Raw genomic sequence first — 54,135 nt, forward strand, 5'->3', positions numbered from 1 at the left:
GTTGGCGGCGGTCTTTTGGGCCTATGACGAAGAACCTCCGGAGGCGGCGGTCGAGCGGTTGTTGGGCGTGAAGCTGGCGGCGACGGTGCGGGCGCGGTTGAGTGCCGGGGGCGTGAATACGGCGGACGAGGCGGTGTTGGAACGGATCCGGCAGGCGAAGGAACGGGGCGAAATCCGGGGCGCGGCGGTCTTCTTCGAGCCGTTCGAACCGCCGAAGACCGACGCCCGGCGGTTTCTCGAACGGTTGCGCGAAGTGTTGGGGGAAAGCGGGCCGGTCGTGGTGGTTTTGGCGGAGTTCGCCGGGGAAGCGTTGTTGCCGGTGGAGGAGCGGGATTGGGAAACGTGGAGCGACGCGGTTCGGTCCGCCGGGGATCCGTTTTTGTTGATGCTGGAGCGAAAGGAGGAGGGCGATGAGCGGGAAAACGCCTGAGAAACTGCCGACCCTGGTGATCGTCGGCCGGGTCAACCGGGGGAAATCGAGCATTCTTTCGACCTTGGCCGAAGACGATTCGGTGTTGGTTTCGGCGGAGCCGGGCACGACCCGGGAGGTGCACCGGTTTCCGTTGCGGGTCGATGGGGAACCGCTGTTTCAATTGGTCGACACTCCGGGATTCGAGGATGCCCCCCGGGCTCTCCGTTTCCTGCAGGAGCGGGAAGAGTCGGCCGCCGGGCGCCGGGAGTTGGTCGTCTCCTTCGTCGAGCATTTCAGCCGGACCGGCGGGGAGTTCGAGCAGGAGTGCAAACTTCTCCGTCCGATCCTGGAGGGCGGGGCCATCCTGTATGTCGTCGACGGCTCCCATCCTTACCGGCGCAATTACGAGGCGGAAATGGAAATCCTCCGTTGGACCGGCCAGCCCCGGATCGCCCTGATCAACCAGACCGGCGAGCGGGACCACACGGCGGAATGGCGGGCGGCGCTCGGCCAGTTTTTCAGCATCGTCCGGACCTTCAACGCCCACCGGGCGGGGTTCCGGGAGCGGATCGGGTTGTTCGAAGGATTGCGGGAAATCGACGAAGAGTGGCGCCCGGCGTTCGACCGGGCGATCCGGGCGATGAACGAGGATTGGGAGCGGCGTCGGCGTCAGTCGGCCCGGGTGATCGCGGCGACCCTGGTCGACGCTTTATTATATAAGGAACGGGTGGTCGTGCCGCGCGGCGAAGGGGTGGGAAAACACCGGCGGCGGATTGAGGAGAGTTTCCACGACCGTCTTCGGGAACTGGAGGAAAAAGGACGGAGGGAAGTGGAAGCGATCTATTTGCATCGGGGATTGATCCGGCGGGAAGAGCCGATTTCCCGGCCGATCCTGGAGGAGGACCTGTTTTCGCGGCGAACATGGGAAACCTTCGGGCTCTCGTTGCCGAAGCTGGTCGGGGCCGGGTTCTTCACCGGAGGGGGAACCGGAGGAATGTTGGACGTCATGACCGGCGGGACCCTGTTCGGGGCGGGGGTGGTGGCCGGAGCCTTGGCGGGGGGCGGGGCGGCCCTCTATTACGGGCTTTCCCGCTATGAGAAAGCGGGCGACGTCGTGCGCGACCTTCAAGGAGGCCAGACCTTGGTGATCGGTCCCCATCGGAATCCGAATTTCGGTTGGATCCTGCTCGACCGGGCCGCCGTCCATTATTTCGCGGTCCGGGACCGGGCGCACGGCAAACGGGACACGCTGGAAATCCCCGCCCCCGGTTCGGGCGGCCCGGAGGAACGGAGCGGCCCGGTGATGGCGCTTCCCGACGCCTCCCGCCGGTCCATTTCAAAAACCATCGCCGAGATCCGCTCCGGCAGGCACCCGGACCGGACGGACGCCTTGCGGAACCGTTTGGCCGAGGAAATTGAGAAATTGCTCGCCGCGGGGTAAGGGAGATACTCCGGGCTCCTGCGGGAAAATCAGCTGTCGGTAAAAAAAACGGAACTTTGTGAAAAAACCGCTCGCTTTTTCGTCAAAGCGAATTCTTTATTCATCCTTTACGTTGAAACGGAAGGCAATCCGGCCGTCTACAGCACCGAGATCCTTCCGTTCCTCAGGAAAGCACGACGGCTAAAACCGCCGAGGAAGCCGAAATCGTCCGACGGTCCGGATTTTGACTTGAAAAAAGTTAAAAAAGGACTTGCGGGAGGTCGATTTCGGCCTAGGCTCCTTTCCTTTTCACCAGTTAAACGAACGCAGATTTTTTCATGCCCACGATCAATCAGTTAGTCAGGAAAGGCCGCAAGGAGGTGAAGGCCAAGTCCAAGTCTCCGGCCTTGGATAAGAACCCATTCCGCCGCGGCGTCTGCGTGCAGGTCATGACCCGCACGCCGAAGAAGCCGAACTCCGCTATCCGGAAGGTCGCGAAGGTCCGTTTGACCAATGGCAGCGAAGTGATCTCCTACATCCCGGACGAAGGGCACAACCTCCAGGAGCACAGCATCGTGCTGGTCCGCGGCGGTCGTGTGAAGGATTTGCCGGGTGTTCGTTACCACATCGTCCGGGGCGCGTTGGACGCTCAAGGCGTGGAAAAACGCCGTCGCAGCCGCTCCAAGTACGGGGTGAAGCGTCCGAAAGCCAAAAAATAATCTCGTCCTATGTCACGTCGTAGAAGAGCCACCAAGCGGGTGCCCACACCCGATCCACGTTACAACAGCGTCCTGGTTTCCCATCTGGTCAACATCATCATGGCCAACGGGAAGAAAACGGTCGCGCAGAAAATCGTTTACGGCGCTTTCGAGCGGGTCAGCGAAAAGATCGGCAAGGGCGATCCGGTGGATCTTCTCACCGGCGCATTGGACAACGTCCGTCCCCGCTTGGAGGTGAAGAGCCGCCGCGTTGGGGGAGCGACCTATCAGGTTCCGGTCGAAATCTCGTTCGAGCGTCAGCAAAGTCTGGCGTTCCGGTGGCTCGTTGGGGCCGCCGGCCAGCGTAAAGGCCAGGCGATGCGGGAAGCTTTGGCGCAGGAAATCATCGATGCTTACAACAACACCGGGTCGGTCGTGAAGAAAAAAGACGACACGCACCGCATGGCGCAGGCCAACCGTGCCTTTGCTCACCTTCGCTGGTAATTTTCTTTATGTCAGTAGTAGACAAAAAATCTCTTTCGTCCGCGAACTCCCCGAATCGGAAATACCCGATGGAGTTCACCCGAAACATCGGGATTGCGGCTCACATCGACGCGGGCAAGACCACCACCACCGAGCGTATTCTTTATTATACCGGAGTGGTGCACAAGATCGGCGAAGTGCATGATGGCGCCGCCGTGACCGACTGGATGGAGCAGGAGCGCGAGCGCGGTATCACGATCACGTCGGCCGCCATTTCCTGCACCTGGACCAACGGCACGGGCCCTTACGCCGACATTGAACACCGGGTGAACATCATCGACACCCCGGGACACGTCGACTTCACCGCCGAAGTGGAACGTTCCCTTCGGGTGCTCGACGGTGCGGTGGCGGTTTTTTGCGCCGTCGCCGGCGTCCAACCGCAATCGGAAACCGTCTGGCGTCAGGCCGACAAATACCGCGTTCCCCGCGTCGCGTTCGTCAATAAGATGGACCGCACCGGAGCCGACTTCCTCGGCGCGGTGGACGATATGCGGAACAAGCTCGGAGCCAACGCTCATCCGTTGTTCCTTCCGATCGGCGCCGAAGAAAATTTCAAGGGCTTGATCGATCTCGTGACGATGCAGGCCTACGTCTACGACGAAACCGACCCGCTCGGTGTAAAGTACGATGTCGTTGAGATCCCGGCTGAACTGAAGGACCAAGCTGTTGAATACCGCGACGCGCTGGTTGAGGCCGTTTCGGATTTTGATGACGCGATTGCCGAGAAATACCTCGGCGGAGAAGAATTGACCGAGAACGAACTCAAGACCGCGATCCGTAAGGCGACCATTTCGCTGGAGTTCGTTGGAGTGATCCCGGGGTCCGCCTTCAAAAACAAAGGGGTGCAACGCCTCCTCGACGCGGTAGTAAATTACCTTCCGTCCCCGCTCGACCTCCCTGCGATTAAGGGAGTCGACAGCGATGACAATGAAACGTCGGTCAAGCCGGACGACAGCGACAAGCCCGCCGCTTTGGCATTCAAACTTTGGAGCGATCCGTATGTCGGTAAGTTGGTGTTCATCCGGGTTTATGCCGGGAGGATCGCCAAGGGCGACACGTTGGTCAATCCGCGCACCCGCCGGGTGGAACGGGTCAGCCGTTTGATGATGATGAAGGCGAACGCCCGCGACGACGTAGATGTCGTCTATTCCGGCGACATTTGCGCTGTGATCGGGATGAAGGACATCGTCACCGGTGACACCCTCGCGCACTCCGATCTCGACGTCCGCCTCGAGCCTCCGACCTTCCCGGAGCCGGTTATCTCGATGTCGATCGAGCCGAAGACCAAGGCCGACCAGGAAAAGATGTCCGTTGGACTCGGCCGCTTGGCGGAAGAAGACCCAACTTTCCGGGTCACCACCAACCAGGAAACCGGTCAGACCCTGATCGCTGGCATGGGCGAGTTGCACCTCGACATCATCCGCGACCGTCTTTTCCGCGAATTCAAGGTAGAGGCCGACGCCGGTAAGCCGCAGATCGCTTACCGCGAAACCATCACCAAGAATGCCGACGGCGAAGGGAAGTTCGTCCGTCAGTCGGGTGGTAAGGGCCAATACGGCCACGCCGTCATCAAGATCGAGCCCAACGAAGCCGGCAAAGGCATCGAAGTCGTCAGCGAGATCGTTGGAGGTGCGATTCCGAAGGAATACATCAAGCCGACCATCGAAGGGATCATGGAAGCGGCCAACAACGGAACCATCGCCGGTTACCCGGTGATCGATTTCAAGGTCAAGATCGTCGACGGTTCCTTCCACGAAGTCGACTCCTCGGAAATGGCCTTTAAAATGGCCGGTATCTTCGCCTTCCGCGATGTCATGAAGAAGGCCGGCCCAATCCTCCTGGAACCGATCATGAAGGTCGAAGTTTCCACTCCGGAGGAGTATCAGGGCGACATCATGGGCGACCTGAACCGCCGCCGGGGACGTATTCAAAATATGGCGACAAAGGCCAGCAGCTGCGTGATTTCCGCGCAGGTGCCGTTGGAAGCGATGTTTGGATATTCCACCGACGTCCGGTCCCTCAGTAAGGGGCGCGCCAGTTATTCGATGGAGCCGTCTCACTTCGAGCAGGTTCCTGCCAGCGTTCTTTCCACCATCGTGGAGACTTCATCCCGGGCACCGGCCCGCACCTAATTTGTATCTACCATGAAGGGTCAAAGAATTCGCATTAAACTCAAGGGCTTCGACTATCGGGTCATCGATCAGTCGGCCGTTGACATCGTCGAGACAGCCAAACGTTCGGGTGCGCGCGTTTCCGGTCCGGTTCCTCTCCCGATCCGGGTGGAGAAATACACGGTCAACCGCTCCCCGCACGTCGATAAGAAGTCAATGGATGCCTTCGAGATCCGCACGCATAAGCGGTTGATCGACATCATCGAGCCGACCGCCCAGACCGTCGACGAATTGAAGAAACTGAATTTGCCGGCTGGGGTGGATATCACAATTAACGTATAAGACATACACAGATTTCGACGCGGCTGAAGCGTCGTCTGGCCAAACCAGGCAGGATGACCCTTCAGCCCGACCGTTTTTCTAAAGTAGGTCGAATGGTAAACGGAGGATTATCCTCCACCTACCGCTTAGAACCATGAGCAACACATTATTAGGCAGAAAATTAGGCATGACGCAGGTCTATGACAGTGACAACTGTCTGGTCCCTGTGACCGTGGTCGAAGCCGGCCCGTGTCCCGTCGTGCAGGTCAAGACCGAGGAAACGGATGGCTATAACGCCATTCAGCTCGGTTTCTCTCCTCAAAAGGAGTCCCGTCTCTCGAAGGCCGCGAATGGCCATTTGAGCAAAGCCGGAGTTGATCCGGTCTCCCAGTTGCGGGAAGTCCGGGCCGATTCCGCCCCCGAACAAAAAGCCGGCGACATTCTCACCGTCTCGGTATTCAGCGCCGGAGATGCCGTCGATGTGATCGGTGTCACCAAGGGCAAAGGCTTCCAGGGTGTAGTGAAGCGTTTCCGCACCGCGGGTGGTCCGATGAGCCACGGCTCGATGCACCATCGCCGGGTTGGATCGATCGGTGCCAACCAATGGCCGGGACACGTCTTCAAGAATCAGAAGATGCCGGGTCACATGGGGCAACGCCGCCGCACCGTGCAGAATCTCTCCGTGGTCCAGGTCCTCGAGGACAAGAATCTCCTGCTGGTGCGGGGAAGCGTCCCGGGTGCAACGGGGGACTACGTGATTATCCGTAGCGCCAAGAAGGCGAGGAAATAAAGGAGTTTCACGTCATGATTTTGAAAGTTCATTCCAAAGACGGTTCGACTCAGGAAGCCAAGTTCGACCAGATCGAGACCTTCACCGGTAGCAAAGGCCGGCAAGCGGTCAAAGAAGTCATCGTCGCCCATCGTGCGAATCTCCGGCAGGGGAACGCCTCCACCAAAACCCGGTCCGAAGTGGCCGGATCCGGCAAGAAGCCGTGGCGCCAGAAGGGAACGGGCAACGCCCGCGCCGGCAGCGTCACGTCGCCGATCTGGAGCGGGGGCGGTGTGGCCTTCGGCCCGAAGCCGCGCGATTATTCCAAGAAGATCAACAAGAAGGTGAAATCCCTCGCGTTGCGTCGGCTCTTGTTCGATCGGGCCCAAAGCGGTGATATCGAAATCCTCGAAAGTTTCGAGGTCTCGGAGCCGAAGACCCGCCTCGTTCACACCTTGGTTCGCGGCATTGCTCCGACCGGCCGGGTGCTGGTGGTCGAGGATGGTTTGAGTGACCATGCGAAGCTCGCTTCTCGGAATCTCGACGGTGTCGACGTTCTCGAGGCCGCCGCTGTCAACGCTCTCGGGTTGGCCGCCTACAGCAAGATTCTCATCACACGGAAAGCCCTCGATCGCCTGGTTGAGCGCTTCAATGGAGGCAGCAAATGAAAACGCCCGATCAAGTCATCAAGAATCTCCGCCTGACGGAGAAGTCGAACCAGCTCTCGTCCAACCTCAATCAATACACCTTTGAGGTTTATCCTGACAGCAACCGTTTCTCCGTCCGCGACGCGGTAGAGAAAGCGTTCAATGTCTCCGTGACGCGGGTCAACATCATCAACGTGAAAGCCAAGAAGAAGCGCAGCCTCCGCACCGGTCGGACCGGGAAGAAGAGTGCGATCAAGAAGGCCATCGTCACCCTGAAGGAGGGTGATCAGATCGAAATCGTCTAACGACGGAAAGGGAAGATCCTCATGCCATTGAAGCAACATAGACCTTTGACGCCGACCCAGCGGTATTACGTCGCCAACAAAAGCGACAAGATTTCGACCGAGAACGCTCCGGTTCGGGGGCTGGTGAAGGCCAAGAAACGGACCGGCGGGCGCAATGCCTACGGTCGGATCACTTCCCGTCGTCGCGGCGGGGGCCACAAGAAGCAATACCGGGTGATCGATTTCCGTCGTGAAAAACTCGACGTGCCGGCAACCGTTCAAGCGATCGAATATGATCCGAATCGGTCGGCCCATCTTGCCTTGCTCGCGTATGCGGATGGCGAGAAGCGATACATTCTCGCTCCGCGGGGAATCAAGGCCGGTGATACCGTGGTCAGTGCCGAGCGCGCCGAATTCACCGACGGCAACGCGATGCCGTTGGCCGTGATGCCTCCCGCCACCCGGGTCCACGCCATCGAGCTCGTTCCGGGACGTGGGGCCAAGATCGGTCGTTCGGCCGGTACCGGTGCCCAGTTGGTCAACGTGGAGGGCGACCGTGCGACTCTCAAAATGCCGAGCGGAGAAATCCGGATCGTGAATTCAAAGTGCCGCGCCACCATTGGCGAAGTCGGCAACGGTGACCACCAGAAGGTTTCGCTCGGTAAGGCCGGTCGTAATCGCTGGAAGGGCAAGCGTCCCCGCGTCCGCGGTGTGGCGATGAACCCGGTCGACCACCCGATGGGTGGTGGTGAAGGTCGCACCTCGGGTGGTGGCCAGCCGGTCTCCCCGTGGGGGCAGCTCGCGAAGGGTTATCCGACCCGTCGTCGTTCCAAGCCGTCGAACTCGATGATCTTGGTGCGCCGCAACGGAAAGAAAATGAGAAGCTAATACAGGTATGGCACGTTCAATCAAAAAAGGTTTTTTCGTGGATGTCTCCCTTCAGGATAAGGTGGACAGAGCAAACCGCGACAACGTCAAGAAGCCGATCCAAACATGGTCGCGCCGGTCAACGGTCACCCCCGATTTCATCGGGCACACGTTCAATGTCCATAACGGCAGATCGTTTATTCCGGTCTACGTGACGGAAAACATGGTCGGCCACAAGCTCGGCGAGTTCGCTCCCAGCCGGACGTTCAAGGGTCACGGAAGCCATACCAAGAAGTAATCTCCCTCACTGACCGACCGATGGAAAAGAGCGTGCGCAGTCAAGCCGGATTCGAAGAATCTTCCCGTTTCGGGAAGGGCTTCGCCCGCCTGCGCCTTCTTTTTCCGGTGCTCGGTCTGGTCGTTCTCGGAGCGGCCTGGTCCGGGACCGCCTCGCATGCCGCGACCGGCGGTCAAGCAGCCTCTCTGCCGTCCTTCGTTTTCGAGCCGTTTTATGCGGCGAACGAAGGGGTGGTTTACGGGATCTACGAGGCACGGCACGCCGATCTCGTTCTCGTGGAAGGTGGATTCGATTCCGGTTTTCGGACCGGGATGGTCTGTCGGGTCACCGATGGCGGGGTCGAAATCGGCGAAGTGATGCTGGTGGAGGTGCGCAGCAACTGCGCCGCCGCTCTCATTCTTCAGCTCGAAGCGGATCGTGTCGTTCAGCCCGGGCACTTAGTCAGAATCAAAACGGTCAAATTTTAAGGTCAAAATCCAATGGAAGTTCAAGCTGTAACCAAATACGTGAGGATGTCCCCGAGAAAGGTGCGCGAAGTCGCTCTCGAGATCCAGGGACAAAACGCCACCGCGGCCCTCAATCTTCTTAAAGTCGTTCCGCGCAAGTCCGCCCGGTTGATCGCCAAGACGCTTCAGTCCGCGATCGCAAACGCCGAGAACAACAACAATCTCTCCTCCGACAGCCTGGTGATTTCCCGTGCGCTGGTGGAGGCCGGACCGGTCCTGAAGCGTTTCCGCGCCGGCGCCCGTGGCTCGGCCAAGCCGATTCGCAAGCGGACCAGCCACATCCGGATCATCCTTACTGAAAACAATAGCTAGGAATCATTTTTTATGGGTCAGAAAGTAAATCCGATCGGTTTCCGCCTCGCTGTCCGCCGCAACTGGGAATCCCGCTGGTATGCGAACAAGAACGACTACAGCACCTTGGTGCTGGAGGACCACCAGATCCGCCGCGACCTGCTGGAAAAGCTTCGTTTCGCCGCCGTGCCACGCATTTTCATCGAGCGGGCTTCGAACCGGGTCCGGGTGAAGATTTTCACCGCTCGTCCAGGGATCGTGATCGGCCGCAAGGGGCAGGAACTTGACAAGATCAAGGAAAACCTGGCCAAGAAGACCGGTCGTGAAATCCTCTTGGACATCCAGGAGATCAAGAAACCGGAACTCGACGCCCAGCTGGTGGCGGAGAACGTCGCGTTGCAGTTGGAGCGCCGGATTGCTTTTCGCCGGGCGATGAAGAAGTCGATTCAGATGACTATGAGCCTCGGCGCGGAAGGGATCCGTCTCCAGGTTTCGGGACGTCTCGGTGGTGCTGATATCGCTCGTCAGGAGAAGCAGCGTGCCGGCCGGGTGCCTTTGCACACCTTGCGGGAGAATATCGACTACGGATTCGCCGAAGCCCGCACCGTGTATGGGATCATCGGTGTGAAATGCTGGATTTGTAAGAAGGACCAGGAGTAATCGCCGGGAAGGCAAGACTTAGACACGACAAAACTGAAAACGTAATTCAGCCATGCCATTACTTCCATCAAGAACCAAGTTTCGCAAAAGCCATCGCGGGAGTCGCGCCGGAAACGCCAAGGGAGGGGATACCCTCGCTTTCGGTGAATTCGGTATCCAGTCCCTCGGGCGGGCGTGGATGACCGCTTCGCAGATCGAAGCCGCCCGTGTTGCGATCACCCGTAACATGAAACGTAAGGGAAAAGTTTGGATCCGGGTGTTCCCGCACAAACCGATCTCCAAGAAGCCTGCCGAAACCCGTATGGGTAAAGGTAAGGGCAGCACCGAATTCTGGGTGGCGGTGATCCGTCCCGGCACCGTGCTGTTCGAGATCGCCGGGGTCTCGGCTACCGTCGCCCGCGAATCGATGCGGCTGGCCGACACCAAACTTCCATTCCGCTGCCGTTTTATCAGCCGCGAAGAGAGCATCTAACGCCATCGCTGAACTATCATGAAGGCCAACGACATCAGAGAACTTTCCATCGAGGAACTGGAGAAAAAACTTCGCGACGCCCGCGCAGATAACCTCGACATCCGCCTGCGCAAGAAATCAGGGCAACTTGAGAAGACCCACGAGGTCGGGCTCAAACGTAAGGAAATCGCGCGCTACGAAACCATTCTCACCCAGAAGAAGGCGGCCCAGAAGGCTTCCTGATTCCATCTCAAGCAATGAACAACGAAACGCGAAATAAACGCAAAAGCCTTATCGGAACCGTCACCAGTCGTTCCGGAAGCAAATCCGTCAAGGTGACGATTGCGTACAAGATCCCGCATCCCCGCTACATCAAGGTCATCAACCGGAAGACCGTCGTGCACGCTCATGACGAAAAGGACGAGACCAAGGTCGGTGACAAGGTCGAGATCATGGAAACGCGTCCGATCAGCAAGCTGAAGCGCTGGCGCATTTTGCGGGTGATCGAGTCGGCGCAGGTCGTGGAAGAAGTGGCCGCTGCCACCGCCGAGGCGATCGAGAGCGAGGAAACCAAATAAGAGGAGTCCATCCCGATGATCCAACTTTTAAGCAGACTTGTGGTGGCCGACAACACCGGCGCCCGTAGAGCGACAATGATCCGCCGCCTCGGCCAGTTAAAGGATACGGCCAGCGTCGGCGACGTGATCGTCGTCAACATCAAGGACAGCGTCACCGACGCCAGCGTGAAGAAAGGGGACGTGGTCCGCGCGGTCGTCGTGCGCACCAAGGCTCCGATCCGCCGTTCGGACGGAAGTTATCTCCGTTTCGACAGCAACGCGATCGTCATCATCGACGCCAACAACAATCCAAAGGGGACCCGTATCTTCGGACCGGTCGCCCGCGAACTGCGCCAGAAGCAGTTCATGAAGATCATTTCCCTCGCACCCGAGGTTTTGTAAGATGGCCAAGACACGATTGAAAGCAGGCGGCACAGTGGTGGTCCTCAGCGGCAGCCACGCCGGTAAACAAGGGAAGCTTTTGCAGGTCCTTCCGCGGAAGAGCCGGGCGATTGTTGAAGGGGTAAACATGGTGAAAAAGCACCAGAAGAAGACTCAGGACAACCCCCAGGGATCGATTGTGGAGCGCGAAGGTTCTATCCATGTCTCCAATCTTATGCCGATCGAGCAATACGAGGCTCGTCAGGAGAAACGAAAGAAGAGTTAATTTGAAAGAAAGAGGCATTCCGGCTTGCCAAGGGCGATTTCCCGCATCTTGATGGTCCTTTGTCTCAATTTCCAACGATGCCGGGTCGGTAATCCGGAATCCAACCATGCAGACACCAGTATTTAAGCAACATTACATCGAGCACGTTGTCCCGGCTTTGAAAAAGAGCGGCGGCTACAAGAACCCGCACCAGGTGCCGGCGATCGAGAAGGTCGTCATCAACAGCGGCTTAGCCGCGACTCTCGATAAAACCGCCATCCAGGACACCCAACGCGACATCGGCCTGATCGCCGGTCAGCGCCCCGTGATCACCAAGGCGAAGAAGAGCATCGCGAATTTCAAATTGCGCGAAGGAATGCCGGTCGGGGTAAAAGTCACGCTTCGCGGAACCGCGATGTATGATTTTCTTTACCGCTTGATTTCGGTCGCTCTCCCTTCGATCCGCGACTTCCGTGGGGTGCCGAGCCGCTGCGACGGAAACGGCAACTATACCCTCGGGATCACTGACCACACTATTTTCCCGGAAATCTCCATCGAGTCCGTCAAGCGGACAACCGGGATGGACATCACCATCGTAACCACCGCCGAAACCGACGCGGAAGCCGTCGAACTCCTCAAGCAGATGGGGATGCCGTTCCGCAAGCAACAGGAAGGGGCCGTCGCCGTCCCGGCCGTCCAAGCCTAAATTTTATTACCTATGGCAAAAGCGTCATCCATTCAACGCAACCTCAAGCGCATCAAGCTAACCGAGAAATACGCCGAAAAGCGGGCCGAACTGAAGGCTGTTTTGGCCAATCCGGACGCCACCGACGAGGAGTTTTTCGCGGCCCAACGCAAATTGGCGAAGCTTCCCCGCAACTCTTCGAAAGTCCGGATCCGCAACCGTTGCAATCTGACCGGTCGTCCCCGCGCCCATATCGGACGCTTCGGCCTTTCCCGTATCACCTTTCGCGAACTCGCCTTGGCCGGAAAGATTCCGGGCGTGACGAAGTCGTCCTGGTAAAAACCTGTTGGAGTTTACGGATATCATCCAACTGAGAAGCCAATATTTGAAATTATGAACGATCCGATCAGTGATTTTCTCACTCGCATTCGCAATGCGAGCAGTGCGGGGAAGGGCGAATGCGCCGCCCAGCATTCTAAACTCAAGGCGGGCATTGCCAAGATCCTTCAGGACGAAGGCTTCATTCGCGGTTTCGAAGACCGTCAGGATGAGCGGGGCCACAAGCAATTGGTGGTTTCCTTGAAATACGTGGATGGCACTCCGGCCATCACCGGGATCAAGAACGTCAGCAAGCCCGGCCGTCGCCTCTACTATAAATCAGCGGAGATTCCGCGGGTCCTCGGTGGGCTCGGAATCGGCATTCTCACCACCTCCAAAGGGGTGATGAACGACAGAGAAGCCCGCCGGAACAAAATCGGTGGTGAGCTCATTTGCTCGGTCTGGTAAAGAAAGAAAACATATGAGCAGAGTAGGTAAACTTCCGATTGCAATTCCCGAAAAGGTAAAGGTCAACATCTCCGGCGTCACGATCAACGTGGAAGGCCCGAAGGGGAAGCTGTCCAAGACCTTCACCCATAACGTCAAGATCGAGACCGGCGAAAACGGGATCCAGGTTTCTCCCGCGAACACCTCGCGCCAGGCGAAAGCGATGTATGGCACCACCCGTGCGATCGTCGCGAATATGGTCCAGGGCGTCACCGAGGGTTATTCGAAGAATCTCGAGATCAACGGCGTCGGTTTCCGGGCCGCGCTCAAGGGGAACGTCCTCGACTTGGCGCTCGGGTATTCGCATCCAATTAATTACAAGGTTCCGGCCGGCATCACCGTGACCGTCACCGAAAACACCAAACTCAAGGTCGAAGGAATCGACAAACAAGCCGTCGGCGCGGTCGCCGCCGACATCCGCCGCTTCTATCCGCCTGAGCCCTACAAGGGCAAGGGGGTTCAGATCGTCGGCGAGAAGGTTCGCCGGAAGGAAGGCAAAACCGTTTCGTAACAGCGGGAGAATCATCGGACATGAAACAGCAATTGAAATCCGCCCTTTTGCAACGGCGCCGGTGGCGCATTCGCAAGAAAATTATCGGCAGTGCCGAACGTCCCCGGCTCGCCGTCCACTTCAGCGGCAAACACGTCTACGCTCAGTGCATCGACGACGCGGCCGGCAAGACCTTGGTTTTCCTCTCCACCCTCGACAAGGGACTCCGAGGCGAGGAGGTCAAGAACAACCTCGATGGCGTCGGCAAGATTGCCAAGGCCTTCGCCGAAAAAGCGAAGGCGGCTGGGATCTCGCGGGTCGTTTTCGACCGCTCCGGTCGCTTGTATCACGGTCGGGTGAAGGTCTTCGCTGACACGGCCCGTGAGAATGGCCTCGAATTCTAAACTCTGATTACCGAATGAGACAATTTTCCCAGAAACGCGCCCCGGTCGAACCGGAGGAACAGGAGTTCACCGACAAGGTGGTTCACATCAACCGCTGCGCCAAGGTGGTCAAAGGCGGACGCCGCTTCAGCTTCTCGTCGCTGGTGGTGACCGGTGACCAGAAGGGACGCATTGGCGTCGGCTACGGCAAGGCCAATGAGGTTCCGGAGGCTATCCGGAAGGGGACCGAGCGGGCCCGGAAAAACCTGGTTACGATCGAGATGAATGGTGACACCATTCCTCATGAGGTGGTCGGCGAACACGATGGCGGGCGGGTTCTTTTGCGCCCGGCCAGTCCTGGAACCGGGATTATCGCCGGCGGCGGGGTGCGGGCGGTGCTGGTGGCTGCGGGGGTGAAAAACGTCCTCTCAAAGTCCCTTGGCTCCAACAACCACGTTGCGGTGGTCAATGCGACTTTGGACGGCTTGCGCAAGCTCCGTTCGGCCGAACAAATCAAGCAGCTTCGTTCCGCGGAGTGAGGTAGACTTTTCGTAAGGATTCGTTCAATGAAATTACATGAATTGCAGAATGTCCCCGGTGCCGTCCACCGCCGTAAGCGCGTTGGATGTGGGGAAGGTTCCGGCCGGGGGAAGACCTGCGGTCGTGGTGGCAAGGGGCAAACCGCCCGTTCCGGGGGGAGTATTCGCCCCGGTTTCGAAGGAGGGCAGATGCCTCTCTACCGAAAGCTTCCGCACCGGGGGTTCAACAACAAGAATTTCCGGACCGACTACGCTGTGGTCAATCTTTCGGACCTGGATAAGCTCGAAGACGTTACCGAAGTGACTCGCGAGGTGCTGGTGAAGAACGGCTTGGTTCGTTCGAACGCCGGTCTGGTAAAGGTCCTCGGCAACGGCGAAATCGGCAAGAAGCTGAAAGTCACCGCCGACAAGTTTTCTGCTTCCGCCAAGAGCAAAATCGAAGCGGCCGGAGGCGAAGCGATCACCGCTTCCTGATCGTGTCGATTCGACTTCTATCCTGACCTAATCAGATGCTGTCCGCTTTTACCAACTGTTTAAAAATCCCCGAGCTGAGGCAACGGATCCTCTTCACTTTGGCGCTGCTGTTCGTGGCCCGGGTGGGGGCGAATATTCCTTTGCCAGGTTTGGATCCGACTCCTCTCCAGGCGTTTTTCGCCGACCAGACCACGGGAGGAGCCGCTGACATCCTGGGGCTTTACAACATGTTCACCGGGGGGGCGCTTCTGATGGGGGCGGTGATGGCGTTGGGCATCATGCCGTACATCAGTGCGGCGATTATTTTCCAGCTCCTTTCCGCCGTGGTTCCGGCTCTGTCTCGAATCCAGCGGGAAGGGGATGTCGGACGTCAGCGAATCACCCAATACACCCGCTACGCCACCGTGGCGATTTGTCTGGTTCAATCGGTCCTGTTGATCATGGCGCTGCAGAATCCCGGTCGCTTATTTCCGGGGTACGATCTGAATCTGTACGGCGATATCATTCTGGCCTCGCCGGGATGGTTTCTGATCTATGGAACGATTCTGTTGACAGCCGGAACCGTGTTGCTGATGTGGCTCGGGGAGCAGATCACTCAGCGGGGGATTGGCAACGGTATTTCTCTCTTGATCACCGTAAGTATTCTGGCTGACTTGCCGGGAGCGGTGGCCGCCACCTATCGTCTATTTGTGGCACCCGTCGGAGTTGATCGTTTGGGGGTGCCGCAGGCGATCCTGATGGTTGGATTGTTGATTGTGGTGATTGCCGCGATCGTAGCGGTGGTCCAGGCCCAACGGAAGATTCCGGTCCAGTATGCCAAGCGGGTGGTCGGACGGAAAGTGTATGGGGGGCAGACCTCCTACCTGCCGCTCAAGGTCAACTACGCCGGGGTCATGCCGGTCATTTTCGCCAGTGCCATTCTTCTGTTTCCGCAGCAGATCCTGTCGCAACTCGGGGCCGTGCTTGAGTGGAATTTCCTGATCGAGCTTTCCACCGCGTTGAACCGCGGGTCGGTCACCTATTATGCGGTGATGGCCACCTTGATCTTCGCCTTCAGTTACTTCTGGGTATCGGTTATGTTCAAACCGATCCAGATCGCGGATGATTTGAAGAAGTATGGCGGTTATGTGCCGGGAGTTCGGCCTGGGGCACCGACGGCGAAGTATCTTGATTTTATCATGACCCGGTTGACGCTGGCCGGTGCGATTTTCCTGACGGTAATCGCGGTCATGCCGGACGTTCTCCTCTTTCAATACGGAGTTCCCGGGCGTATTGCTATTTTCTTCGGTGGAACCGGAATGCTGATTACGGTTGGTGTCGTCCTGATGACGATGCAGCAGATCGAAACCTTCCTCTTGCAACGGCACTATGACGGATTCTTGCGCAAGGGACGGATTCGGGGGCGGAGTCCGACTCGGATGCCATCTTCGGTCGACGCGGCGGAATTGAAAAACGTCGCCGTCCTCTGGACGGTTCTCGGCATCCTTTTCGCGGTCGGAATGATCGCTTGGCTGCTCCGCCAGTAGGAGCTGATTGGGTTTGAACTTGTCCGCACAACTCCCTGCCGCGACCGCTTCCATGGAATCGGGTGAACCGGCAAAGGGGAGGCACCATTTAATTTGTATGGGTCCGCCCGGTGCCGGTAAAGGTACCTTGGCGGCCCGTCTTCGTTCTTTGAATCTTGAGCATGTTTCCTCCGGAGACTTTTTTCGGGCCGAAGTAGACCGGAAGACGCCTCTTGGGGTTTCCTATGCGACATCGCTTAAACGGGGGGAATTCATTCCCGACGGTCTGACGATCGATCTGATGAGAAAATGGTATTTTGGGCGGAAAGGCTCGGGCGGATTTTTGCTCGATGGTTTTCCTCGCAACCTCCTTCAGGCGACCGTTTTGTCGGAGTGGATGGAGGCCCGACGGGAAGTTTTGACTGGGTGCCTTTTCCTGGACCTATCCCGCGAGGAGGTCACCCGGCGAATCGTAGACCGCCGGATTTGTCCGGTGGACGGAACGGTCTATAACTTAAATACGAATCGACCCAGGGTAGAGAATCATTGCGACGTCTGTGGCGCCGAACTGATCCAGCGGGCCGACGACACCGCCGAAACGGTGGGACGGCGTCTCGATCTTTTCGAACGAAACACCCGTCCGCTGGTCGACTATTATCGCGCACAAGGCTTGTTGGTCTCTCTCGACGCTGCTCGTCCGATGGGCGAAGTGGTCGCGCAGGTTTTCGCTTATCTGACTGAATTGAACTGATATGATTCCGATCAAGACCCAGGAAGAAATCGAAAAGATGCGGGAGGCGTGCCGGGTGGCCGCCACTGTGTTGGACCGGATCAAGGGCTATGTGGCACCGGGCGTAAATACCTACGACCTCGATCAAGAAGCGAAACGATTGATCGCGGAATTGGGGGCGGTGAGCGCCTGTCACAATTACCGGGTAGGACGTCAAACTTTTCCCAGTTACAGCTGTTTGTCGGTCAACGAGGAGGTTGTCCATGGGATCGGTACCCTGAAGCGGGTGCTTCAGCCAGGCGACGTGATCGCCCTCGATATCGTGGTCTCCTACCAGGGTTTCATCGGGGACAATGCGGCTACCGTTCCGGTCGGACCGGTCTCTCCCGAGGTGGCCGCCTTGTTGCGGGTCACGGAGGAAGCCCTTTTTGAAGGAATCAAGCAAGCGGTCGATGGAAACCGGGTGGGGGACATCTCGAATGCGGTTCAGCGGTATGTCGAAGCACGGAATTTCTCGGTGGTCCGGGAGTTCGTCGGCCATGGGGTCGGAGTTTCGATGCACGAGGAACCGCAAATTCCGAATTTCGGTCGGAAAGGAACCGGGTCGCGTTTGCGGCCGGGAATGACCCTGGCGATTGAGCCGATGGTCAACCTTGGGGAGCCTCACGTCGAGGTTCTGGCCGACGGTTGGACGGTAGTGACGTCCGATCGGTTGCCGTCCGCTCATTTCGAACACACCGTATTAATCACCACCGGGGAACCGGAAATTCTGACTCGCCTGAAAAAATAATTTGATTCGTTGCTTTTTTCTTTGCCAAGATTACTTTTTCCAGCTCGTATTATCCTTTTTTCACAACTTATGCCACGCTTACTCGGGGTAGACATCCCTAACAACAAGAAGATCGAATACGCACTCCGTTATATTTACGGAGTGGGACCGGCCCGTGCCAAGATTGTCGTCGAAGCCGCCGGCATCGATCCGGACCTTCGCGCCCGCGAATTGACGGAAGAGCACCTGAACAAGTTGACGGCCGCGATCACCGACCGCAAATACGCGGTGGAAGGGGATCTTCGTCGTGAAATCGCCGCCAATTTGAAACGGCTTCAGGCGATCAATTGCTATCGTGGTCTGCGCCACCGCCGGGGACTTCCGGTGCGCGGCCAGCGGACCAGCACCAACGCCCGGACCCGCAAGGGAACCCGTCGGACGGTGGGTGTATTTGCTAAGAAATAATTTACCGATCCATGGCTAACGAGACACCAGAGAACGAGAAGCAGGCCGAAGAAAAGAAGGCCGCCGCAGCTCAACCGGCCGAAGAGAAAGCCGCTTCCAAGAAGGAAGCGAAAGCTGACAAGGGCACAGCTCCCGCCGCGGAGCAGTCTGCCGAAGAGCCGGCGCCCAAGAAGGAAATCACCGCCCAGGATCTTCTTAAGGAGGAGATCGGCGCGGTCAAGATCCGCAAGGCGAAGGGCAGCAAGAACGTCTCCGTCGGGATCGCCAAGGTTCTGGCTACGTTCAACAACACGAAGATCTGCATCACCGATCCTCGTGGAAATGTCATTTCCTGGTCGAGCTCCGGCAAGATGAACTTCCGCGGATCGCGGAAGTCGACCGCCTACGCCGCTCAAGTGGTGGCCCAGGATGCCGGTCGGGCCGCCATGGCTCACGGTTTGAAGGAAGTTGAAGTCCATTTGAGCGGTCCGGGACTGGGCCGTGATTCGGCCGTTCGCGCTTTTCAGGCGATCGGCTTGGAGGTCTCCGCCATTATTGACACCACTCCGGTTCCCCACAACGGGTGCCGTTCGCCGAAGCGCCGCCGCGTTTGATCTGTCGGCTTGTCCACACTTAATCGATTCTAGAGATGTCACGTTACACAGGTCCTACCACCCGCATCAGCCGCCGCTTTGGCCAGCCCATTTTCGGCTCCAACAAGTCGTATGAGAAGAAGCCGTATCCTCCCGGCGTCCATGGCCCCCGGCTTCGTCGCAAACTGAGCGATTACGCCATCGGTTTGAACGAAAAGCAAAAGCTTCGTTTCACCTATGGGTTGACCGAAAAGCAGTTCCGTCGGACCTTCGCCCGTGCGAAGGGCGAGCGGGGTGTTACCGGCGACCGTTTCCTGCAATTGCTGGAAACCCGGCTCGACAACGTGATTTACGCGCTCGGTTTCGCCAAGTCCCGCCAAGCCGCCCGTCAGTTCGTCAACCACGGACACATTCGGGTAAACGGCCACAAGGTCGACATCGCCAGCTACACGGTGAAAGCCGGTGACGAGATCGAGGTCCGCAGCAGCACCTCCTCCCGGCAGTTGGCTACCCGCAACCTCGACGAGACCCGGCTGCGGGTCGTCCCAGGTTGGCTCACCCTCCAGGAAGACGCACTTCGGGCGACCGTGAACCGTCTTCCCAACCGCGACGAAATCGATCCAGGCGTCAACGAGCAGTTGGTCGTAGAGTTCTACAGCCGCTAAACCGAACCGTTGGTGGATTTATTATCTGGCAGGACGAGGTCGACTTCACCTGCCGGATTTTTCCTTTTCTAAAGAACAACACTGATATGGCAAAGAGACTTGGTAAATTTGAGTTGCCCAACCGGCTCATCAAGGTGGAGGATTCGGCAACCGATACCTACGCGAAATTTGTCGCCGAACCGTTTGAAGCCGGTTACGGCCATACGATCGGAAACTCGCTGCGGCGGATCCTGCTCAGTTCGATCGAAGGCGCCGCCTTTTCGTCGGTGAAGATCGACGGGGTGAGTCACGAATTCCAGAGCGTCGACGGCGTCGTCGAAGACGTCACTGACATCGTTCTCAATTTGAAGAAGGTCCTGTTGGTCTCCCACAAGCGGGAGCCGGTGCGCCTCCACATCGATGTGAACCGCGAAGGTCCGGTCACCGCCGCCGACATTTCGGAGGATTCCAACATTCGGGTGATCAATCCGGATCAGATCATCTGCACCCTCGACAAGGCTCGTCCGTTTTACGCCGAGTTGGAGGTCCGGGTCGGCCGCGGGTATTGCCCCGGGGAAGACAACAAAAAGGAAGAGCAACCGATCGGCATGATCGCGATCGACTCCCTCTTTAGCCCGGTCCGCTTGGTCAAATATGCGGTGGAGAACACCCGGGTTGGTCAGATCACCGATTACGATAAGCTCAATTTGGAAATCTGGACCGACGGACGGATTACTCCGGACGAGGCCCTGAAGCAATCCGCTTCGATCTTGAAGCATCACTTGGATGTGTTCGACCGGGTCAGCGAAGAGCAAGTCGAGTTCGAAAGCGAAAGCATGGAAGTGAGCGAAGAGCAGAACAAGCTCCGGAAGCTCCTCAACATGAGCGTCAACGAAATCGAATTGTCGGTCCGGGCCGCCAACTGCTTGAATAACGCCAACATAACGACGGTCGGGGAATTGGCGATGAAGTCGGAGCAGGAGATGTTGAAATACCGCAACTTCGGGAAGAAGTCCTTGAACGAAATCAAGGACAAGCTCGAGCAACTCGGACTTTCCCTCGGCATGAAGATCGATGAACGGCTTCTCGACCGAAAGAACGAATTTTAATCTGTTTTACGAAACATGCGCCACCACAAACACAACAATCAATTAGGCGTCAAGAAGGAGCATCGTCTCGCTCTGATGGCGAATTTGTCCGCCGCTTTGATCCGCGAAGGTCGGATCCAAACGACTCTGAAGAAGGCCCGTGCGCTACGTCCTTTCGCCGAGCGTCTGGTCACTCTTGCCAAGGACGGCAGCATCGCGAACCGCCGTTTGGCGATGTCCCGGATCCGGGACGCCGCCGCGGTGAAGCAATTGTTCGACGAGCGGGCCGGTGAGTTCACCAACCGTAACGGCGGCTACACCCGGATTTACAAGCTCGGCCCGCAACGCCGGGGGGACGCCGCCGAGATGGCGATCATCGAATTCGTCCCGGCGGACGATCCGGGCTACCGGAACAAGCGTCGTGCCAAGGGCAAAAAGAGCGAAGCCGCTGCTAAAGAGGCTGCCGCCGAGGGTGCCAAGGCCGAAGACGAGGAAAAACCGGAAGTGACCGCCGAGGCCGAGGAAAAGCAGGCCGAAGCTTCCGCCGAAGAATCCTCCAAATCCGAGGAGGCTGCGAAGACCGAGGAAGCGTCGGGCGCCGAAGCGGAAAAGAAGTCCGAGGAGAAATAACCGGAGGCATGAAGGGTGGAATCGGTCCAAGGAAAGGAGCCGGATTTCGCCGTGAAAGTCTCCCGAACATCTGCACCTCGATGCGGATAGTTTTTGAAGCGCGTCGTCTTTGGACCAGAAGAGACGCGCTTCTTCATTTGTAATGTTTGTCGTCGATCTAACCCTGGGCGCGTTGATTTATATCTTCAGTGCCGTAGCCCTTCTTTTAGGGCTCTGGTTGTTTTACGACTTCCGGGATAAAAACATCTACGAATCGGAGCGGAAAAAGGTGATTTTCCATTGCATCAAGTGCGACAAGATCTACACCGGTCGCCAAGGGGTCGAAGTTTTGCCCTGTCCACGTTGCCGCTTCGAGAACAGCCGTCTCAAATTCTAAGCTTCATTAGCCGACAGTTCCTTATTTATGCACCAGACCATCGCCGTCCTTGATTTCGGGTCCCAATATACGCAGGTCATCGCCCGCCGAATCCGCGAATGCAATGTGTATTCCCAGATCTTCCCGTATTCGACTCCCGCCTCCACCCTGAAAAAAGCGGGTGTCACGGGCATTATCCTGTCCGGTGGGCCGGCTTCCGTTTTGGGGAAAAACTCGCCGGTGCCGGACAAGCGGATTTTCAAGCTCGGGGTGCCGGTGCTGGGGATTTGCTACGGTTTGCAAGTGATCGCCCATTTGCTCGGCGGCAAGGTGGAGAAGAGCAGCCATCGCGAATACGGTCATAGTTTATTGGAAATCGGAAAGGGAGGGAGTTTGTTGGGCGGCCTTCCGAAAACCTTGCGGGTTTGGAACTCCCATGGCGACAAGGTGATTCAATTGCCGAAAGGTTTCGTGCCGACCGCCGCGACCAAGAATTCCGATTTCGCCGCCATCGAGGATCCTGAGCGGAGGATTTTCGGCCTTCAGTTTCACCCCGAGGTTTCCCACAGCGAACAGGGAATCCTGGTCCTGGAAAATTTCATCAAGACCATTTGCGGCTGCGAAGGGGATTGGTCGATGGCCAATTACCTCGACCAGGCGATCGAGAAGATCCGCGCCGAAGTCGGCGATTCCCGGGTCGTCCTCGGACTGAGCGGTGGGGTCGATTCCTCGGTGGCCGCCGCCCTCATTCAGAAGGCGATCGGCGACCAACTGGTCTGCGTCTTCGTCGACAACGGTCTGCTCCGCCTCCATGAGCGCGAAGCGGTGGTGAACCTTTTCAAGCGGAACTTCAAGATGAATCTCCGTGTCGTCAATGCCGGACGACTTTTCCTGGGCAAATTGAAAGGGGTGACCGACCCGGAAAGGAAGCGCAAGATCATTGGTTACACCTTCATCCAAGTGTTCGAAGACTTCATTAAAAAGCATGGCAAGGCCGACTTTCTGGCCCAAGGGACGCTATACCCCGATGTGATCGAGAGTGTGTCGATCGAAGGGAATCCCGCCGCCGTGATCAAGAGTCATCACAATGTGGGGGGGTTGCCGAAGCGGATGAAGATGAAGATCCTCGAGCCGCTGCGCGAACTATTCAAGGACGAGGTCCGAACCTTGGGAGCGGAGCTGGGGCTTCCCCGCGAAGTTCTCTGGCGTCAGCCGTTTCCTGGACCCGGTTTGGCCGTGCGGATTCTCGGCGATATCAACCGGAGGAATCTAGCGATTCTCCGTCACGCCGATGCGATCTTCCAGGAGGAAATGGTGGCCGCCGACTATTACTACAAGGTCTGGCAATCATTCGCCGTCTTCCTTCCGGTTCGCACGGTCGGGGTGATGGGCGACCAGCGCACCTATGACAATGTGATCGCCCTCCGGGTGGTCGAGAGTCTCGATGCGATGACAGCCGATTGGGTCCATTTGCCTCACGAATTGCTTCAAAGAGTCTCCACCCGCATCATCAACGAGGTGGCCGGGGTGAACCGGGTCGTCCTCGATATCAGTTCCAAACCACCCAGCACAATCGAATGGGAATAAACCATTCCCCTGATCGTTATCCGTTATGAGACTATTGCCGGCCTGCGTTGCGTTTTTGATTACCGCCGCTCCCATTCTGTGGGGCGGACCCTCGACCGAGGAGATCGTCGCGAAAGCGCGTGAATATTTGGGGGGCGACGCCGCATTGGGCGATCTCACCTCCATTTATTACGAAGGCGAGTTTGTGACCGCCGAAGGGGATCTGGGGAAAATTCGGATCTTTTTTCAGAAACCGGCGCAACAGCGGGTCGAGATCGTCCGGGGCGAAATCGGCGAAGTGACCGCGCTGAATGACTTCGATGGCTGGCGAAAAGTGTATGATGTGAACAATCCGTCCCGCTCGAACGTCAATTTTTTGAGCGCTCAGGCCATTCGGGAACTCCAGGCCAACACCGCGGAGAATCTGAATTTCTTCCGTGGAATCGAACGTCGCCGGGGTTCCATCGAGAATGAAGGAGTTGTGGAGGTGGATGGTCGCGAGACGGTGAAATTGGTTTTCCGTTATCCGCGCAATATCGCATTTACCCGCTTTTTCGATGTGGAGACTGGTCGGCTGATGTTGACCCGGACGCATGAAGGGATGGAGATCCGCGAACAAGGTGAGATCCGGGTGGAAGGAATCCTTTTCCCGGAATCGTTGGAGATGCAAAGTAATGGGAAGACGCTCAACCAAGTCTTTTTCTCCGAGATTCGCCTGAACGAACGTTTCGATGATTCGTTGTTTGAAGTCCCCGGTTTTGGCCGGTGAGATTTGATCGTCTCCCCGAAAAGCACGAAGCGTTTGCGTCTGTTTGGAAAAGGAGCGGCGCGCGTCAGCCACCGTCGTTTTGGTCAGTCGGTTTGGAATTCGGGGAAAAAGGGGTTGTGTTGCTTTTCCTGGGCGATGGTCGTGACCGGGCCATGGCCGGGGCAGAGAATGGTGTGGTCGGGGAGGGGGAAAATCTTCCCACGGTTGGTGGCGAGGGCTTCCGGGTAGGAGACAAGGCCGCCGCCGATCGAGGCGGCGAAGATGGCGTCGCCGGTCACCGCCACCGGGACATCGAGTCCCGCGATCAGGTAGGTGGTGCCGCCTCGGGCGTGACCGGTGGTCGCGAGGGTGGTGATCGACAGTTCCGCGGCGGAAAACCGCTCCCCTTCGCCGAACGTTTCGACCCCGTCGATCGCTTCGGATTGGTGGATGAAAACCGGGGCGGAGGTGGCTTGCCGAAGGCGCTGGAGGTCCGCGATATGGTCGGGATGGGAATGGGTGAGAAGGATGCCCTTCACTTTAAGTCCCTCCCGGTCGATGATTTGGAGGAGGGAGGAGGCGTCGGCCCCGGTGTCGAAGACGAAGGCCTCCCGGCTTGACAGGCTCCACGCAAGATAGGCGTTGACCGCCATGTCGCCGAAGCGGCTGTTGACCATGGCTAAGCCGGTGACCGGTTCGGGGATCTTCGGATACCAGACGCCCCGCCCGAGGGCGACCAAGGCGTCTGCTCCGAGGTCGAGCGCTTCGGCGGCTTTGCGAACCGCCCCTTCTTCGAAAACGCCTTTCTTGATCCGCCCGAGTTGTGTTTCGGAAATCCCCGCTTGTTCGCACAATTGGCGATTGCCGATGCCGAGCCCCCGCTGGGCCTTGGCGATGACGTCGTTGAAGTCGTCTTCCAGCGGGATCTCGGGGAGTGGGAATTCTTTCATACGTTCCGTTGGGCGGTGCCGAAAATGCGGGTGGTTGCGACCGTGTTTGGCCTACTGCCGTTCCAAAAGCTCCACTTCGTAACCGTCGGGGTCGGTGACGAACGCCATTTTGCTGCCGCCGGTCTGGAATTTCTCCCGCCAACCGGATGGCCAGATCTCGATTCCTTCCTGTTCGAGGCGGTCGCAATAGGAGATCAGGTTCTCGACCCCGAGGGCGGTGTGCATCAGATCTTCCGGCACGTTGAGTTCGTAATCGGGGGAATAGGCGAGCTCGAGGAAGTGCGGATTGTCGGGCAGTTCCAGGAATGCGAGCTGGTTGCCGGCCGGCGACTTGTCGGTGCGGCGAGTGAGCTTGTAACCGAGTTTGGAATAAAACCGGATGGAACGCTCGAGATCGGCGACTCGAAAACGGGTGTGGAGGAATTTAATCATACCGGGTAAGAATAACCCGGGGGCGCGAGAGTGACAAATCCAAAAAACGGGACAGGCGGAACAACCATGGAACAATCACACGTTGGAAATGTCTGTCGGGCGGGAAGATGGCGGATTTCGAGTTCGCTCGAGTTGATGAAGGTTGACCTTCCCGCCTATACTATTTTCTACATTAACGGATAACTATGATTACGACACCTTTGTTCAGCTTCCTGATCATTCCCACGCCTCTCGGGCTCCTGATGTTCGGGATCGCCTTGGTCTTCGGATTGTATGCCCAGCAGCGGGTCACTTCCGCGTACAACAAGAACGCCCGGATTGGGTCGCGCGGACGGATCACCGGACGCGAAGCCGCCGAGGCGATCATGCGCCGGGCGGGGATCAACAATGTCGAAATCGTGCCGATCCGCGGTCACTTGACCGATCATTACGATCCGATCAACCGTCGGCTCGCCCTGAGCCAGGAGAATTACCAAGGCACCAGTCTGGCCGCCCTCGGCGTTGCCGCCCACGAAGCCGGCCACGCGATCCAGCACAAAGTCGGTTACAGGGCGCTGAAAGCCCGGATGGCGTTGGTCCCGGCGACCACCATCAGTTCCCAATTGCTGCCTTTCGTGATCATGGGCGGGATTTTTTTCATCCAGTTTCGGTGGCTGATCGACGTCGGAATCATCCTCTATTTCATCCTGACCCTGTTTCACTTGATCACGCTGCCGGTGGAATTTGACGCGAGCCGTCGGGCCCGGGTGGAGTTGGCCGGTCTCGGCATCATCGAGCGTGACGAAGAGCCCGGGGTGGTCGAGACCTTGAACGCCGCCGGCCTGACTTACGTCGCCGCATTCGTCGGATCGCTGTTGAACCTGATCATGTTGATCATGCTTCGGCGAAATTAGCCGTCCGCTTTGATCGCCTCGGCTTTCCGGAACCCGGCGGTTAAAGAGGCATTCAGAGATCTGCAAAGCGGTTTGACAGTAAAGGTACAGACGCTCTCTCGCGACATGCCCGATCTCGCTTGTAAGTTCGAGAATCCGAGGGATGGCACTTTTGAAGTTAAAGGCCCCTTCCTCACCCGCTTAAATCTTCGAATGCTGGGACTTGCGATCAATTCCACGTCAGACGCTTACTTGGAGGCAATTTTCTACAGGGTCGGTAGATTGCGCTCTTTTGGTGAGCGTGATGAACCTGAGATTTTAGAACGGCAATCCTATTTTCCCGACTTCCAGCTCAACGAGCGCGTCGTTTGGAAAGAAACGCCCGAAGCCGAGAATTGCTTCACGATGGACCAATTACAGAGTTGGCATCTGGAACACCTTTTGGATCATTTCGAGAACGAGGCATCTCGGCGTTCCTGATCGACAAACAGTGAACATCCATTCATATTTTACGAAATGAGTGCTACATCTAAGATCGAATGGACCGATGCGACCTGGAACCCGGTTCGCGGATGCACAAAGGTGAGCCCAGGCTGCAAGCACTGCTACGCGGAAACTTTTGCGGAGCGGTTTCGGGGGGTACCCGGTCATCCCTTCGAGTTCGGCTTCGACCTGCGACTGGTGCCTGACAAGCTCGGCGATCCGATCCGATGGAGCACGCCCCGCATGATCTTCGTGAACTCCATGAGTGACCTTTTTCATGAGTCGGTGCCGGACGATTATATTGAAAAAGTCTGCCGGGTGATGCTCGCCGCGAACTGGCACACCTACCAGGTGCTGACCAAGCGACCCGAGCGCATGAGGATTTTCCTTACATCCCGCCTCCGGACTGCTGCGGAAGCGAAACATATCTGGTGGGGCGTTAGCGTCGAAAATCGGGCGCACGGCGTCCCACGCATCCAGACGTTGCGAGAGACCGGTCCGGCGGTCGCTTTCTTGTCCGTTGAGCCTCTTCTTGAGGACCTTGGGCAAATCGATCTCCAAGGGATTCACTGGGTGATCGTTGGCGGAGAAAGCGGACACGGCGCGCGTCCCCTGAAGGAGGACTGGGTCCGCTCCATCCGCGAGCAATGCCACACCTCTAACGTTCCCTTCTTCTTCAAGCAATGGGGTGGAGTGAGAAAAGCGGAGACAGGGAGAACGCTCGATGGGCAAACCTATGAAGAATTTCCAGACAGGGTTGGGCGCCCTGTTTTGAGTAGAATCACGCGGAAAAAGCTTTTGACAGAGTTATAGCGATTCTGGCACCAATCCTCCATGCCCCAGCCCTCGGATTCCAGCTACTTCGGAAGGGAACAGTCGCAGATAAAGCATGAGATTCTGCGGAAGTATCTCGAGCGTTTCGCGATTATCGTCGGCAAGCACGTCGACACAATTGTCTACGTCGATGGATTTTCCGGGCCGTGGAACGTCCAAAGTGACGATTACGCGGACGCGTCCTTTTTCATAGCGCTTGACCAACTTCGACAGGCGCGAGACGTGGTCCGGGAAGTTCACAAGCGTGAATTCAATATCAAATGTATCTTTCTTGAAAAGGAGCCCGGACCTTTCGATCACTTGGCACGCTTCGCCAAGGCGCAGACCGACGCTGATGTGATAGCCCTAAACCGTGACTTTGAGCAGGCAGTGCCGGAGTTGGTGACCATACTGCGCGGCTTGGGTCGAGGGTCGTTTCCCTTCATCTTTATCGATCCCCGTGGCTGGAAAGGGTTTTCCATGGACCTGATTCGACCGCTTATCCAAATTCGACCCTGCGAAGTCCTAGTCAACTTTATGACGAGCTTCATTCTCCGCTTTATTGAGGACGAGCGGCTCGGCCTCGGTGAAAGCTTTCGGAGGTTGTTTGGAAACGATGAATTCAAAACGAAACTTCCCGGCCTCCAAGGTAGGGAACGGGAGGATGCCATCGTCTTTTATTATGCGAAACGCATACGGGAAGTCGGAGGATTCGGACATGCCCCGATCACTATCGTTCAACATCCCACTCGAGACCGTACCCACTTTCATCTGGTATATGCCACACGCAACGTAAAGGGCTTGGAGGTGTTCAAGGAGGTAGAGAAAAAGGCCCTTGGTCTCGCCGGGGAATTGCGGGCTGATGCAAAGCGTCGCGACCGCGAGATGAAGAGCGGGCAAGCGGAACTCTTCACGGGGAGCGACACACCCGAGACCAACTACACCGACGAGCTCTCCCGCCACTATTGCGCCATGGCGCGAGACCACGTCCACCGCCTGATTCGCCGGAAGATCGAGCTGCCCTATGACCGCGTGTATTCGGAAGGAATGCAGTATCCTCTGGTGCATATTTCGATGCTGCGCGACTGGATTCAGGAAATCTCCGATTACGTTAACCTCAGCCCGCGGCAGCGCTTCCCGCACCTTCGGAGCGACCACAAAGTCCGTCTGCGACAGTTACAATCGGATGGTTTCTTGAACCTCTGAGTTTGTGAAGGCGAGCGCCGCTGAAGTCTCGACTTCGCTCAAAGGGAGCTGTATCCTGCCGATACAAGATCCGGGAAGGAAGGGTCGTGGAGGAGCGGGGAATTGTGGACAATTTTTCGCTGCTTCACCAACTGTCGAAACGGCCGATGGGTGAGTCCTGTGGGGGGCGACTGATGATAGGACTCGCTCAGCCCGCCCGCCAGAGGGCGATTGCGGCGGCGATGATGACCAAGGCGATGCAAAGGAGATTCGCGAGGTGTTTGAAGAGGAGGTGGAGCATGTGATCGGTGGGTTGGTGGTGTTCGGGTCAGACCATGTCGAAACGTTCCGAATAGATCCGGAATCGGCCGATTCCCTTTTCTTTAAGCGCTGACTCGGTCACGTCCATCATCGGGATCGGACCGCAGACGAAGTAGTCGAAATTCTTATACCCGGGCGGCAAATGTCGGTCGAAGATCTCTTTGCTGAGGAGGCCGGTTTCTCCCTTCCAGTCGTCCGGCGGCTCTTCGAGAACGTGGATGATTTTCAAGGGAATGAGTCCCGGCATTTCCTCGATCTCTTCGCGGAAAATAACTTCGTCCCAGTTGCGGTTGGCGTAGAAGAGAAACATCGGGAAGCGCTCACTGCGGTCGCGGAAAGTGCGGAGCAGGCTCATGATCGGGGTGATGCCGACTCCGGCGGCGATAAAGACCGTTCCTTTGGCGTCGGCGGGCTCGTGGGTGAAGGCGCCGTATGGTCCCTCCAGCCAGGCCCGGGCTCCGGGCGAAATGTTTTTAACTCCGCCGGTGAAATCGCCGAGTGCCTTGATGGTGAATTCAAGGGGCCGGTTCTCTTCGCCGGATGCGAGGGAAAACGGGTGCTGTTGGAGGGAAAAAGGTGTTTCGCCGACGGTGAGCCAAGCGAATTGTCCGGCCCGGGGCGTCATCCCCGGGTGTCCGTCCGCTTCCACGGCCAACGTCCAGGAGTCGTTCCGTTCCGGTCGGACTTCGACCACTCGGTAGGGCCGTTTTTTCATCAACCACGGGCGCACCAGGCGCGAATGGATCAAGAGGTAAATTGCGCCGATCGCCATGAGTGAATAGGCGGCCTTCTTCCAAAAAGGTTCCGTGTAGATGTCGACCATCAACATGTGTCCGAGTCCGAGGAAAAGGATCAACAACGAGAGAATGCCGTGCAGCAACCGCCATCGTTCGTAGGAGAGGCGGAAGGTGAGCCGCCACAGGGAGCTTGCCACCAGCACGGCGGAGGCGACCGTGATGAACGCCAAGGCGACAGCCCGGGGGCCGTTGACGGTCGGGTCGAAATAGGCGAGGAAGTCGGGGTTGAACACGATCAGCACCGCCGGGTGGGCGAGGATCAGCAGAAAGGCGAAGATGCCCGTTTGACGGTGGAATTGGAGGATGTTGTCCAAGCCGAATCCGGCGGCGAACCACCGGAAGCGGCCGGTGATGATGAATTGGATTGCGAGGATCGAGAAACCGAGGAAACCAAGCATGACGCCGAATTCGATCCAGAACTCCCGCGCTTCCGGGGTCGGACCGGTCACCGCGATCCCCATCGGGAGAACTGCGAGGGCGACGAAGGCGAGAAGCCAAAGGAGACGTTGGAAAATGGTGTACCTCATGAAGTTTCGATCCGTCGTTGAGATTAATCGCCCGCGACTTCGGCGGCAAAGAAAAACCGGACGCAAGTTGGAGTTCCGCGTTCACGCGGTCTTCGCCGGAATCATGCGTGTCTGGTCCAAGGAAGCTGGTGCTGCACCCGGAGCCGGGACGGCCCCGCCACTTTGTATTGGACAGGCCCCGCCGACAAATCACCGGCAACTTTCTCCGCATTCGGCCATGGACAAAGCGCGAGGGAGGGCGATTATGGGGTCGAGCGCCTATGTCTCTTTTTATCAGTCTGTGGATCAAGTTGTTCTTCGTATTCACGCCGTTCTTCGGGCTGACCATGTTTTTGAGCATGACCGAAGATTACGACGAGGGTCGGCGGCGAAACACCGCTCTGACGACGGCGGCGGCGGTCGGGGTGATTTGCCTGGTGTTGTTCTTCGCCGGAAACCAGATCTTCGCGGTTTTCGGAATCACCCTCGACTCGTTCCGGATCGGAGCGGGCGCGCTGCTGTTTCTGTCGGGCGTCGGGTTGGTCCATGGATCGGCGAAGACGTCGACTTCGACTCCGGCGAGCGACGTCAGCGTCGTTCCGTTGGCGATGCCGATCATCGTCGGTCCGGCGACGACGGGCACGTTGCTGGTCCTCGGGGCGGAGCTGGAAACGGTTTCGGCCAAGGCGGTCGGTTGTCTCGCGTTGTTGATGGCGGTCGCCTCCATTGGGGCGCTCCTCCTGATGGCCTCCGCGATTCACCGGACCCTGGGTGTCCGGGGAATATCGATTCTCAGCAAACTGACCGGCTTAATTCTCGCCGCCCTGGCTGCGCAGATGATCATGACCGGGGTGCAAGGATTCCTGGTCTGAAGGCGTCCGAAAGGACCAAGGGGTCCGGCGGTCCGGACATTCGCCGACGGTCAAACGACGGGGGGGGCGCAGAAGTGTTTTGTTTTTTGTTTTTTAACATTTTTGGTTGACGGATTTTCTGAGCGATGTTGGACTGCGGTCAGTTCCCAAACATCTCATGGCATTCGTTTTGTTCGACCGATCGTATCGCTTTCGGGGAGGCTGGGCGCCTCTTCTCTGGGCGATTTTTGTAATGTTGGCATGGATACCGACGCCCGACGTTTCCGGGAAGGAAGGGCTCGTCTATGAAGTTTACCTCCTCGCTCAGGAACCGGAGCTCGCGGCGGGAGAAGGGGAGTCGGCGGCTTGGGGGTCGGTGCCCGCGTCCGGTCGGTTCTACCAATTTAGGGGGGACGCTCCGGCCGCGCGGGAGACGGTTTTCGGTGCGGGCTACAGTTTCGACAGTCTCTGGATCGGTGTGAAATGCCGCGAGGAAAATCTTGCGGGGATCACGGCGGTCGAAGGGGATGGAGGCCGACTTTGGGAGGAAGATAGCGTCGAGATTTTCATCGAGCGCAATCCGGGAGGCGTAGTCCACCACTTTGTCGTGAATGTGACCGGATCGAAGTGGAGTCGGAGCGTCGCGCCGGACCAATGGGAGGCGACCGCGTTCCGGGGAGACGGGAGTTGGTTCGCCGAGTTGAAGATCCCGCTGGAGTTGCTCGGCGGATGGCCATCCGAAGAGGAGCGGTGGAGATTCAACGTCACCCGCAACATCCGGACCTTGCCCGATCCCGGAGCGGCGACTTGGTCCCCCCTGTTGAAGAGTTCGTTCAACGAACCGTGGCATTTCGGAGAACTGGTGTTCATGGAAGTTTTGGCTCCGTCGGATTTGGAGAACCAGTTCCAAATCAGCCGATTGGAAGAACGGGAGGACGAATGGCTGGTTCATTCCAAACCGATGGCCGGGACTTACGTAAGGAGAGGCGTGGCGGACCGTCAGATTCTTTTTTCCCAAGCCGACTACCTAGCCCCGAAACTTTCGCCGGACCGCGGCCGGATTCTGTATCATTCGATGTTCGGAGGCGCCTTGGGGATCTGGGTCGTCGACGTCGATGGAGGAGAACCGAGACGGCTCGTGGACGGGGCGGAGGGACGATGGGATCGTTCCGGAAGATGGATTCTGTTTTCCCGGGAAGGCCGGGTGTGGGAGCTGGAAGTCGAATCCGGGCGGGAGCAACCCCTGACCCCGGAGGATTGGACCCGTTGCGAACATCCGGTTTACGGCGGAGACGACGACATTTATTTCATCGCATCGCGGGAAGAACGCCGCGGGATTTACCGGATACAGCGGGTCGGCGGTATTCCCGAATTGGTGGTGGAGCCCCGCGGAGGCGTGGAGAGCGCTCCTGCGATTTCGCCAGACAACGGGAAAGTCGCCTATCAAGACGGCGCCCGTATTCGCGTTTTGGATCTGAAGACTGGAAAGAAACAGACGCTCGCCGCGACAGGCGGGGTGCAAAGTTGGCCCATTTGGTCGGCGGACGGGACCGGCATCGGTTTCCTTCTCTCGCGGGAGTATCCGTGGACTCATTACGACTTCTTCTACGCCGGACTTGACGAGCCGCGGCGGGTCGGGTTGGTGATGAGGGATGTCCATCCCTCGGTCGATTGGGCGGGCGTCGTGCCAAACGTCAGCAGGTGGGGCGACTTGGGTGAAACCGGAGCGACGGCCGATTCGGAGGCCGGTGGGGTCGTCCGGGCGGAGAACAGTTGGCTTCGTTTGACGGTGTTTCAAGATGAGAATCGGGTGACGATAGGTAGCCGGACTGGAGGAGACGGCGACGCGGCCTTGTTGTTTCGAGACGCCCATGAGCGAACTCCCGCGTCGATCCAACGGGTGGAGGTCTCCGATGGGATTGCGGGGGAGGTCTTGGTTGGGCTGACGCTGGCCTTTCCTGACGGTGGAATCGGCGAGGTGGAGATCGAAGTCGCTTCGGACACGGGCGCCGCGCGGATCGCGACGGACGGGAAAGTCGCCTCGGTTTCGCTGGTGAAGGAAGTCGAGCATTTGGTCGTGCCGGACCGATTGGCCGACGATTGGGTGATAACCGCACGGGAGTGGAAGGGCGGCGGCGACTCCGTTGCCTTGCCGAAGTCCCCCTATTATTTGGCTCTGACGGGGGAGCCGGCCGGAGGAACGATTTGGGTCGTGTTGCCGGGAGGCGGTGAACCGAATGTCGAGATCCTCGGCGACGACGACTCCGGGATCGCCGGGATGCGGATTCGTCCGCACGGGGAAAGTTTTCATCTGGCGGTCCTCGATGGCGGCGACACCGGCGCGTGGGCGAACGTGACTGTGGATGGGTCGAAAGGCAAACCGACGTTGACCGGATGGAGCGATTCGACCCGAGCGCGTTGGCGTTTCGCCGCGCTCGGAGAATGGGGGTATTCGCGGGGTATTGGATAGCGGCGGAAGCTTTGGCACGGATGGACCGGCGTGGTTGAACCGCGCGGCCGGAGAATCGGGTCGGAGTTCGGGAGTGGTCTACCTTCAAAGTGGGACCCGGCATGCTCCGGTCGGATTGCAAACGCTGGAGGACGTGGTGTTGGTGATTGGAGGGCCGGACGGCGCCGACGCGATTCTGGATCTGGAGGCGGTTTCCACGTATCGGGTGAGCGAGGATTGGGTGCCATTGGCGTTGTACGAAAAGTTTCTGCAAACTGATGCGGCGATCCGACCGAACCGTGATTTCGCCTTTGCCGGAATCCAAGTCGCCGGACCGGGAGGGACCGCTTTGATCACTCATTTGCACGACGACCTCCTGAATATTTTGAAAGGATTGGACCACCGGATCGGACATTACGAGGAGGCGGCCGAAGCGATTCGGGCTCTCGGATTGATTCCCGAGAATAAGTTTTCGGATACGGAGCGCCTCCGGCTGACCGAAGTCGATCGGATCCGTCTTTCCCAGGAAAAACTGGAAGCCGTATCGGGGAGCGTCGCCTATAACCGATTCGACCGCGATTACGTCGAATTCCTCGGTGAGACCCGGAAGTTGTTCCGGGAACGGGTGGCGGTGTTGGAGAAACATCGGGCCGTGATCCGAGCGGTTCGAAACCATGCCGGTCGCCGGGTGATGGATGATCCGAACGACGCAGCGGACTACGAAACGATCCGCCAAATCACTCGGGAGACCTTGGGCCACAGAACTTATTTCGAAGGGGACTGGCGGGGAGAGACCCCAGTTACCCGGGAGACCGTGAAATGAAACCGATCGTCAAAACGCTCTTAACTTGTTGGCCGTTCCTGATCGCGGCCGTGCTCGCCGGAAGTCCGGCGGTGGATGACCGATGGGACCTGGAATCCCGCTTGATCGTTTCCGGGGAGGATTGGCGGGTCGTAATCGACGGCGAATCGGAAACAATACTTTTGGAAAGAAAAGGCGATGAGGTGGCGGACATGATCGCTTTTTCCTTTTACGGATCGGAGAAGATGGCCATCGAGTCGGCGCGGGTAACCGACGCCGGGGACTCCGGAGGGCGGGTCGTCGAAATGGTCTTTGCCGTCGCGGAGGCGAAATCGGACGGGCGTTTGGTGATCGGTGAAGAAGGCGGAATTGAGATCCACCCGTCGCCGGAAATCGCGTCGGTCCGGATATCGGGGGATATTCGGCTCGGGTTGCTTCCCGGCATCTCATTGGAGGATCTTTGTTATCAGCCCGGGCGAATGGAAGAAGGGGAAGTCCTGCATGTTCCTTCGGAACGGGTGGTGGCCGGCATGGTTGGCGAAGGAAGCGGAATGTTCGCCGCCGCCTGGGAACCGGCCGGACAACGGGTGACCCTGTCACGGGTGCCCGGAGAGACGGAGCCGGTGGTCCCTTGGGAGATTACGCCGGAGGGCCGGCCGTTGCGGGTGATGTTATCGGTCGGAGAAGGCATCTGGACCCGGGTGGATATCGAACTCACCGCCAACGGAACGAGGGATGTTCGGTTGGAATGGAACCGGCCGTTTCCGGGCAACTGGCGGACCTCGATCGTTTATCGGGATATCGTATCCGATTTGTCGATATCGCCTGACAAACTCGGCACGTGGCGGGGAGCCTTTTATCCGTTTTGGTTCGACAAGGAGAACGGGACCCACCTGCGAACCGGGGGCCCGTTCCAGTTGAGGGAGGAAGGAGTGATCGCCTATCTGTTCGACGAAGATCCCCGGTCGCTCATGGCGATGCTCCGCGCGTCGTCGTCGGGAGATTATTTCGAAGGATTGCTCAAAAAAGAACCACCTTATCCCGGCTCCGGGGCGGCTCCGGGGGTCGGGTTCACCGCCTGTTGGGGGACTGATTTGTTGCGGGCGAGTCTCTTGGCCGTGGGAGCCCATCGCCGGGAGACCGCCTATCTTGACGAATGGATCGACTCGGTCACGCTCCATTATGTGGTCGGTACCCAGAATCGTCGGACGGAGCACCATGACTTGATTCTGGATTTGGATCGGCGGATCGGCGAGTGGATCGAACAGGAAGGCGATGAGGATACGCTCGAATTCCTCCGGGCGATGCAAGCCGAGGCGGGAACGATGTTCGACCTTTACGCCGCCCTGATTCAACGCGACGGGGAGAGCGGTCCGGACGAGTATGTTTGTCATGTCCGGGAACTGGGAGACCGGATGCGCGATCTGATTCGCACCCCCGGAATGGAATTCGCGGTGGAAACCGATTTTATCGTGAATCGCATGAATCACGTTACGTGGGCCCATCAGGAACACACCGGCGGCCGGACCGGCGGGGGCGTCGGCCACCACTGGCGGCATTGGTTTCAGGAAGCGGGCCGGCTCGGCTCGAAGAATCCCCGGAGCGTGGAGTATGCCGAAACGATTCGCGACGCGATCCGGGAGCATCTGCGGAAACGGTTCTTTGAAACAATGACCTATTGACCGCCGAATCCTTCACCGGCGGTTTTTAACCAGAATCAAACCAAACAGACCTTTATGAAAAAACTATTCAAATCTGCTCTCGCGGGGATCGCGCCGACGGTTCTCGTATTGGCCCAATTCGCGTCGGTCGGGTCGGCCTCCCAACCCGAGACCTTCACCACGGAAGCCGGGGAAACCGGACCCGGTTTTTCTGGGGGGACGAACCGGGCCGAATCGGGATGTTCGCGTGGGTGCGGACCAATTCGGGGCAGCGGACCAGACCGGTGGGCCGCAAGATGCCGAATCCATTCGGATTGCATGATATCTATGGGAACGTTTCGGAGTGGTGTAACGACTTTTTTGTGACGGACCATCGGCCGGAGGCGGGGGAGGTCAATCCGCGAGGCCCAGCCGAAGGAACCATGCGAGTGGTCCGCGGCGGTTCGTGGCATTCCTCGCATGAGGAAGCCAACTCCTATGCCAGAAAGGGGGCTGAACCGGGATACGCCGATGTCTGCATTGCCGGATACGACGAATATGGATTCCGGATCGTTCGTCCGGCCAAAGTTTCGAAATAGGGCGAATGGCGGGAGGCCCGACGTTTAGAGTTTGATATTGAAGATGCGTCGGAGGGCGTGTTTGGCGGCGTGAAAGCCGCACATGCCGTGGACGCCGCCCCCGGGCGGGGTGGAGGAGGAGCAAAGATAGACGTTGCGCAAGGAAGTGGTGTAGGGGGAAAGGCGAACGGCCGGGCGGGTGAGCAGTTGGTCGAGGGATGTGGCGCCGCCGTTGATGTCGCCGCCGACATAGTTCGGATTGTAAGCCTCCATCTGACGGGCGTGCATGGTGTGGCGGGCAATGATGGTGTCGCGGAAACCTGGGGCGAAACGTTCCACTTGCGTTTCGATCGCTTCGGTCATGTCGACCACGGAATCGTTCGGAACATGGCAATAGGCCCAGGCGGTGTGACGGTGGGCGGGAGCCCGGGTGGAGTCGAAGACGCTTTGTTGGGCGAATAGCACGAACGGACGTCGGGCGTGTTCGCCGCGGCTCATCGTCGCTTCGGCGGCGGCTATTTCCTCGAGCGAACCGCCGAGATGAACGGTCCCGGCCCGGCGGCACTCGGGGGAACGGAACGGCGGCGGCTCGTGCAGCGCCCAGTCGACCTTGAAGACGCCGGCTCCGTAGCGGAAGCGTTGCAATTGCTTGCGATACCGGGAGGAGAGTTGGTTGCCCCCGATCTCAAGCAGTTGCTTTGGAGTGATGTCCAGTAAAACGACGCGGGCGGAGGGCAGTTCCTTCAGCGAGCGGACCGGGCGTCCGGTCTCGATTTCGCCGCCGATCGATTGGAGGTAGGCGGCCATGGCGTCGGCGATCGATTGGGAACCGCCTCGGGGCATCGGCCAACCTTTGGCATGGGCGAGGGTGGTGAGAACCAGTCCGATCGCGGCGCTCGCCGACGCGGTGAGCGGCAGCAGCGAGTGGGCGGCCGAACCGGCGAAAATCCCCCGGGCGTCGCGGGTGCGGAAGTGGCGGGTGGCGAAACGCTGGGCCGATTGAAGCGCGTTCAGGCCGAATCGGGCCATCAGATAGGGATGGGCGGTGAGGCCGATCGGGGCGAGGATGTTTCCTTCGAGTTTGTCCCAGTTTCCAGCGAGGAAACCGAACAATTTCCGGTAGGCGGCCTCGTCGGGTCCGAGTCGTCCGGCGGTCGCCTCGACGGATCGCTCCAAGACCGCCGCCGAACCGTCGTCGAACGGGTGGGCGAGGGCGAATGGGGGGTCGATCCATTCGAGTCCGAAATCGGCAAGGGGAAGTTGTCGGAAGAAAGGGGAATCAGCGGCCAGCGGATGGATCGCAGAACAGACGTCGTGGCGGAAGCCGGGCTCGGTCAGTTCCAAGGTCCGCATTCCGCCGCCGACGGTTTCCTTTCCCTCGATCAGTTTGACGGTGAGCCCGGCCCGGCGCAGGACGGTCGCGGCCGCCAACCCGTTCGGGCCGGAGCCGACGACCACCGCATCGTATTCGAAATCCCCCATCGTGCGAGTAGTTGTAAACTCGTTACAAGACGAACAACACCATCACCGTGTAGAGCGCCATCGATACAATCGCCGCAAAAAGGGCGAGGGGCAACTGGGTCAGGACGTGGTCCATCAAATCGCAACCCGTCCCCAGGGAGGAAAGGATGGTGGTGTCGGAGATTGGGGAGCATTGGTCTCCGAAGAGACTTCCCCCGACCACCGAGGCGAAACAGACGGTGAGGAAAAAGACGCTCTCTCCTCCGACTACCCAGGCGAGCGGCATGGCGATTGGAAAGACGATCGCATAGGTGCCGAAAGAGGTGCCGGTCGAGAAGGCGATCACCATGCAAAGGAGCATGAACAAGGCCGGGAGGATGGCGGCGGGAATGACGTCGGCGAAGGCTCCGGTAATGAACTCGGCGGTGCCGACCGACTCCGCCACGGTTTTCAACGTGACCGCCAACGCGAGGATCAACGCTCCGATGGTTACGCCCTTGCACCCGGAAATGAAGCCGTCCATCGCGGTCCGCAGCGGCATCCCCTTGACCATCGCGATGGCGAATCCCGCCAGCACCGCCAGCACGAACGCCTCGGGAACCATCATACTGAACGACCGGTCGCCCAAAATCGGGACCATGATCACGTAGGGGATGACCGCCACCCCCAGCAGAGTGCCGATGGGACCGAAGAAATCGACCAATCCGGGCCGGTAATCCGGCGGCACTTGGATTTTCGTCAGTTCGTTCGACGTCATCGGAATGGCGCCGGGCCGGTCGAGTTGACCGGTCGAGCGGGCCCGGTGCATCGCCGCACGCATCCGACCGCCGACCCACGGCAGTTTCTCCCAAGCGAACAGGAGGGTCATGAGGACGGCGATGATCGCGTAGAAGTTGAACGGGATGGCGCTGAAGAAGAAGTTGACGGCCATGGCCAATTCCTCGGCCTGCCTCGCCGATTCCGAGGCGAGGTTGCTGGTGAAAAGGGGAATGCTCCCGGCGACCGTTCCGGCAATGTAGAACGGCCAGATGTTGAACGGGATCAGGGCGGCGGCCGGGGAGGCGGTGGAGTCGACGACGTAGGAAAGCTCCTCGTGGGAGACCTTGTTGCGGTCGCCGATCGAGCGGACCGTGGCCCCGGTCAAGACCGTGCTGATGGTGCCGCCTTGATGGAAAATGAGTCCCATGATCCAGGTGAAAAACTTCGCGCTCCGGGGACCGACCACCATCCGTTGGGCGGCCCAATTGGCGAAATGGGTCGCCCCGGCGGTGCGGGTCCAAATCCCGATCAAACCTCCCAAGGCCCAGAGGTAAACCAGCAGGATCACGGCGTAACTCCGGGTCCCGATCGACGGCAGCAGGTAGGCTTGGACGATGTTGATTTGTCCGGCGATCAATCCTCCGGCGAGAATTCCGATGATCAGCGCGGCGATCACCTCCCGTAGCCAAAACGCCAGGACGATGGCGATCAGCGGCGGCAACAGTGACCAATATCCGTAATGTTCGCCGAGCCGGTATTCGAAACCTTGGAACCCGACCTCCTCTCCGGCGGCGTAAATCCCGGCCGAGCCGTTCTGTAAGGACGTATCCGAAATCTCCATGCGGAACGGCCGGACCTCGTCGCCCTCCGGGTCGGCCGGTTTCACCGAGATTTGGAACGCCCCGGTCGAAGGGGAGCGAACCGAAAGGCGGTAAAACTCTCCGGGGGCGACGGAAAACGGAAGGGGATGTTCGCTGACGACCCGAACGACACGGCCCTCCTCATGCCGACGAAACTGGACGAGAGCCGGATCCCCGGCTTGAATCGTCGCGGTGAAAAAGGAAAGACCCTCGAACGAAACCTCGCCCCCCGGTTGGCCGTGAAAGGCGATTCCTCCCGTTCCGCTTTCGCCCGACCCCGGGGCGATCCGGGCCGTGACCTCGAAACGCCCCGGCAAGGAAAGATCGATTGCGCGATGGAGGAGGAGAAGTTCGCCGGTCTCCGGGGAAACCGCGCTTTTCCACGTCTCGCGGGCCGGTTCTCCGTCGAGGGGATCGTCCAGCGCGATTCCGGCGGCGGGCCGGATCCATCCGAAAAACGACGCGAGCCCGATGGCGATCAACACGCCCGCGATGAAGCCGAATTTCGACCAACGTCGACCCTCCTTCCGGGGTTGGGCCGGGTTCGATGAAGCGTCGGCGGTCTTGGAAGGCGGGGGATCGTTCGGTTTGGAGTCGGACATAGGTGGGAAAATTAAAAAACGGTATCCCCAAGCCAAACAAAGCATTGCGACGAGAACAACCGCAAATTCCCTTCGAACTTCCGACCGAAAGCGGATCCATGGGCATGATCCGTCACATTCTCCGCGAATATGACACCTTTGAAAGCAATGCGCTTCGGACAATCCCTGACCCGATCGCGTCAGGGATTGTCCGCGGGATAGAGCCCGGGCGGCGAGGATCTCAAAGGCCAAGTGGCTGGTTGTCCGAGCTGAAGCGATATTTCTCGATCGGAGGAGATCGTATCCCTGTATTAGTCCAGGGCGAGGCAGGACGGACGCCGATCGTCACGGCACCGGTGCCGTCGGCCTTTCCCCCGGCTATTTTTCCCGTCGCTATCGCCACGTCTACCGGAATGGCGAACGCTTCCCGAAAGCGGAGGATGCCGGGCTTTCGCAGGTCATTGAAGAACGATTCTGACCGCCGGGGGCCGGGTCACTCCAGAACCCGAGCGCGGGTCTGTAGCGTCAGGCGCTCCGGGGCCGGGCGATCGGTTTCCGGTTGGACTTCTTTGGTGAAGCGATACCAACCGGGAGTGGGTGTGTGGTCGGGAAGGAACGGCCAGCGTTGTTCCACGCCCTTTTCACCGGGGGCGACAAAGAGTAACTCCATGGTCCAGGCGGCGTCGCGCGATTCTTCGGTTTCGTGCCATTCCGCTCCGTCCCACCGCTCGACTTTGATCGGGCGCCCGTAGCTCAACGGCACTTCGCCCCGGTTGATTACTTGAAGAAGTATCCCTTCGTCGGCGCTGATCGTTTCCGGGGAGGCGGAAAACTCGGCGACGGTTCGTCCATCTTCCGCCTGGACGATTCCTTCCGCGGATCCGGGCGGGGAGGACTCCTTTCCGGTGTTTCGTTCCACGGTCGCGCAGGCGACGAGGAGGAGGCAACCGGACACGGCCGCGAGTGGTCGGAGATAATGATGAAGAGAGGTTTTGAGCGTCATGGTTCGGATTCCGTTAAGCCGTGACCATCCAGCAGATGCCGAAGCGGTCGGTTACCATCCCGAAGCGGGCGGCGAAGAAGGTTTTGCCCAACGGCATTGTGATCTCCCCTCCTTCGGCCAACGCATTGAACGTTCGCTCGGCCTCCTCCGCGTCCGCCAAGGAGATCGACAGGGCGAAGCCGGCGAATCCGTCGCCTTTCTCGCAACCATCGGACCCCATCAACTCCGATTCCCCGATTCGAAACGTCACGTGCATGATCTTCTCCTGCCAGTCGGGTCCGACTTCCCCGGGGGGAGGTGGTTCGGGGCTTTCCTTGAAGCGCATCAGCTCTTTGACCTCCGCGCCGATTGTGTTCCGGTAAAACGCGAGCGCTTCTTCGCAACGGCCGCCGAAGAAGAGATAGGGTTGGACGAATGATGTTTTCATGACGATGCGAGACGGGTGATCATTGTTCGCGTTTCATCTCGGCGGCGAACGCTTCGGCCCGTCGTTGTATTTCTTCAGGGGATACGTCCTCGACGTGCGTTCCGATCCAGAAAAGGTTTCCCCACGGGTCTTTGACGCCGCCCATCCGGTCGCCCCAAAACTGGTTTTCCGGTTTCATGATCGATTCGGAGCCCGCCTTGATCGCTTTTTCGTAAGCGCCGTCGGTGTCCGGCACATACAAATACAAATGTGACGTCATGGCTCCCATCTGTTCGCACGCTTCACTGATCATCAGCATCGAGTCGCCGATGCGAACCTCCGCATGCATGATCCCCCCGTCGGGCCGATCATGGCGTCCGAGGAGCTCGGCATCGAAGACCTGCTTCAAGAATTCGATCAGGCCTGGCGCGTCTTTGACGGTCAGGTAGGGATTTACGGTGTGGTAGCCGTTCGGTATTGGATTTACTTGGTTCATTCTCTCATAGGGTTTGGTTGATTCTTCGGGACGTCGATGCGTCGATGTTCATCGCTTATCGTTTGGGAGTCGCGGTCATCGAATTGGATTTTCAGATTCTAAATTTCCACGATGCTTTTGAATCCGCCGTAAGCCATGCGCTTGGGATCGAACGGCAGGTTTCCGTTCTCGCAGGAGTCCTTTATGCGGGGGTCGGCCATCACTTTCGCGTTCACCTCGTCGCGATGTTCGCGGGATTTATACACGATCCAGGCGAAGACGACGGTCTCGGACTCGTCGGCGCCGGCCATTTCCCGAAACGAACGGACGTCCGGAATGTCGAGGTCGTCGCCCGCGCTCTCGATGTAGTCGAGAGCCCCGTGTTCTTTCCAGACCTTCGCCGCCGTTTCGGCCAGCGAACGGTAAGCTTCGATTTTTTCCTTCCGGATCGGAAGGACGAATCCGTCGATGTATTTGCTCATGGTAGGATCCATTGTTCGGTTGTTTTCATGCGGGGAGTTTATTCGGTCCGGGCTCTTTCGGATTGAAGAAATCGGACATTCTTCGATCCCGCCAAAATCCGGGCGGGTATCCCGTGAGGGCGGTGAATTCGCGGATCATGTGGGCTTGGTCGGCGTAGCCGTTGTCGACCGCGATGATCGCGTGGCTTTCGTCGCCGCGCAGCAAGGGGTGGAACGCTCGTTGCAGTCGGAGGATTCGACCGAGCAGTTTGGGCGGATGCCCGAGGTCCGTCTTTGCTATGCGTTGGAGTTGGCGGGTGGAAAAACCGGTCGTGTGCGCGGCGCGGTCGACCGATCCGCCGCCATCGAGTAGGGCGGCGGTCAACCATTGGGCGCGGAAGTTGACCCGCTTCGCCCGGTATTTTGCGGCGATGGCGCGCGAGAGCGCCTCCGCTTCCTCGATCCCGGTGGCGCCATTTCGATCGCTTGCGTGACGCTCGAATATGGCATTCATTTCGCCGATGGACGCGTCGTGAAACGAGGCCTCCAAGTTCCTCAAGATCGAGGCGGGGATTTTGGTGAAGCCGGGAAGAAGGTGGGGTTGAAGTCGAACTCCCACGATGGAAAGTGGTCCGGTCTTGCGAACGGTTCGAGCGGCCGCGAGCGTTCCGAAAACGAAACCTTCCCCCGCCATCCGGTCGAAGATCAAATCCGAGCAACCGTCGGGAACCACATGATATGTGAGCGGCGCATCGGCGGACCCTTGGCCGGTCAGCGTCCAAACTCCCACAAGTATATTGTCCAGGCCCGGCGGCGGGGCGAACTCGCGGTAGTGCAAACCGGTCGGCCCGGCTGTTTCCGAGACCGATGCCCGCACCCAAGGCTGAATTGGGCGGTGTCTGGGATGTCGCTTCGCAGTCATATTCGAATCTTCAACCGAAGGCGGAATTCGTCGAGTTGGCCGGGGTATTTTCTCTGTTGCATACTGACTGGTATGTAACGTCACGCGGACGGGGCGTGGCGTCAACGGCGAAATGAAAAAAGGGGCTTTGGCGGGCTTTGGCAGGCTATTTCATCTGGTCGTGGAGGGTCTGTCCTGTTGGAGCGTCTGAGCTTTCGCTCGATGAACGGGGTGGCGTTTGGTCCGGGGGCGGGGTGAAGGAGGGCTGACTCCGGCGGTCATCCGGCGAAAGCCGGGATGCTACGTAGCGTCTGAGCTTTCTCTCGATGACGGGGCGTTGTCTGGTCCGGGGGCGGGGTGAAGGAGGGCTGACTCCAGCGGTCATCCGGCGAAAGCCGGGATGCTACGTAGCGTCGAGCTTTCGCTCGATGACGGGGCGTCGTCTGGTCCGGGGGCGGGGTGAAGGAGGGCTGACTCCGATGTTCATCCGGCGAAAGCCGGTATGCTACGTAGCGTCGAGCTTTCGCTCGATGAACGGGGCGTTGTCTGGTCCGGGGGCGGCGTGGAGGAGGGCTGACTCCGATGTTCATCCGGCGAAAGCCGGGATGCTACGGGTTGACCAGCTTCAATCGGCCAACCGGTGGAGGCGGATGGCGGCGGCGATGATCGGTTGGGCCCATTCCGGGGCTCCCGAGAGAATGGCGGGGGCGATGATCTTGCGATCTTTCATTTCAAGAAGGAGGACCGGGCGGGGCGGGTTGCCTTGGAGCGGATCGGCCTCGGCGGAGTTGTCATACATCCGGAGATGATGGAGGTGGGGCAGCAGGCGGATAAGGTTTTCCCGGCTGGTGTTCCAGCGCTCCCGGATCTTGCCTTCCGGGATGTCGTGCCCGCCCGCTGAGACGCGGGCCCGGACACGGCGGAGGTGGAGGTCGGGGCTTTCCAGTCCGCAGAACCAAATCTGGAGCCGGTGGCCGCCGCGCGCCGCTTCCATCAGCAACCGGGGAATGGTGCGGCCGCCGAGGGTGGTTTCGAAACGGTAGTCTTTGCGTTCCTTGATCGCCTGTTCGAGGAGCGATCTTCCGAGTTGCCAGGCGTGGCCGTTGGCGGTGGCCAGCGAGATGTCCGGGTGGAGCGCCCGGATTTTCTGGGCGACGGTGTCTGGGTTGTAATAAAAGGCGGAGGAAGTTTCGGCGAATTCTCCCGCGATACTGCTTTTGCCGGCACCATTGACTCCGGCAAGGACGGTGATCACTGGCAGCGAGCTCATGGGTGGAGTTTTCCCTTTCGCTGGGCTCTGCGGACTGCCGCAGTACCGAGTTCTTCTGGAGTTGCTTCAAACAATCGCTTGGCCGCCTCTTTTTGTTCCGGTGTCTGCATTTCCTCGAGCACGCTGCGGTATTCCGCCTGGAGTTCATGGAGGATATGGCTCTCCGCGCCGGTCATCCGTTCGTATTCCTCGATGGAGAGGAGAACGGCGCGTGGTTTGTCGTGACGGGTGATCGCGACGGCGCCTTGGGAAGCCACTTGATCAAGGACGTCTGCGGTCGCGTTTTTCAACAACGTGGAGGGAACCGGTGGAAGTTCTTCCACTTTCAAGGTCGGTTGGGATGATGAACGGTATTTTTTGGTCATAATAGCTAAAATGTATATTTTGGTTGTTTTGTCAAGGGGGGGAACGGGGGGAACAAGAACACACCCCACCGCTCTGGCGAGCGGTCCCCAGCTCTCAAGAGGGGAACTTTTTCATGCCGATCCCCTCTTGTGGAGGGAACTTCTTGTACGCTGATCCCCTCTTGAGAGGGGGGGGACCATGCGCCAGCATGGTGGGGTGTGTGGCTCTCTCCGCGCCTTGGCGGTTGGCTTTTCTTTCAAGCGTGTTACCTTGAGGATTTTACTTTGGAGACTGAGAGATGAACTTCGAACTTGCGGCGGACTATCAGCCGACCGGGGATCAGCCGGCGGCGATCGAGAAATTGGCGGAATCGTTGCTGGCCGGGAATCACGACCAGACGTTGCTCGGCGTGACCGGCTCGGGAAAGACGTTCACCATGGCCAACATCATTCAACGGCTTCAGCGGCCGGCGTTGGTCATTTCCCACAACAAAACCCTCGCCGCCCAACTTTATTCGGAGTTCAAGAGCTTTTTCCCGAACAACGCCGTCGAATATTTCGTCAGTTACTACGACTATTACCAGCCGGAGGCGTATGTTCCATCCAGCGATACGTTTATCGAGAAGGATTCTTCGATCAACGACGAGATCGAGCGGCTACGGATCGCCGCGACCAGCGCGTTGATCAGCCGTCGCGACGTGATCGTGGTGGCGAGTGTTTCCTGCATCTACGGACTCGGTTCGCCGGAGGATTTCCGGGAGATGATGATTCCGCTCCGGGTAGGAACGGAACTGGGGCGCGATACTTTTCTCAACCGGCTGGTGGATAACTTGTATGAACGGAATGACTACGAGTTGAAACGGGGGCGGTTCAGGGTCCGGGGGGATGTGGTCGATGTGATGCCGGCGTATTTGGAAAGCGGATTGCGAGTCGAGTTCTTCGGCGACGAAATCGAATCGCTGGCGGAGTTCGATCCGGTCACCGGGGAAACCGGCGGGCCGATCGAGTGGTTCGATTTGTATCCGGCAAACCAATATATCACTCCCCGGCACAAAGTCGAACATGCGGTTCGGGCGATCCGGGAGGAGTTGGAGGAGCGGGTCCGGTATTTCGAGAGCAAGAACCTGTTGCTGGAGGCCCAGCGGATTCGGATGCGGACCGAATACGACCTCGAGTTGCTGCAGGAAATGGGGTTTTGCAACGGCATCGAAAACTATTCCCGGCACATGTCGGGTCGTCGGAGCGGGGATCGCCCATGGTGCCTGATCGATTTTTTCCCGAAGGATTCGTTGCTGTTCATCGATGAAAGCCATGTCAGTATTCCACAAATCGGCGGAATGTATGCCGGCGACCGCTCGCGGAAAACGACGCTGGTCGAGCATGGGTTCCGGCTGCCGTCGGCGTTGGACAACCGGCCGTTGAATTTGGAGGAATTCCGGGAGTTGACCGGACAGACGATTTACGTGTCGGCCACTCCGGCGGCTTTCGAACTAGAGAAATCGGCGGTGGTGGCCGAGCAGGTGATCCGTCCGACCGGATTGCTCGATCCGGAGATCGAGGTGCGGCCGATCAAGGGGCAGGTCGAGGATCTGATCGGCGAAGTGTTGAAAGCGGCCGAGGCGGGCGAACGGGTGTTGGTGACAACACTGACCAAGCGAACCTCGGAGGATTTGACCCAATATCTGCGGGAAGCATCGATCCGGGTGGAGTATCTGCATTCCGACATTGACGCGATCGAACGGGTGGAGATTTTGCGCAACCTTCGGCGGGGGGAATTCGATGTGTTGGTCGGCGTGAACTTGTTGCGGGAAGGATTGGATCTCCCGGAAGTGGCGTTGGTGGCGATTTTGGACGCCGACAAGGAAGGCTTCTTGCGGAGTTTCACCAGCTTGGTTCAGACGGCGGGACGGGCGGCCCGTCATGAGAAAGGGCGGGTGTTGATGTATGCGGATGTCATGACGGATTCGATACGCCGAACGATCGAGGTGACGGCGGAACGGCGGGAGAAGCAGATAGCCTACAACCGGGAGCATGGCATCGTTCCGACGAGCGTGAAGCGGGGGATCCAGGCGAGCCTTCATTACGCCCGCAAGGAGGAGAATGAGATTCTGATGGTGGCGGAAGGGGCGGACGACGGCGACGTGGCGAAGGTGATCGCGGAGTTGGAGGCCGAAATGCTGGAAGCTTCGGCCAAGTTGGAGTTTGAGAAGGCGGCAATTTTGCGCGATCAGATCACGGCGCTGAAAGGTGGAGCCGCTTCCCCAGAGAAAGAGCGAGGTGCAGGGAGAGGACGGAAGGGGAGGAAGAAGAGGGCGTATGGTTGAGTGTTTTTTACAGAAGCCAACATCCGGGCTGCGCCCGGGGAACAACATAGAATGAAACTGGTTTTTGAGGCGGAGCCTCTTTGGAGTGCTCCGCGTCCCCGCGGAGCTTTCGGGCGTGCGGAAGAGCTTGGACCGTCGGATGACTGCCGGGCGTGCGGTTGTCGTCGGCCGTTCGAAAGCGGTGCGGGGACGCACCAGCACTCCAAAGCGCTTCGCGCGAAAACCTGATCGCCCCCCAACCCGCATGAACAGTGACGTTTCATAAGAGGAAGCGAAGGGGAATGAAGGCTTGGGAAATTTCCCTTCAGTATCGGATCAGTTGTCCTCGGCTTGGATGGCGGTGAGGGCGATGGTGTAAACGATGTCTTCGACCAAGGCGCCGCGGGAGAGGTCGTTGACCGGACGGCGGAGGCCTTGGAGCATCGGGCCGATCGAGAGGACGTTGGCGCTGCGTTGGACCGCTTTGTAGGTGGTGTTGCCGGTGTTGAGGTCAGGGAAAATGAATACGGTGGCTCGGCCGGCGACGGGACTGTTGGGAGCCTTTTTTGCGGCGACATCGGCGATGGCGGCAGCGTCGTATTGGAGGGGGCCGTCGATGAGGAGGTCCGGGCGGCGTTCCCTGGCGATCCGGGTCGCTTCGCGGACTTTGTCGACGTCGGCTCCCGATCCGCTTTCGCCGGTGGAATAGGAGATGGTGGCGACCCGGGCGGGGATGCCGAAACGGATGGCGGACTCGGCGCTTTGGATGGCGATGTCGGCGAGGGTTTCCGCGTCGGGGTCGGGGATGACCGCGCAATCTCCATAGACCAGGACTTGGTCGGGGAGGCACATGAAGAAAATGGAGGAGACCGCTTTGACGCCCGGTTTGGCTTTGATCAATTGGAGGGCGGGGCGAACGGTGCTGGCGGAGGAGTGGACCGCGCCGGAGACGAGTCCGTCGGCTTCGCCTAGAGCCAGCATCATGGTGCCGAGCACGACGTCGCTTTCAAGGTGGTCGCGGGCGATCTGGGGGGAAAGCCGTTTGGCGGTGCGGAGTTCGACCATCGGTTCGATGTATTTGGAACGGACCGCGTTGGCGTCGATGATTTCGAGGAGGTCGGGGTCGACATCCTGGCCGATCGCCACCCGTTTGATTTCTTCGGGGTCGCCGAGGAGGACGCATTGGGCGATGCCCCGTTGGGCGCAAATCGCGGCGGCCTTGATGGTCCGGGGTTCGGAGCCTTCGGGCAGTAGGATGCGGCGTTTGGCCGCCCGGGCCCGTTCGGTGAGTTGGAAAAGGAAGGCGGCGGGAGACATCCGGCTTTCCAATTCCCGGCTGCAATGATCCTCCAACCAGCCTCCGTCGATGTGTTCGGAGACGAAGTCCATCCCGGCTTCGACCCGTTGCAAATCGTCGACCGGGACCTCGGTGTTCATCGAACTCAAGAGCGCGGCGGTCTCGTAGGAACCCTCGTTGACTCGGAGAATCGGGAAGCCGGTGGCGATCCCGGGTTGGCAGAGATCGAGCACGCCGGAGTCGATCTGCGGACCACCGGTGAGGATCAGTCCGGCCATCGGGATGTTTTTCAACGCGGCCATGCAGGAGGCGATGATGACGTCGCTGCGGTCGGCAGGGGTGACGAGGAGGGCGCCGGCCCGGAAGGTGTGCATCATGTTCGGCACGGTGCGGGCGACCAGATGGAGATGCTTGACCCGGCGTTCGTCGATGGCCCCGGAGGAAACAACCTCGGCGTTGAGGTAGCGGGCGATGTCACGGGTGCGGCATTGCATCAACGTCTCGTTTTCGGGGACGAGGCCCGCGAGGGCGGGGAGGGGCGGGGAAGAGGCATTGTATTCGGCGGTGACCCGGCGGAGGGCGGCGGCGGGTTCCTCGCGCGGTTGCGGCCGGAGGCGGTTGAGGATGAGTCCGGCGATATGTTTGCGGTCGGCCCCGCCGTATTGGCGGGCGGCGAAGTCGATCTGGTCGCGGAGTTGGCGGTCGATGCCGTTGGTGGCGTTGCCGACCAGGATGACCTGGGCGCTGAGGGTGCGGATCAATTCCGTATTCAGTTGGCCGATATAGGAGTCGTTTTTCATTGGGACCAAGCCCTCCACGACGATCACGTCGGCCTCGGCGGCCGATTCGTGGAACTCCTGCATGACGATGTTCATCAAGTCGTCGAAACGATCCTCGGAAACCATCCGTTCCGCGTCTTCGAGGGAAATTGGAGTGGCCGGATTGAGACCGGTGACGGCGCGGATAAAATGGGTCGAACGCTCGGGGCCTTTTTCCGCGGTGGTGAATTGTCCGACCGGCTTGCAGAAACCGACGCGGACCCCGCGTTGGTCGAGCGCCCGGACGAGACCGAGGGAGATCGTGGTCAGGCCGCAGCCTCCCGAGATCGCGGCGAGAAAAAAGATCCTTTTCATGGCGTGATGATTACAAAAATGAGAGCGTGCGTTCGGCGATCGCCCGTTCTTCGCTGGTCGGCAATGCCAGGCAGAGCAACCGGGACGAATCCCGGCTGATTCGGCCGCCCGTTTCCCGACCATGACAGGCATTGCGGGCCGGATCAATCTCCGGACCGAGAATTTTCAGGAAAGATGAAGTTTTTTCGCGGACCACCGGGCTGTTTTCGCCGATGCCCCCGGTGAAGACCAGCGCATCGATCCGGTCGAGGGAGGCGGAAAGGGCGAGGATCGCTTTGGCGAGGCGGTAGCAGAAGATCTGGAGGGCGAGGGCGGCGCGGGCGTGGCCGTTTTCGGCGGCCTCGGTGACGGTGCGCATGTCGTTGCTCAGTCCGGAAACGCCGAGCAAACCGCTCCGGCGGTTGAGGATCTCGGAAACCTCGGTCGGGGAAATTCCGGCGACCCGTCCGAGGAACTGGACCAGATCGGGATCGACGTCCCCGCTGCGGGTCCCCATCACCAAACCTTCCAGCGGGGTCAACCCCATGGTGGTGTCGACGCTCCGGCCCTCGCGCACCGCGCAGGCGCTGCAACCGTTGCCGAGGTGGGCGGTGATCAAATGGAGCTCGTCGAGCGGCTTCCCGAGGGCATCGGCGGCCTTGCGGGCGACATATTCGTGGCTGGTCCCGTGGAAGCCGTAACGGCGGACCCCATGTTTTTCGTAAAGTTCGTAGGGAACGGCGTAGAGGCGGGCGTGTTCGGGGAGGGTCTGGTGGAAAGCGGTGTCGAAGACGGCGACATGGGGGACGGCGGAAATCAGGCGGCGGGCTAGGCGAATGCCGAGCAGGTTGGCCGGATTGTGGAGCGGGGCGAGGCCGTTGCACGATTCGATCTTGGCCATGGTGTCGTCGTCGATCCGGCGGGCTTCGCGGAAAAACTCGCCGCCATGGACCACCCGGTGGCCGACGCCCCGGACCGGGAGGGGGGCGCCGAAGCGGGCTTCGAGGAGTTCGACGATCGCCATCAAGGCCTCCTCGTGGGAGGCGTTCGGGAGGGAGCGCCGGTGGCGTTCGTCGCCGAATTTCCAGGCACCGGCCGCTTCCGGGCCGCCGAGCCGTTCGAACGCCCCTTCGGCCTCGAAGCGGGCCCCGGCGATCAAGGCGAATTTGAGAGAGGAACTGCCGCAGTTGATGACGAGGACGGCAGGTTCGGAGGAAGGGATTTCGCTCATTCTTCTCGGGCGGGGAGCCTCGGCTCACATATTGAGGATTTCGATCACGCGGGAGTGGATCAATTTGTTGGCGGCGACGATCGAGTTTCCCTTCAAGGCATCGCCGCCGTCCCAGGTGGTGATGACGCCGCCGGCTCCCTGGATGATCGGGAGCAACGGAAGGAAGTCCCAGCGGTTGACCACCGGATCGATCATGACGTCGGCCCAGCCGGTGGCGAGGAGCAGGTAACCGTAGCAATCGCCCCAGGTGCGGAAAAGCTTCACTTGGCAGGCGAGGGCCTCGAAGTTGGCGCCGCTTTGGTGGGCGAAGATGTCCTTGATGTCGGTGGTGAGGAGGCTGGCGTCCTTGAGTTGGCTGGTGGAGCGGAAGCCGACCCGTTTTCCGTTACAAGTGGTGGTCTTGCCGTCGCCGAAGCAGAATTGGTCGAGGACTGGCTGGTGGATGGCCCCGATGGCGGGATTTCCCTCGTGGAGGAGGCCGATGAGGGTGCCGAACAACGGGCAGCCGGAGGCGAACGATTTGGTGCCGTCGATCGGATCGAGGACCCAGACGAACTCGGCGTCGGTGTTTTCCTCGCCGTATTCTTCGCCGATGATGCCGTGGGAAGGAAATTCCCGGTTGATCATCTCCCGCATCACCTCCTCGGCTTTGCGGTCGGCGTGGGTGACGGGCGTTTCGTCGGCCTTGAAATCGACCTCCAGATGGTTGTTGGCGAAAAACGGCGTGATGATCGACGCGCTTTTCGTCGCCAGTTTCCGGACGAACGGCTGTAAGGTTTCGGAAATCATCGTAGTGGCGCTCATGTAGACTCTATTTCGGATTCGGACGCTTTCAAACGTGAATCTTTTTATGCCGGGAGGAATGGCGGGGTGGCAATCGCAATGGGAAAAATGGGTTGAAAATCAGAATGGCTTCTCCTTCATGGGCGCTGCATGCATGAGGAGGACGAAATTCCGATCCACGTGATCGACTTCGAGGGGAATCGCCGGTCGGGGATTTTGGAGTATGGCGTCGTCACTCTGCGGCGGGGAGAAGTGGCGGAGACCCGCACCCGTTTGTGCCGTCCGATCGGGCGGGTGGAAGAAGCCGACATCGCGGTCCATCGGATTCGGCCGACGGAGGCGAGCGGTTATCCGCCGTTCGCGGAGGAATGGCCGCTCTTTGCGGAGTTGCGGGAAACGGGGCCGTTGGCGGCGCATTTTGCTTCGGCGGAGAACCATTTGATCAAGAGCGTCTGGCCGTATCCCCGGAGTTCGTCGGATTTCAGCCGGACCGGTCGATTGGTGACCGATTGGGGGCCGTGGATCGACACCGGACGCCTTTACGGTCGGCTTTTTCCCGACCTGGAGTCGGCCGGGCTCGGGGCGGTGATCGAGACGTTTGGTTACCAAAAGGAGTTGGACGCGTTGGCCCGGGAGCATTGTCCGAGCGAACGATGCGCCTACCATGCCGCCCTCTACGACGCCCTGGCGGCGGCGTTGTTGTTGATGAAGCTGCGGGAGCAACCGGAGATCGCCGGGGCCTCGCTCCTCTGGCTGCTCCGGATGAGCTGCGCCCCTGGCGCCGAGCGGGAGCGGTTGTCGCAACAGGAGTTGTTCGAGTGAACCTTAAAACAGTCAGTATTTAGCCGCGAAAAGGCGCAAGAGTCACAAGAGTTTCAAAGATAGGAACTTAATCGGGATGTTCGATTCACCCAACGGGTGACTGGTAACAATTGCCTCGCATGAGCTGTCCCTTTTTCGCGTCTTCTGCTTTTCCGCACGGAAGCGGAGGACGACGGCGACTTGACGTTTGACAAGTAATCAGACAAATTATTTCCATGCGAACGAATGTAAGTACGTTGCTGCGGGAGTTTCCAAAGGTGCGGAGGGCGGCGCTCGCGGGGGATACGGTGATCATCGAGACTCGTGAGGGTAATTTGCGGTTGACAGCGGATCGGGAGGAGAAGGGCGCCGCGCTTGGTTGCATGAAGGGAAAGATTCAAATCTACGGGGATATTGTCGGGCCCACCACGCATCCGGACGAATGGAAGGCGTCTTTGTGAGATATTTGCTCGATACCCACGCGGTAATTTGGGCACTTAGCGACGATCCGGAGTTAAGCCCGGCGGCTCGAGCGATCCTTAAGGAGGGAACTTTCGAAACTTTGGCCATTTCCGATATTACGCTTCTTGAGGTGGCCCTTCTGGTGTCAAAGCAGCGAATTAAGTTTGAAAACGGCTTGCCTCTCGCCTTGCAGGAAATCGCTCGCAATTTTCAAGTGCTTCCGATCGGCCCGGAGACGGCTGCGGACGCGGTAGAGTTACCCCTTCCCCAAGCCGATCCTTTCGATCGGACAATCGTGGCTACGGCCCGGCGTTGCCGACTTTCTCTTCTTTCTCGCGACCGTCTAATTGCCGAGAGCGGCTTGGTCGACGTTGTCTGGTGAAGGGTTGAATTCGAGGATGTCTGCGTTCAGGCGGGGATGGAGACAGAATCATTTGGGGCAGAATCATTTTTGAATGGAAAGGAAAATGATTTTGTCGGCCAATGATTTTGTCGTTCCACGCGGGAACTGAGCGCTTTGGGGAATAAATGACTTTGTCATTTTCCGGGCGACGGTTTCTGATGGGGGATATGGATCGAATCGCTGATCAATTCGCCCGGGCGCGGAAGGAGAACCGGGCTTGTTTCGTCGCTTACGTTTGCGCCGGGGACCCGGACTTCGCGACCTCGGTGGAGGTGTGCCGGACCTTGGTCGAACAAGGGGTCGACATCCTCGAACTCGGGGTGCCGTTTTCCGATCCGTTGGCTGACGGATTGACCAATCAACTGGCGGCGCAGCGGGCGCTGGAGAGCGGGATGACCGCCGCGCGGGTTTTCGATCTGGTGCGGGAGATCCGCAAGTTCACCCAGATTCCGGTGGTGTTTTACACTTACTTCAATTTGGTCTTCGCCAATGGGATCGAGGCTTACGTGAAACGGGCGTTGGAAGCGGGGGTCGACGGGATGTTGACCCTCGATTTGCCGCCGGAAGAGGCGGACGAAGTGCTGGAGGTCAACC

Annotated in this window: 66 protein-coding genes (2 of these 66 cut by a window edge); 51 read left to right on the forward strand and 15 right to left on the reverse strand. The window is 59.0% G+C overall.

The window, feature by feature from the left end; all coding sequences use genetic code 11:
- From ACWUI2_RS16780 to ACWUI2_RS16960, 37 genes are all read left to right on the forward strand, one after another.
- Positions 1-430 carry the end of a DUF2868 domain-containing protein gene (locus ACWUI2_RS16780; RefSeq protein ID WP_486984004.1) on the forward strand. It extends 1,112 nt beyond the left edge of the window, so only the last 430 of its 1,542 coding nucleotides appear in the window; its start codon lies off the left edge, out of view; the stop codon is at positions 428-430.
- The gene (locus ACWUI2_RS16785; RefSeq protein ID WP_486984005.1) at positions 411-1,853 is read left to right on the forward strand and encodes a GTPase/DUF3482 domain-containing protein; all 1,443 of its coding nucleotides are present in this window, start codon (positions 411-413) and stop codon (positions 1,851-1,853) included. The genes ACWUI2_RS16780 and ACWUI2_RS16785 overlap by 20 nt, the downstream gene beginning before the upstream one ends.
- 317 nt (positions 1,854-2,170) lie before the next feature.
- The gene (gene rpsL / locus ACWUI2_RS16790; RefSeq protein ID WP_486984006.1) at positions 2,171-2,551 is read left to right on the forward strand and encodes a 30S ribosomal protein S12; all 381 of its coding nucleotides are present in this window, start codon (positions 2,171-2,173) and stop codon (positions 2,549-2,551) included.
- A 9-nt stretch (positions 2,552-2,560) separates the two neighbouring features.
- The gene (rpsG, locus tag ACWUI2_RS16795) at positions 2,561-3,034 is read left to right on the forward strand and encodes a 30S ribosomal protein S7 (RefSeq protein ID WP_486984007.1); all 474 of its coding nucleotides are present in this window, start codon (positions 2,561-2,563) and stop codon (positions 3,032-3,034) included.
- Between the two features lie 8 nt (positions 3,035-3,042).
- The gene (gene fusA / locus ACWUI2_RS16800) at positions 3,043-5,205 is read left to right on the forward strand and encodes an elongation factor G (RefSeq protein ID WP_486984008.1); all 2,163 of its coding nucleotides are present in this window, start codon (positions 3,043-3,045) and stop codon (positions 5,203-5,205) included.
- Positions 5,206-5,217: 12 nt separating this feature from the next.
- Positions 5,218-5,526 carry a 30S ribosomal protein S10 gene (gene rpsJ, locus ACWUI2_RS16805; RefSeq protein ID WP_486984009.1) on the forward strand — a complete coding sequence of 103 codons (309 nt, stop codon included), beginning with the start codon at positions 5,218-5,220 and terminating at the stop codon, positions 5,524-5,526.
- Positions 5,527-5,659: 133 nt separating this feature from the next.
- Positions 5,660-6,295 (forward strand): 50S ribosomal protein L3, encoded by a 636-nt coding sequence (gene rplC, locus ACWUI2_RS16810; protein WP_486984010.1) that lies wholly within the window; start codon positions 5,660-5,662, stop codon positions 6,293-6,295.
- 14 nt (positions 6,296-6,309) lie between these two features.
- Positions 6,310-6,942 (forward strand): 50S ribosomal protein L4, encoded by a 633-nt coding sequence (rplD, locus tag ACWUI2_RS16815; protein WP_486984011.1) that lies wholly within the window; start codon positions 6,310-6,312, stop codon positions 6,940-6,942.
- Positions 6,939-7,226, forward strand: a complete 288-nt coding sequence (gene rplW, locus ACWUI2_RS16820) for a 50S ribosomal protein L23 (RefSeq protein WP_486984012.1) — start codon at positions 6,939-6,941, stop codon at positions 7,224-7,226. The genes rplD and rplW overlap by 4 nt, the downstream gene beginning before the upstream one ends.
- A 21-nt stretch (positions 7,227-7,247) precedes the next feature.
- Positions 7,248-8,093, forward strand: coding sequence for a 50S ribosomal protein L2 (gene rplB / locus ACWUI2_RS16825; RefSeq protein WP_486984013.1), 846 nt, complete (start codon positions 7,248-7,250; stop codon positions 8,091-8,093).
- A gap of 7 nt (positions 8,094-8,100) precedes the next feature.
- Positions 8,101-8,370, forward strand: a complete 270-nt coding sequence (gene rpsS / locus ACWUI2_RS16830; protein ID WP_486984014.1) for a 30S ribosomal protein S19 — start codon at positions 8,101-8,103, stop codon at positions 8,368-8,370.
- A gap of 20 nt (positions 8,371-8,390) precedes the next feature.
- A complete protein-coding gene (locus ACWUI2_RS16835; RefSeq protein WP_486984015.1) occupies positions 8,391-8,837 on the forward strand; it encodes a hypothetical protein in 447 nt (148 codons plus the stop codon).
- A gap of 12 nt (positions 8,838-8,849) precedes the next feature.
- Positions 8,850-9,188 (forward strand): 50S ribosomal protein L22, encoded by a 339-nt coding sequence (gene rplV / locus ACWUI2_RS16840; protein WP_486984016.1) that lies wholly within the window; start codon positions 8,850-8,852, stop codon positions 9,186-9,188.
- Between the two features lie 12 nt (positions 9,189-9,200).
- Positions 9,201-9,827: a 30S ribosomal protein S3 gene (rpsC, locus tag ACWUI2_RS16845; protein ID WP_486984017.1), complete on the forward strand. Its 627-nt coding sequence runs from the start codon at positions 9,201-9,203 to the stop codon at positions 9,825-9,827.
- 52 nt (positions 9,828-9,879) lie between these two features.
- A complete protein-coding gene (gene rplP, locus ACWUI2_RS16850) occupies positions 9,880-10,299 on the forward strand; it encodes a 50S ribosomal protein L16 (RefSeq protein WP_486984018.1) in 420 nt (139 codons plus the stop codon).
- Between the two features lie 18 nt (positions 10,300-10,317).
- Positions 10,318-10,521: a 50S ribosomal protein L29 gene (gene rpmC, locus ACWUI2_RS16855; RefSeq protein ID WP_486984019.1), complete on the forward strand. Its 204-nt coding sequence runs from the start codon at positions 10,318-10,320 to the stop codon at positions 10,519-10,521.
- A 14-nt stretch (positions 10,522-10,535) separates the two neighbouring features.
- On the forward strand, positions 10,536-10,856 hold the full coding sequence (gene rpsQ / locus ACWUI2_RS16860) for a 30S ribosomal protein S17 (RefSeq protein ID WP_486984020.1): 321 nt from the start codon (positions 10,536-10,538) through the stop codon (positions 10,854-10,856).
- A gap of 15 nt (positions 10,857-10,871) precedes the next feature.
- Positions 10,872-11,237, forward strand: a complete 366-nt coding sequence (gene rplN / locus ACWUI2_RS16865) for a 50S ribosomal protein L14 (protein WP_486984021.1) — start codon at positions 10,872-10,874, stop codon at positions 11,235-11,237.
- A 1-nt stretch (position 11,238) separates the two neighbouring features.
- Positions 11,239-11,502, forward strand: a complete 264-nt coding sequence (rplX, locus tag ACWUI2_RS16870) for a 50S ribosomal protein L24 (RefSeq protein ID WP_486984022.1) — start codon at positions 11,239-11,241, stop codon at positions 11,500-11,502.
- Between the two features lie 106 nt (positions 11,503-11,608).
- Positions 11,609-12,187: a 50S ribosomal protein L5 gene (gene rplE / locus ACWUI2_RS16875; RefSeq protein ID WP_486984023.1), complete on the forward strand. Its 579-nt coding sequence runs from the start codon at positions 11,609-11,611 to the stop codon at positions 12,185-12,187.
- A 12-nt stretch (positions 12,188-12,199) separates the two neighbouring features.
- Positions 12,200-12,505 (forward strand): 30S ribosomal protein S14, encoded by a 306-nt coding sequence (gene rpsN / locus ACWUI2_RS16880; protein ID WP_486984024.1) that lies wholly within the window; start codon positions 12,200-12,202, stop codon positions 12,503-12,505.
- Positions 12,506-12,559: 54 nt separating this feature from the next.
- Positions 12,560-12,952: a 30S ribosomal protein S8 gene (rpsH, locus tag ACWUI2_RS16885; RefSeq protein WP_486984025.1), complete on the forward strand. Its 393-nt coding sequence runs from the start codon at positions 12,560-12,562 to the stop codon at positions 12,950-12,952.
- A 13-nt stretch (positions 12,953-12,965) separates the two neighbouring features.
- Positions 12,966-13,502, forward strand: a complete 537-nt coding sequence (gene rplF, locus ACWUI2_RS16890) for a 50S ribosomal protein L6 (protein WP_486984026.1) — start codon at positions 12,966-12,968, stop codon at positions 13,500-13,502.
- 20 nt (positions 13,503-13,522) lie between these two features.
- Positions 13,523-13,885, forward strand: coding sequence for a 50S ribosomal protein L18 (gene rplR, locus ACWUI2_RS16895; protein ID WP_486984027.1), 363 nt, complete (start codon positions 13,523-13,525; stop codon positions 13,883-13,885).
- Positions 13,886-13,899: 14 nt separating this feature from the next.
- Positions 13,900-14,403, forward strand: coding sequence for a 30S ribosomal protein S5 (gene rpsE, locus ACWUI2_RS16900; RefSeq protein ID WP_486984028.1), 504 nt, complete (start codon positions 13,900-13,902; stop codon positions 14,401-14,403).
- 27 nt (positions 14,404-14,430) lie between these two features.
- Entirely contained in the window at positions 14,431-14,877 is a 447-nt protein-coding gene (gene rplO / locus ACWUI2_RS16905; RefSeq protein ID WP_486984029.1) for a 50S ribosomal protein L15, read from the forward strand.
- A 35-nt stretch (positions 14,878-14,912) separates the two neighbouring features.
- Positions 14,913-16,403 (forward strand): preprotein translocase subunit SecY, encoded by a 1,491-nt coding sequence (gene secY, locus ACWUI2_RS16910; protein WP_486984030.1) that lies wholly within the window; start codon positions 14,913-14,915, stop codon positions 16,401-16,403.
- Positions 16,404-16,455: 52 nt separating this feature from the next.
- A complete protein-coding gene (locus tag ACWUI2_RS16915) occupies positions 16,456-17,133 on the forward strand; it encodes an adenylate kinase family protein (RefSeq protein ID WP_486985074.1) in 678 nt (225 codons plus the stop codon).
- Position 17,134: 1 nt separating this feature from the next.
- On the forward strand, positions 17,135-17,902 hold the full coding sequence (gene map, locus ACWUI2_RS16920; RefSeq protein ID WP_486984031.1) for a type I methionyl aminopeptidase: 768 nt from the start codon (positions 17,135-17,137) through the stop codon (positions 17,900-17,902).
- A 69-nt stretch (positions 17,903-17,971) separates the two neighbouring features.
- On the forward strand, positions 17,972-18,346 hold the full coding sequence (gene rpsM, locus ACWUI2_RS16925) for a 30S ribosomal protein S13 (RefSeq protein WP_486984032.1): 375 nt from the start codon (positions 17,972-17,974) through the stop codon (positions 18,344-18,346).
- 11 nt (positions 18,347-18,357) lie between these two features.
- A complete protein-coding gene (gene rpsK / locus ACWUI2_RS16930) occupies positions 18,358-18,939 on the forward strand; it encodes a 30S ribosomal protein S11 (protein ID WP_486984033.1) in 582 nt (193 codons plus the stop codon).
- Between the two features lie 35 nt (positions 18,940-18,974).
- Positions 18,975-19,583 (forward strand): 30S ribosomal protein S4, encoded by a 609-nt coding sequence (gene rpsD, locus ACWUI2_RS16935; RefSeq protein WP_486984034.1) that lies wholly within the window; start codon positions 18,975-18,977, stop codon positions 19,581-19,583.
- 86 nt (positions 19,584-19,669) lie between these two features.
- Positions 19,670-20,671, forward strand: a complete 1,002-nt coding sequence (locus ACWUI2_RS16940; RefSeq protein ID WP_486984035.1) for a DNA-directed RNA polymerase subunit alpha — start codon at positions 19,670-19,672, stop codon at positions 20,669-20,671.
- 15 nt (positions 20,672-20,686) lie between these two features.
- On the forward strand, positions 20,687-21,280 hold the full coding sequence (gene rplQ, locus ACWUI2_RS16945; protein WP_486984036.1) for a 50S ribosomal protein L17: 594 nt from the start codon (positions 20,687-20,689) through the stop codon (positions 21,278-21,280).
- Between the two features lie 142 nt (positions 21,281-21,422).
- Positions 21,423-21,656: a hydrogenase nickel incorporation protein HypA gene (locus ACWUI2_RS16950; protein WP_486984037.1), complete on the forward strand. Its 234-nt coding sequence runs from the start codon at positions 21,423-21,425 to the stop codon at positions 21,654-21,656.
- 27 nt (positions 21,657-21,683) lie between these two features.
- Entirely contained in the window at positions 21,684-23,222 is a 1,539-nt protein-coding gene (gene guaA / locus ACWUI2_RS16955; protein ID WP_486984038.1) for a glutamine-hydrolyzing GMP synthase, read from the forward strand.
- 25 nt (positions 23,223-23,247) lie between these two features.
- Complete coding sequence (locus ACWUI2_RS16960) at positions 23,248-23,970, forward strand: LolA family protein (protein ID WP_486984039.1); 723 nt, start codon at positions 23,248-23,250, stop codon at positions 23,968-23,970.
- Between the two features lie 83 nt (positions 23,971-24,053).
- Here the strand turns inward: ACWUI2_RS16960 and ACWUI2_RS16965 are convergent, their stop codons facing one another.
- Together ACWUI2_RS16965 and ACWUI2_RS16970 are read right to left on the reverse strand one after the other, a co-directional pair.
- The gene (locus ACWUI2_RS16965; RefSeq protein ID WP_486984040.1) at positions 24,054-24,899 is read right to left on the reverse strand and encodes an MBL fold metallo-hydrolase; all 846 of its coding nucleotides are present in this window, start codon (positions 24,897-24,899) and stop codon (positions 24,054-24,056) included.
- A gap of 51 nt (positions 24,900-24,950) precedes the next feature.
- Positions 24,951-25,331 carry a VOC family protein gene (locus ACWUI2_RS16970; RefSeq protein ID WP_486984041.1) on the reverse strand — a complete coding sequence of 127 codons (381 nt, stop codon included), beginning with the start codon at positions 25,329-25,331 and terminating at the stop codon, positions 24,951-24,953.
- Positions 25,332-25,516: 185 nt separating this feature from the next.
- Between ACWUI2_RS16970 and ACWUI2_RS16975 the strand changes: the two genes are divergently transcribed.
- Genes ACWUI2_RS16975 through tcmP form a run of 4 tightly spaced genes read left to right on the forward strand, consistent with a single transcriptional unit; the run spans position 25,517 to position 28,705 of the window.
- Positions 25,517-26,224 (forward strand): zinc metallopeptidase, encoded by a 708-nt coding sequence (locus tag ACWUI2_RS16975; RefSeq protein ID WP_486984042.1) that lies wholly within the window; start codon positions 25,517-25,519, stop codon positions 26,222-26,224.
- A 9-nt stretch (positions 26,225-26,233) separates the two neighbouring features.
- Positions 26,234-26,683, forward strand: coding sequence for a hypothetical protein (locus ACWUI2_RS16980; RefSeq protein WP_486984043.1), 450 nt, complete (start codon positions 26,234-26,236; stop codon positions 26,681-26,683).
- A gap of 36 nt (positions 26,684-26,719) precedes the next feature.
- On the forward strand, positions 26,720-27,499 hold the full coding sequence (locus ACWUI2_RS16985) for a DUF5131 family protein (RefSeq protein ID WP_486984044.1): 780 nt from the start codon (positions 26,720-26,722) through the stop codon (positions 27,497-27,499).
- Between the two features lie 21 nt (positions 27,500-27,520).
- Positions 27,521-28,705 (forward strand): three-Cys-motif partner protein TcmP, encoded by a 1,185-nt coding sequence (gene tcmP, locus ACWUI2_RS16990; RefSeq protein ID WP_486984045.1) that lies wholly within the window; start codon positions 27,521-27,523, stop codon positions 28,703-28,705.
- A gap of 307 nt (positions 28,706-29,012) precedes the next feature.
- Here the strand turns inward: tcmP and ACWUI2_RS16995 are convergent, their stop codons facing one another.
- Positions 29,013-30,329, reverse strand: a complete 1,317-nt coding sequence (locus ACWUI2_RS16995; protein WP_486984046.1) for a ferredoxin reductase family protein — start codon at positions 30,327-30,329, stop codon at positions 29,013-29,015.
- A 260-nt stretch (positions 30,330-30,589) separates the two neighbouring features.
- On the opposite strand from ACWUI2_RS16995, the gene ACWUI2_RS17000 reads away from it, so the two are divergent.
- The 5 genes from ACWUI2_RS17000 (at position 30,590) to ACWUI2_RS17020 (ending at position 36,649) form a co-directional block, all read left to right on the forward strand.
- Entirely contained in the window at positions 30,590-31,180 is a 591-nt protein-coding gene (locus ACWUI2_RS17000) for a MarC family protein (protein ID WP_486984047.1), read from the forward strand.
- Positions 31,181-31,337: 157 nt separating this feature from the next.
- On the forward strand, positions 31,338-33,629 hold the full coding sequence (locus ACWUI2_RS17005; RefSeq protein ID WP_486984048.1) for a hypothetical protein: 2,292 nt from the start codon (positions 31,338-31,340) through the stop codon (positions 33,627-33,629).
- A gap of 73 nt (positions 33,630-33,702) precedes the next feature.
- Entirely contained in the window at positions 33,703-34,431 is a 729-nt protein-coding gene (locus ACWUI2_RS17010; protein ID WP_486984049.1) for a hypothetical protein, read from the forward strand.
- Entirely contained in the window at positions 34,428-36,092 is a 1,665-nt protein-coding gene (locus ACWUI2_RS17015) for a hypothetical protein (protein WP_486984050.1), read from the forward strand. The genes ACWUI2_RS17010 and ACWUI2_RS17015 overlap by 4 nt, the downstream gene beginning before the upstream one ends.
- 116 nt (positions 36,093-36,208) lie before the next feature.
- Positions 36,209-36,649, forward strand: a complete 441-nt coding sequence (locus ACWUI2_RS17020; protein WP_486985075.1) for a formylglycine-generating enzyme family protein — start codon at positions 36,209-36,211, stop codon at positions 36,647-36,649.
- Positions 36,650-36,673: 24 nt separating this feature from the next.
- Here ACWUI2_RS17020 and ACWUI2_RS17025 read toward each other — a convergent pair whose 3' ends face one another.
- The 9 genes from ACWUI2_RS17025 to ACWUI2_RS17065 all read right to left on the reverse strand — a co-directional run bounded on the left by ACWUI2_RS17025 (position 36,674) and on the right by ACWUI2_RS17065 (position 45,170).
- Complete coding sequence (locus tag ACWUI2_RS17025; RefSeq protein ID WP_486984051.1) at positions 36,674-38,110, reverse strand: phytoene desaturase family protein; 1,437 nt, start codon at positions 38,108-38,110, stop codon at positions 36,674-36,676.
- A gap of 22 nt (positions 38,111-38,132) precedes the next feature.
- Positions 38,133-40,310 carry a Na+/H+ antiporter NhaC family protein gene (locus tag ACWUI2_RS17030; RefSeq protein WP_486984052.1) on the reverse strand — a complete coding sequence of 726 codons (2,178 nt, stop codon included), beginning with the start codon at positions 40,308-40,310 and terminating at the stop codon, positions 38,133-38,135.
- A 472-nt stretch (positions 40,311-40,782) separates the two neighbouring features.
- Positions 40,783-41,292 carry an immunoglobulin-like domain-containing protein gene (locus tag ACWUI2_RS17035; RefSeq protein WP_486984053.1) on the reverse strand — a complete coding sequence of 170 codons (510 nt, stop codon included), beginning with the start codon at positions 41,290-41,292 and terminating at the stop codon, positions 40,783-40,785.
- A gap of 13 nt (positions 41,293-41,305) precedes the next feature.
- On the reverse strand, positions 41,306-41,719 hold the full coding sequence (locus tag ACWUI2_RS17040; protein WP_486984054.1) for a VOC family protein: 414 nt from the start codon (positions 41,717-41,719) through the stop codon (positions 41,306-41,308).
- A 19-nt stretch (positions 41,720-41,738) separates the two neighbouring features.
- Entirely contained in the window at positions 41,739-42,194 is a 456-nt protein-coding gene (locus ACWUI2_RS17045; protein ID WP_486984055.1) for a VOC family protein, read from the reverse strand.
- A 98-nt stretch (positions 42,195-42,292) separates the two neighbouring features.
- Positions 42,293-42,655 (reverse strand): DUF1428 domain-containing protein, encoded by a 363-nt coding sequence (locus ACWUI2_RS17050; protein WP_486984056.1) that lies wholly within the window; start codon positions 42,653-42,655, stop codon positions 42,293-42,295.
- Positions 42,656-42,680: 25 nt separating this feature from the next.
- Positions 42,681-43,556, reverse strand: a complete 876-nt coding sequence (locus ACWUI2_RS17055; RefSeq protein ID WP_486984057.1) for a DUF6597 domain-containing transcriptional factor — start codon at positions 43,554-43,556, stop codon at positions 42,681-42,683.
- Positions 43,557-44,160: 604 nt separating this feature from the next.
- Entirely contained in the window at positions 44,161-44,805 is a 645-nt protein-coding gene (locus ACWUI2_RS17060; protein ID WP_486984058.1) for an ATPase, read from the reverse strand.
- A complete protein-coding gene (locus tag ACWUI2_RS17065) occupies positions 44,802-45,170 on the reverse strand; it encodes a type II toxin-antitoxin system Phd/YefM family antitoxin (protein ID WP_486984059.1) in 369 nt (122 codons plus the stop codon). Before ACWUI2_RS17065 ends, ACWUI2_RS17060 begins: the two co-directional genes overlap by 4 nt.
- A 278-nt stretch (positions 45,171-45,448) precedes the next feature.
- Here ACWUI2_RS17065 and uvrB point away from each other — a divergent pair, with 278 nt between their 5' ends.
- Entirely contained in the window at positions 45,449-47,473 is a 2,025-nt protein-coding gene (gene uvrB / locus ACWUI2_RS17070) for an excinuclease ABC subunit UvrB (protein ID WP_486984060.1), read from the forward strand.
- 315 nt (positions 47,474-47,788) lie between these two features.
- Here the strand turns inward: uvrB and pta are convergent, their stop codons facing one another.
- Genes pta through hisN form a run of 3 tightly spaced genes read right to left on the reverse strand, consistent with a single transcriptional unit; the run spans position 47,789 to position 51,881 of the window.
- Positions 47,789-49,882 carry a phosphate acetyltransferase gene (gene pta, locus ACWUI2_RS17075; RefSeq protein ID WP_486984061.1) on the reverse strand — a complete coding sequence of 698 codons (2,094 nt, stop codon included), beginning with the start codon at positions 49,880-49,882 and terminating at the stop codon, positions 47,789-47,791.
- 10 nt (positions 49,883-49,892) lie between these two features.
- Positions 49,893-51,092, reverse strand: a complete 1,200-nt coding sequence (locus ACWUI2_RS17080; RefSeq protein WP_486984062.1) for an acetate/propionate family kinase — start codon at positions 51,090-51,092, stop codon at positions 49,893-49,895.
- 24 nt (positions 51,093-51,116) lie between these two features.
- Entirely contained in the window at positions 51,117-51,881 is a 765-nt protein-coding gene (hisN, locus tag ACWUI2_RS17085) for a histidinol-phosphatase (RefSeq protein ID WP_486984063.1), read from the reverse strand.
- A 144-nt stretch (positions 51,882-52,025) separates the two neighbouring features.
- On the opposite strand from hisN, the gene ACWUI2_RS17090 reads away from it, so the two are divergent.
- From ACWUI2_RS17090 to trpA, 4 genes are all read left to right on the forward strand, one after another.
- Complete coding sequence (locus ACWUI2_RS17090; RefSeq protein ID WP_486984064.1) at positions 52,026-52,697, forward strand: 3'-5' exonuclease; 672 nt, start codon at positions 52,026-52,028, stop codon at positions 52,695-52,697.
- 215 nt (positions 52,698-52,912) lie between these two features.
- Positions 52,913-53,137, forward strand: coding sequence for a hypothetical protein (locus tag ACWUI2_RS17095; protein WP_486984065.1), 225 nt, complete (start codon positions 52,913-52,915; stop codon positions 53,135-53,137).
- The gene (locus tag ACWUI2_RS17100) at positions 53,119-53,520 is read left to right on the forward strand and encodes a type II toxin-antitoxin system VapC family toxin (protein WP_486984066.1); all 402 of its coding nucleotides are present in this window, start codon (positions 53,119-53,121) and stop codon (positions 53,518-53,520) included. The genes ACWUI2_RS17095 and ACWUI2_RS17100 overlap by 19 nt, the downstream gene beginning before the upstream one ends.
- 146 nt (positions 53,521-53,666) lie before the next feature.
- Positions 53,667-54,135, forward strand: the 5' portion of a protein-coding gene (gene trpA, locus ACWUI2_RS17105) for a tryptophan synthase subunit alpha (RefSeq protein ID WP_486984067.1). It continues 374 nt past the right edge of the window; only the first 469 of its 843 coding nucleotides appear in the window; it begins with the start codon at positions 53,667-53,669; the stop codon falls past the right edge of the window.

Source organism: Verruconatronum alginivorum (assembly GCF_056590205.1).

Bases quoted from the DNA above. Each gene is read 5' to 3' on its own strand.
- ACWUI2_RS16785 (WP_486984005.1), top strand. From the start codon at position 411: ATGAGCGGGAAAACGCCTGAGAAACTGCCGACCCTGGTGATCGTCGGC.
- rpsL (WP_486984006.1), top strand. From the start codon at position 2,171: ATGCCCACGATCAATCAGTTAGTCAGGAAAGGCCGCAAGGAGGTGAAG.
- rpsG (WP_486984007.1), top strand. From the start codon at position 2,561: ATGTCACGTCGTAGAAGAGCCACCAAGCGGGTGCCCACACCCGATCCA.
- fusA (WP_486984008.1), top strand. From the start codon at position 3,043: ATGTCAGTAGTAGACAAAAAATCTCTTTCGTCCGCGAACTCCCCGAAT.
- rpsJ (WP_486984009.1), top strand. From the start codon at position 5,218: ATGAAGGGTCAAAGAATTCGCATTAAACTCAAGGGCTTCGACTATCGG.
- rplC (WP_486984010.1), top strand. From the start codon at position 5,660: ATGAGCAACACATTATTAGGCAGAAAATTAGGCATGACGCAGGTCTAT.
- rplD (WP_486984011.1), top strand. From the start codon at position 6,310: ATGATTTTGAAAGTTCATTCCAAAGACGGTTCGACTCAGGAAGCCAAG.
- rplW (WP_486984012.1), top strand. From the start codon at position 6,939: ATGAAAACGCCCGATCAAGTCATCAAGAATCTCCGCCTGACGGAGAAG.
- rplB (WP_486984013.1), top strand. From the start codon at position 7,248: ATGCCATTGAAGCAACATAGACCTTTGACGCCGACCCAGCGGTATTAC.
- rpsS (WP_486984014.1), top strand. From the start codon at position 8,101: ATGGCACGTTCAATCAAAAAAGGTTTTTTCGTGGATGTCTCCCTTCAG.
- ACWUI2_RS16835 (WP_486984015.1), top strand. From the start codon at position 8,391: ATGGAAAAGAGCGTGCGCAGTCAAGCCGGATTCGAAGAATCTTCCCGT.
- rplV (WP_486984016.1), top strand. From the start codon at position 8,850: ATGGAAGTTCAAGCTGTAACCAAATACGTGAGGATGTCCCCGAGAAAG.
- rpsC (WP_486984017.1), top strand. From the start codon at position 9,201: ATGGGTCAGAAAGTAAATCCGATCGGTTTCCGCCTCGCTGTCCGCCGC.
- rplP (WP_486984018.1), top strand. From the start codon at position 9,880: ATGCCATTACTTCCATCAAGAACCAAGTTTCGCAAAAGCCATCGCGGG.
- rpmC (WP_486984019.1), top strand. From the start codon at position 10,318: ATGAAGGCCAACGACATCAGAGAACTTTCCATCGAGGAACTGGAGAAA.
- rpsQ (WP_486984020.1), top strand. From the start codon at position 10,536: ATGAACAACGAAACGCGAAATAAACGCAAAAGCCTTATCGGAACCGTC.
- rplN (WP_486984021.1), top strand. From the start codon at position 10,872: ATGATCCAACTTTTAAGCAGACTTGTGGTGGCCGACAACACCGGCGCC.
- rplX (WP_486984022.1), top strand. From the start codon at position 11,239: ATGGCCAAGACACGATTGAAAGCAGGCGGCACAGTGGTGGTCCTCAGC.
- rplE (WP_486984023.1), top strand. From the start codon at position 11,609: ATGCAGACACCAGTATTTAAGCAACATTACATCGAGCACGTTGTCCCG.
- rpsN (WP_486984024.1), top strand. From the start codon at position 12,200: ATGGCAAAAGCGTCATCCATTCAACGCAACCTCAAGCGCATCAAGCTA.
- rpsH (WP_486984025.1), top strand. From the start codon at position 12,560: ATGAACGATCCGATCAGTGATTTTCTCACTCGCATTCGCAATGCGAGC.
- rplF (WP_486984026.1), top strand. From the start codon at position 12,966: ATGAGCAGAGTAGGTAAACTTCCGATTGCAATTCCCGAAAAGGTAAAG.
- rplR (WP_486984027.1), top strand. From the start codon at position 13,523: ATGAAACAGCAATTGAAATCCGCCCTTTTGCAACGGCGCCGGTGGCGC.
- rpsE (WP_486984028.1), top strand. From the start codon at position 13,900: ATGAGACAATTTTCCCAGAAACGCGCCCCGGTCGAACCGGAGGAACAG.
- rplO (WP_486984029.1), top strand. From the start codon at position 14,431: ATGAAATTACATGAATTGCAGAATGTCCCCGGTGCCGTCCACCGCCGT.
- secY (WP_486984030.1), top strand. From the start codon at position 14,913: ATGCTGTCCGCTTTTACCAACTGTTTAAAAATCCCCGAGCTGAGGCAA.
- ACWUI2_RS16915 (WP_486985074.1), top strand. From the start codon at position 16,456: ATGGAATCGGGTGAACCGGCAAAGGGGAGGCACCATTTAATTTGTATG.
- map (WP_486984031.1), top strand. From the start codon at position 17,135: ATGATTCCGATCAAGACCCAGGAAGAAATCGAAAAGATGCGGGAGGCG.
- rpsM (WP_486984032.1), top strand. From the start codon at position 17,972: ATGCCACGCTTACTCGGGGTAGACATCCCTAACAACAAGAAGATCGAA.
- rpsK (WP_486984033.1), top strand. From the start codon at position 18,358: ATGGCTAACGAGACACCAGAGAACGAGAAGCAGGCCGAAGAAAAGAAG.
- rpsD (WP_486984034.1), top strand. From the start codon at position 18,975: ATGTCACGTTACACAGGTCCTACCACCCGCATCAGCCGCCGCTTTGGC.
- ACWUI2_RS16940 (WP_486984035.1), top strand. From the start codon at position 19,670: ATGGCAAAGAGACTTGGTAAATTTGAGTTGCCCAACCGGCTCATCAAG.
- rplQ (WP_486984036.1), top strand. From the start codon at position 20,687: ATGCGCCACCACAAACACAACAATCAATTAGGCGTCAAGAAGGAGCAT.
- ACWUI2_RS16950 (WP_486984037.1), top strand. From the start codon at position 21,423: ATGTTTGTCGTCGATCTAACCCTGGGCGCGTTGATTTATATCTTCAGT.
- guaA (WP_486984038.1), top strand. From the start codon at position 21,684: ATGCACCAGACCATCGCCGTCCTTGATTTCGGGTCCCAATATACGCAG.
- ACWUI2_RS16960 (WP_486984039.1), top strand. From the start codon at position 23,248: ATGAGACTATTGCCGGCCTGCGTTGCGTTTTTGATTACCGCCGCTCCC.
- ACWUI2_RS16965 (WP_486984040.1), bottom strand. From the start codon at position 24,899: ATGAAAGAATTCCCACTCCCCGAGATCCCGCTGGAAGACGACTTCAAC.
- ACWUI2_RS16970 (WP_486984041.1), bottom strand. From the start codon at position 25,331: ATGATTAAATTCCTCCACACCCGTTTTCGAGTCGCCGATCTCGAGCGT.
- ACWUI2_RS16975 (WP_486984042.1), top strand. From the start codon at position 25,517: ATGATTACGACACCTTTGTTCAGCTTCCTGATCATTCCCACGCCTCTC.
- ACWUI2_RS16985 (WP_486984044.1), top strand. From the start codon at position 26,720: ATGAGTGCTACATCTAAGATCGAATGGACCGATGCGACCTGGAACCCG.
- tcmP (WP_486984045.1), top strand. From the start codon at position 27,521: ATGCCCCAGCCCTCGGATTCCAGCTACTTCGGAAGGGAACAGTCGCAG.
- ACWUI2_RS16995 (WP_486984046.1), bottom strand. From the start codon at position 30,329: ATGAGGTACACCATTTTCCAACGTCTCCTTTGGCTTCTCGCCTTCGTC.
- ACWUI2_RS17000 (WP_486984047.1), top strand. From the start codon at position 30,590: ATGTCTCTTTTTATCAGTCTGTGGATCAAGTTGTTCTTCGTATTCACG.
- ACWUI2_RS17005 (WP_486984048.1), top strand. From the start codon at position 31,338: ATGGCATTCGTTTTGTTCGACCGATCGTATCGCTTTCGGGGAGGCTGG.
- ACWUI2_RS17015 (WP_486984050.1), top strand. From the start codon at position 34,428: ATGAAACCGATCGTCAAAACGCTCTTAACTTGTTGGCCGTTCCTGATC.
- ACWUI2_RS17025 (WP_486984051.1), bottom strand. From the start codon at position 38,110: ATGGGGGATTTCGAATACGATGCGGTGGTCGTCGGCTCCGGCCCGAAC.
- ACWUI2_RS17030 (WP_486984052.1), bottom strand. From the start codon at position 40,310: ATGTCCGACTCCAAACCGAACGATCCCCCGCCTTCCAAGACCGCCGAC.
- ACWUI2_RS17035 (WP_486984053.1), bottom strand. From the start codon at position 41,292: ATGACGCTCAAAACCTCTCTTCATCATTATCTCCGACCACTCGCGGCC.
- ACWUI2_RS17040 (WP_486984054.1), bottom strand. From the start codon at position 41,719: ATGAAAACATCATTCGTCCAACCCTATCTCTTCTTCGGCGGCCGTTGC.
- ACWUI2_RS17045 (WP_486984055.1), bottom strand. From the start codon at position 42,194: ATGAACCAAGTAAATCCAATACCGAACGGCTACCACACCGTAAATCCC.
- ACWUI2_RS17050 (WP_486984056.1), bottom strand. From the start codon at position 42,655: ATGAGCAAATACATCGACGGATTCGTCCTTCCGATCCGGAAGGAAAAA.
- ACWUI2_RS17055 (WP_486984057.1), bottom strand. From the start codon at position 43,556: ATGACTGCGAAGCGACATCCCAGACACCGCCCAATTCAGCCTTGGGTG.
- ACWUI2_RS17060 (WP_486984058.1), bottom strand. From the start codon at position 44,805: ATGAGCTCGCTGCCAGTGATCACCGTCCTTGCCGGAGTCAATGGTGCC.
- ACWUI2_RS17065 (WP_486984059.1), bottom strand. From the start codon at position 45,170: ATGACCAAAAAATACCGTTCATCATCCCAACCGACCTTGAAAGTGGAA.
- uvrB (WP_486984060.1), top strand. From the start codon at position 45,449: ATGAACTTCGAACTTGCGGCGGACTATCAGCCGACCGGGGATCAGCCG.
- pta (WP_486984061.1), bottom strand. From the start codon at position 49,882: ATGAAAAGGATCTTTTTTCTCGCCGCGATCTCGGGAGGCTGCGGCCTG.
- ACWUI2_RS17080 (WP_486984062.1), bottom strand. From the start codon at position 51,092: ATGAGCGAAATCCCTTCCTCCGAACCTGCCGTCCTCGTCATCAACTGC.
- hisN (WP_486984063.1), bottom strand. From the start codon at position 51,881: ATGATTTCCGAAACCTTACAGCCGTTCGTCCGGAAACTGGCGACGAAA.
- ACWUI2_RS17090 (WP_486984064.1), top strand. From the start codon at position 52,026: ATGCATGAGGAGGACGAAATTCCGATCCACGTGATCGACTTCGAGGGG.
- ACWUI2_RS17095 (WP_486984065.1), top strand. From the start codon at position 52,913: ATGCGAACGAATGTAAGTACGTTGCTGCGGGAGTTTCCAAAGGTGCGG.
- ACWUI2_RS17100 (WP_486984066.1), top strand. From the start codon at position 53,119: ATGGAAGGCGTCTTTGTGAGATATTTGCTCGATACCCACGCGGTAATT.